Annotated in this window: 56 protein-coding genes and 1 tRNA gene (1 of these 57 cut by a window edge); 37 read left to right on the forward strand and 20 right to left on the reverse strand. The window is 63.4% G+C overall.

Annotated features, from left to right (window positions below; genetic code table 11):
* Window positions 1-169: 169 nt before the first annotated feature.
* On the reverse strand, window positions 170-520 hold the full coding sequence (locus tag HBA54_RS21175) for a helix-turn-helix domain-containing protein (RefSeq protein ID WP_205944813.1): 351 nt from the start codon (window positions 518-520) through the stop codon (window positions 170-172).
* A gap of 203 nt (window positions 521-723) precedes the next feature.
* Here HBA54_RS21175 and HBA54_RS21180 point away from each other — a divergent pair, with 203 nt between their 5' ends.
* From HBA54_RS21180 to HBA54_RS21240, 13 genes are all read left to right on the forward strand, one after another.
* Complete coding sequence (locus HBA54_RS21180; RefSeq protein ID WP_167228416.1) at window positions 724-948, forward strand: helix-turn-helix domain-containing protein; 225 nt, start codon at window positions 724-726, stop codon at window positions 946-948.
* Between the two features lie 283 nt (window positions 949-1,231).
* Complete coding sequence (locus tag HBA54_RS21185; protein WP_167228418.1) at window positions 1,232-1,732, forward strand: DUF6932 family protein; 501 nt, start codon at window positions 1,232-1,234, stop codon at window positions 1,730-1,732.
* Between the two features lie 26 nt (window positions 1,733-1,758).
* Window positions 1,759-2,658 (forward strand): hypothetical protein, encoded by a 900-nt coding sequence (locus HBA54_RS21190; protein WP_167228420.1) that lies wholly within the window; start codon window positions 1,759-1,761, stop codon window positions 2,656-2,658.
* A gap of 116 nt (window positions 2,659-2,774) precedes the next feature.
* The gene (locus tag HBA54_RS21195) at window positions 2,775-3,872 is read left to right on the forward strand and encodes a TRAP transporter substrate-binding protein (protein ID WP_167228422.1); all 1,098 of its coding nucleotides are present in this window, start codon (window positions 2,775-2,777) and stop codon (window positions 3,870-3,872) included.
* A 281-nt stretch (window positions 3,873-4,153) separates the two neighbouring features.
* Entirely contained in the window at window positions 4,154-4,717 is a 564-nt protein-coding gene (locus HBA54_RS21200; RefSeq protein ID WP_167228424.1) for a cytochrome b, read from the forward strand.
* Entirely contained in the window at window positions 4,714-5,295 is a 582-nt protein-coding gene (locus tag HBA54_RS21205; protein ID WP_167228426.1) for a YceI family protein, read from the forward strand. The genes HBA54_RS21200 and HBA54_RS21205 overlap by 4 nt, the downstream gene beginning before the upstream one ends.
* 45 nt (window positions 5,296-5,340) lie before the next feature.
* Window positions 5,341-5,943, forward strand: coding sequence for a YceI family protein (locus tag HBA54_RS21210; protein WP_167228428.1), 603 nt, complete (start codon window positions 5,341-5,343; stop codon window positions 5,941-5,943).
* 253 nt (window positions 5,944-6,196) lie between these two features.
* Window positions 6,197-6,583 carry an ACT-like domain-containing protein gene (locus tag HBA54_RS21215; protein WP_240932809.1) on the forward strand — a complete coding sequence of 129 codons (387 nt, stop codon included), beginning with the start codon at window positions 6,197-6,199 and terminating at the stop codon, window positions 6,581-6,583.
* Window positions 6,580-7,074: a P-loop nucleotide/nucleoside kinase family protein gene (locus HBA54_RS21220; protein ID WP_167228430.1), complete on the forward strand. Its 495-nt coding sequence runs from the start codon at window positions 6,580-6,582 to the stop codon at window positions 7,072-7,074. Before HBA54_RS21215 ends, HBA54_RS21220 begins: the two co-directional genes overlap by 4 nt.
* 69 nt (window positions 7,075-7,143) lie before the next feature.
* Window positions 7,144-7,959 (forward strand): helix-turn-helix domain-containing protein, encoded by an 816-nt coding sequence (locus HBA54_RS21225; RefSeq protein ID WP_167228433.1) that lies wholly within the window; start codon window positions 7,144-7,146, stop codon window positions 7,957-7,959.
* Window positions 7,960-8,043: 84 nt separating this feature from the next.
* Window positions 8,044-8,490: a VOC family protein gene (locus HBA54_RS21230; RefSeq protein ID WP_167228435.1), complete on the forward strand. Its 447-nt coding sequence runs from the start codon at window positions 8,044-8,046 to the stop codon at window positions 8,488-8,490.
* A 154-nt stretch (window positions 8,491-8,644) separates the two neighbouring features.
* Complete coding sequence (locus HBA54_RS21235; RefSeq protein WP_167228437.1) at window positions 8,645-9,892, forward strand: acetamidase/formamidase family protein; 1,248 nt, start codon at window positions 8,645-8,647, stop codon at window positions 9,890-9,892.
* On the forward strand, window positions 9,892-10,455 hold the full coding sequence (locus tag HBA54_RS21240; protein ID WP_167228439.1) for a hypothetical protein: 564 nt from the start codon (window positions 9,892-9,894) through the stop codon (window positions 10,453-10,455). Before HBA54_RS21235 ends, HBA54_RS21240 begins: the two co-directional genes overlap by 1 nt.
* A gap of 18 nt (window positions 10,456-10,473) precedes the next feature.
* On the opposite strand, the gene HBA54_RS21245 is transcribed toward HBA54_RS21240, so the two are convergent.
* The 6 genes from HBA54_RS21245 to HBA54_RS21270 all read right to left on the reverse strand — a co-directional run bounded on the left by HBA54_RS21245 (window position 10,474) and on the right by HBA54_RS21270 (window position 17,328).
* Window positions 10,474-11,643, reverse strand: coding sequence for an MFS transporter (locus HBA54_RS21245; RefSeq protein WP_167228441.1), 1,170 nt, complete (start codon window positions 11,641-11,643; stop codon window positions 10,474-10,476).
* 250 nt (window positions 11,644-11,893) lie between these two features.
* Complete coding sequence (locus HBA54_RS21250; RefSeq protein WP_167228443.1) at window positions 11,894-13,033, reverse strand: substrate-binding domain-containing protein; 1,140 nt, start codon at window positions 13,031-13,033, stop codon at window positions 11,894-11,896.
* A 67-nt stretch (window positions 13,034-13,100) separates the two neighbouring features.
* Window positions 13,101-14,216 (reverse strand): ABC transporter permease, encoded by a 1,116-nt coding sequence (locus HBA54_RS21255; RefSeq protein ID WP_205944814.1) that lies wholly within the window; start codon window positions 14,214-14,216, stop codon window positions 13,101-13,103.
* Window positions 14,217-14,230: 14 nt separating this feature from the next.
* Window positions 14,231-14,992 carry an ATP-binding cassette domain-containing protein gene (locus HBA54_RS21260; protein ID WP_205944815.1) on the reverse strand — a complete coding sequence of 254 codons (762 nt, stop codon included), beginning with the start codon at window positions 14,990-14,992 and terminating at the stop codon, window positions 14,231-14,233.
* 226 nt (window positions 14,993-15,218) lie between these two features.
* A complete protein-coding gene (locus HBA54_RS21265; RefSeq protein WP_167228445.1) occupies window positions 15,219-15,605 on the reverse strand; it encodes a hypothetical protein in 387 nt (128 codons plus the stop codon).
* Between the two features lie 34 nt (window positions 15,606-15,639).
* Complete coding sequence (locus HBA54_RS21270) at window positions 15,640-17,328, reverse strand: FAD-dependent oxidoreductase (RefSeq protein WP_167228446.1); 1,689 nt, start codon at window positions 17,326-17,328, stop codon at window positions 15,640-15,642.
* Between the two features lie 279 nt (window positions 17,329-17,607).
* Between HBA54_RS21270 and HBA54_RS21275 the strand changes: the two genes are divergently transcribed.
* Window positions 17,608-18,468: a DUF4743 domain-containing protein gene (locus HBA54_RS21275; protein ID WP_167228448.1), complete on the forward strand. Its 861-nt coding sequence runs from the start codon at window positions 17,608-17,610 to the stop codon at window positions 18,466-18,468.
* Here HBA54_RS21275 and HBA54_RS21280 read toward each other — a convergent pair.
* Window positions 18,465-20,069: a GMC family oxidoreductase gene (locus tag HBA54_RS21280; protein ID WP_167228450.1), complete on the reverse strand. Its 1,605-nt coding sequence runs from the start codon at window positions 20,067-20,069 to the stop codon at window positions 18,465-18,467. The genes HBA54_RS21275 and HBA54_RS21280 overlap by 4 nt on opposite strands.
* 114 nt (window positions 20,070-20,183) lie before the next feature.
* Here HBA54_RS21280 and HBA54_RS21285 point away from each other — a divergent pair, with 114 nt between their 5' ends.
* The 4 genes from HBA54_RS21285 (at window position 20,184) to HBA54_RS21300 (ending at window position 24,377) form a co-directional block, all read left to right on the forward strand.
* Window positions 20,184-21,419, forward strand: a complete 1,236-nt coding sequence (locus HBA54_RS21285) for a TRAP transporter substrate-binding protein (RefSeq protein WP_167228452.1) — start codon at window positions 20,184-20,186, stop codon at window positions 21,417-21,419.
* A gap of 98 nt (window positions 21,420-21,517) precedes the next feature.
* Complete coding sequence (locus tag HBA54_RS21290) at window positions 21,518-22,186, forward strand: TRAP transporter small permease (protein WP_167228454.1); 669 nt, start codon at window positions 21,518-21,520, stop codon at window positions 22,184-22,186.
* Between the two features lie 10 nt (window positions 22,187-22,196).
* Window positions 22,197-23,558 (forward strand): TRAP transporter large permease, encoded by a 1,362-nt coding sequence (locus HBA54_RS21295; protein WP_167228456.1) that lies wholly within the window; start codon window positions 22,197-22,199, stop codon window positions 23,556-23,558.
* Window positions 23,559-23,579: 21 nt separating this feature from the next.
* On the forward strand, window positions 23,580-24,377 hold the full coding sequence (locus HBA54_RS21300; protein ID WP_205944816.1) for an IclR family transcriptional regulator: 798 nt from the start codon (window positions 23,580-23,582) through the stop codon (window positions 24,375-24,377).
* Window positions 24,378-24,398: 21 nt separating this feature from the next.
* On the opposite strand, the gene HBA54_RS21305 is transcribed toward HBA54_RS21300, so the two are convergent.
* A complete protein-coding gene (locus tag HBA54_RS21305) occupies window positions 24,399-25,376 on the reverse strand; it encodes a DUF3137 domain-containing protein (RefSeq protein WP_167228458.1) in 978 nt (325 codons plus the stop codon).
* Window positions 25,377-25,388: 12 nt separating this feature from the next.
* A complete protein-coding gene (gluQRS, locus tag HBA54_RS21310) occupies window positions 25,389-26,252 on the reverse strand; it encodes a tRNA glutamyl-Q(34) synthetase GluQRS (protein ID WP_167228460.1) in 864 nt (287 codons plus the stop codon).
* Between the two features lie 63 nt (window positions 26,253-26,315).
* Between gluQRS and HBA54_RS21315 the strand changes: the two genes are divergently transcribed.
* Together HBA54_RS21315 and HBA54_RS21320 are read left to right on the forward strand one after the other, a co-directional pair.
* Window positions 26,316-27,053, forward strand: a complete 738-nt coding sequence (locus HBA54_RS21315; RefSeq protein WP_167228462.1) for a DNA-3-methyladenine glycosylase family protein — start codon at window positions 26,316-26,318, stop codon at window positions 27,051-27,053.
* 19 nt (window positions 27,054-27,072) lie between these two features.
* A complete protein-coding gene (locus tag HBA54_RS21320; protein ID WP_167228464.1) occupies window positions 27,073-27,762 on the forward strand; it encodes an alpha/beta hydrolase in 690 nt (229 codons plus the stop codon).
* Here HBA54_RS21320 and HBA54_RS21325 read toward each other — a convergent pair.
* Window positions 27,759-28,100, reverse strand: a complete 342-nt coding sequence (locus HBA54_RS21325) for an antibiotic biosynthesis monooxygenase (RefSeq protein WP_167228466.1) — start codon at window positions 28,098-28,100, stop codon at window positions 27,759-27,761. The genes HBA54_RS21320 and HBA54_RS21325 overlap by 4 nt on opposite strands.
* Window positions 28,101-28,573: 473 nt before the next feature.
* Here HBA54_RS21325 and HBA54_RS21330 point away from each other — a divergent pair, with 473 nt between their 5' ends.
* Window positions 28,574-29,476, forward strand: a complete 903-nt coding sequence (locus HBA54_RS21330; RefSeq protein ID WP_167228468.1) for a LysR family transcriptional regulator — start codon at window positions 28,574-28,576, stop codon at window positions 29,474-29,476.
* Window positions 29,477-29,520: 44 nt separating this feature from the next.
* Here the strand turns inward: HBA54_RS21330 and HBA54_RS21335 are convergent, their stop codons facing one another.
* On the reverse strand, window positions 29,521-31,704 hold the full coding sequence (locus HBA54_RS21335; RefSeq protein WP_167228470.1) for a methyl-accepting chemotaxis protein: 2,184 nt from the start codon (window positions 31,702-31,704) through the stop codon (window positions 29,521-29,523).
* A gap of 442 nt (window positions 31,705-32,146) precedes the next feature.
* Between HBA54_RS21335 and HBA54_RS21340 the strand changes: the two genes are divergently transcribed.
* Window positions 32,147-32,707: an HNH endonuclease gene (locus tag HBA54_RS21340; RefSeq protein WP_167228472.1), complete on the forward strand. Its 561-nt coding sequence runs from the start codon at window positions 32,147-32,149 to the stop codon at window positions 32,705-32,707.
* 79 nt (window positions 32,708-32,786) lie between these two features.
* Here HBA54_RS21340 and HBA54_RS21345 read toward each other — a convergent pair whose 3' ends face one another.
* The 3 genes from HBA54_RS21345 to HBA54_RS21355 form a co-directional block, all read right to left on the reverse strand.
* Window positions 32,787-33,422 (reverse strand): demethoxyubiquinone hydroxylase family protein, encoded by a 636-nt coding sequence (locus HBA54_RS21345; protein WP_167228474.1) that lies wholly within the window; start codon window positions 33,420-33,422, stop codon window positions 32,787-32,789.
* Window positions 33,419-33,952 carry a disulfide bond formation protein B gene (locus HBA54_RS21350; protein ID WP_322096083.1) on the reverse strand — a complete coding sequence of 178 codons (534 nt, stop codon included), beginning with the start codon at window positions 33,950-33,952 and terminating at the stop codon, window positions 33,419-33,421. The genes HBA54_RS21345 and HBA54_RS21350 overlap by 4 nt, the downstream gene beginning before the upstream one ends.
* 134 nt (window positions 33,953-34,086) lie before the next feature.
* The gene (locus HBA54_RS21355; RefSeq protein ID WP_167228476.1) at window positions 34,087-34,896 is read right to left on the reverse strand and encodes a transglutaminase-like domain-containing protein; all 810 of its coding nucleotides are present in this window, start codon (window positions 34,894-34,896) and stop codon (window positions 34,087-34,089) included.
* 272 nt (window positions 34,897-35,168) lie between these two features.
* Between HBA54_RS21355 and HBA54_RS21360 the strand changes: the two genes are divergently transcribed.
* Window positions 35,169-35,747 carry a DedA family protein gene (locus HBA54_RS21360; protein ID WP_167228478.1) on the forward strand — a complete coding sequence of 193 codons (579 nt, stop codon included), beginning with the start codon at window positions 35,169-35,171 and terminating at the stop codon, window positions 35,745-35,747.
* A 23-nt stretch (window positions 35,748-35,770) separates the two neighbouring features.
* Here HBA54_RS21360 and pap read toward each other — a convergent pair whose 3' ends face one another.
* Window positions 35,771-37,348 (reverse strand): polyphosphate:AMP phosphotransferase, encoded by a 1,578-nt coding sequence (pap, locus tag HBA54_RS21365; protein ID WP_167228480.1) that lies wholly within the window; start codon window positions 37,346-37,348, stop codon window positions 35,771-35,773.
* A gap of 195 nt (window positions 37,349-37,543) precedes the next feature.
* Window positions 37,544-38,125, reverse strand: coding sequence for a YqaA family protein (locus tag HBA54_RS21370; RefSeq protein ID WP_167228483.1), 582 nt, complete (start codon window positions 38,123-38,125; stop codon window positions 37,544-37,546).
* Between the two features lie 214 nt (window positions 38,126-38,339).
* Between HBA54_RS21370 and HBA54_RS21375 the strand changes: the two genes are divergently transcribed.
* Complete coding sequence (locus HBA54_RS21375) at window positions 38,340-38,744, forward strand: nuclear transport factor 2 family protein (RefSeq protein ID WP_167228485.1); 405 nt, start codon at window positions 38,340-38,342, stop codon at window positions 38,742-38,744.
* A gap of 51 nt (window positions 38,745-38,795) precedes the next feature.
* On the opposite strand, the gene HBA54_RS21380 is transcribed toward HBA54_RS21375, so the two are convergent.
* Window positions 38,796-39,344 carry a cold-shock protein gene (locus HBA54_RS21380; RefSeq protein WP_167228487.1) on the reverse strand — a complete coding sequence of 183 codons (549 nt, stop codon included), beginning with the start codon at window positions 39,342-39,344 and terminating at the stop codon, window positions 38,796-38,798.
* 698 nt (window positions 39,345-40,042) lie between these two features.
* Between HBA54_RS21380 and HBA54_RS21385 the strand changes: the two genes are divergently transcribed.
* The 5 genes from HBA54_RS21385 to HBA54_RS21405 all read left to right on the forward strand — a co-directional run bounded on the left by HBA54_RS21385 (window position 40,043) and on the right by HBA54_RS21405 (window position 43,950).
* Window positions 40,043-40,129, forward strand: a tRNA-Leu gene (locus HBA54_RS21385).
* Window positions 40,130-40,375: 246 nt separating this feature from the next.
* Window positions 40,376-41,005: a GTP cyclohydrolase I FolE gene (folE, locus tag HBA54_RS21390; protein ID WP_167228489.1), complete on the forward strand. Its 630-nt coding sequence runs from the start codon at window positions 40,376-40,378 to the stop codon at window positions 41,003-41,005.
* Between the two features lie 91 nt (window positions 41,006-41,096).
* Complete coding sequence (locus tag HBA54_RS21395) at window positions 41,097-41,885, forward strand: SDR family oxidoreductase (protein ID WP_167228491.1); 789 nt, start codon at window positions 41,097-41,099, stop codon at window positions 41,883-41,885.
* Between the two features lie 262 nt (window positions 41,886-42,147).
* Window positions 42,148-42,630, forward strand: coding sequence for a hypothetical protein (locus HBA54_RS21400; RefSeq protein ID WP_167228493.1), 483 nt, complete (start codon window positions 42,148-42,150; stop codon window positions 42,628-42,630).
* Between the two features lie 219 nt (window positions 42,631-42,849).
* Window positions 42,850-43,950 (forward strand): hybrid sensor histidine kinase/response regulator, encoded by a 1,101-nt coding sequence (locus HBA54_RS21405; protein WP_167228495.1) that lies wholly within the window; start codon window positions 42,850-42,852, stop codon window positions 43,948-43,950.
* A 127-nt stretch (window positions 43,951-44,077) separates the two neighbouring features.
* Here the strand turns inward: HBA54_RS21405 and HBA54_RS21410 are convergent, their stop codons facing one another.
* Window positions 44,078-44,761 carry a response regulator gene (locus HBA54_RS21410; protein WP_167228497.1) on the reverse strand — a complete coding sequence of 228 codons (684 nt, stop codon included), beginning with the start codon at window positions 44,759-44,761 and terminating at the stop codon, window positions 44,078-44,080.
* Window positions 44,762-45,137: 376 nt separating this feature from the next.
* Window positions 45,138-45,551, reverse strand: coding sequence for a response regulator (locus HBA54_RS21415; RefSeq protein ID WP_167228499.1), 414 nt, complete (start codon window positions 45,549-45,551; stop codon window positions 45,138-45,140).
* Between the two features lie 135 nt (window positions 45,552-45,686).
* Here HBA54_RS21415 and HBA54_RS21420 point away from each other — a divergent pair, with 135 nt between their 5' ends.
* From HBA54_RS21420 to HBA54_RS21455, 8 genes are all read left to right on the forward strand, one after another.
* Window positions 45,687-46,145, forward strand: coding sequence for a Spx/MgsR family RNA polymerase-binding regulatory protein (locus HBA54_RS21420; protein WP_240932810.1), 459 nt, complete (start codon window positions 45,687-45,689; stop codon window positions 46,143-46,145).
* Between the two features lie 140 nt (window positions 46,146-46,285).
* Entirely contained in the window at window positions 46,286-47,569 is a 1,284-nt protein-coding gene (locus HBA54_RS21425; RefSeq protein WP_167228501.1) for an MFS transporter, read from the forward strand.
* A gap of 363 nt (window positions 47,570-47,932) precedes the next feature.
* Window positions 47,933-48,394, forward strand: coding sequence for a MaoC family dehydratase (locus tag HBA54_RS21430; protein ID WP_167228503.1), 462 nt, complete (start codon window positions 47,933-47,935; stop codon window positions 48,392-48,394).
* A 226-nt stretch (window positions 48,395-48,620) separates the two neighbouring features.
* A complete protein-coding gene (locus tag HBA54_RS21435) occupies window positions 48,621-49,583 on the forward strand; it encodes a bifunctional riboflavin kinase/FAD synthetase (protein WP_167228505.1) in 963 nt (320 codons plus the stop codon).
* A gap of 93 nt (window positions 49,584-49,676) precedes the next feature.
* Entirely contained in the window at window positions 49,677-52,547 is a 2,871-nt protein-coding gene (gene ileS / locus HBA54_RS21440) for an isoleucine--tRNA ligase (RefSeq protein WP_167228507.1), read from the forward strand.
* Between the two features lie 71 nt (window positions 52,548-52,618).
* The gene (lspA, locus tag HBA54_RS21445) at window positions 52,619-53,107 is read left to right on the forward strand and encodes a signal peptidase II (protein WP_167228509.1); all 489 of its coding nucleotides are present in this window, start codon (window positions 52,619-52,621) and stop codon (window positions 53,105-53,107) included.
* An 18-nt stretch (window positions 53,108-53,125) separates the two neighbouring features.
* Window positions 53,126-53,692 (forward strand): DUF3035 domain-containing protein, encoded by a 567-nt coding sequence (locus HBA54_RS21450; protein WP_167228511.1) that lies wholly within the window; start codon window positions 53,126-53,128, stop codon window positions 53,690-53,692.
* 276 nt (window positions 53,693-53,968) lie between these two features.
* On the forward strand, window positions 53,969-55,231 hold the 5' portion of the coding sequence (locus HBA54_RS21455; RefSeq protein ID WP_167228513.1) for a M16 family metallopeptidase. Its footprint extends 99 nt past the window's final position; only the first 1,263 of its 1,362 coding nucleotides appear in the window; the start codon lies at window positions 53,969-53,971; its stop codon lies off the right edge, out of view.

A 55,231-nucleotide genomic window follows, 5' to 3' on the forward strand; every position in this document is an offset into this window, starting at 1 on the left:
GGTTCTTGCCTAGGGTCGCGCGGTCCCGCCCATCCGATCCCCGGGGGGTGGCCACCCCCCGGGGATCAACCCCAATGCTTACGCAATTCGGGCCGATCACCAACATGCAAGGGTCGGGGTGAGGGGGCATCCCGCGTCAGCGCGAAGATGACAGGGCCTTCCGGGCCCGCTAGGTGACCGGCATGGCGAGGCAGATGCCCGGGCCGCCGTCGCTGTCTTCGTCTATGAACAGCACGCCGGAAGCGATGAAGGTCAGGCGCAGCAGCCGCGCGCTTCCCGGTTTCAGGGTGCAGTGGCCGAGTTCGAAGTTGCAGAGGGTGATGTAGTGGACGCCACTGCGTTCGGCGAGTTCCTCGCGGCTCCATTGCAGCATGGCGCGCGCCGCGCGGCACTGTCTGCCGGTGATCAGGGCGGGTTGGGGCGGATGATGGTTTGTTCGGGGGCTGTCGCCGGGGGCGTTGTCATCGGCGCCCTGAGTGTTTCGGGAAGGCGAATCCGTGATAAGGCTGTCTTTAGCCATGGCCTGACTCCTAGTAAGTCGGGTTACGGTCAGGCGCGGGCGGGTGTTTGTGCACCCTCTCGCGCCGCTAACAAGCACAATAAATTCAATCTAACCTATTTAATTTCACCTGTCATCAAGATGTTGAGGCTGATGACCTGTAGTGCGGGTTGAGTTTCTCATGCGAGCTTGACGGCTTAGTGCCCGTTCATAGAGTGGCGATTATGACTCCTGCCCAATGCCGTGCGGCGCGCGGCCTTCTAGACTGGACCCAACAGGATTTGGCGAAGGTTTCCGAAGTGTCTTTGACAACGGTCCGCAATTTCGAGCGCGGCGCCCGTCAGCCGATCCGCGCCAACCTTGCCGCGCTGAGAACGGCTTTTGAAGCCGCCGGCATTGTCTTCGTCGAGGCCAACGGCGGCGGTATCGGCGTGCGCCTCAAGGACTAACCACCGCACCGGTGGTCATCGTCATCCCCCCAACCGTCATACTCCGCCTTGATTCGCCGTGGCATCCGCTACTTGCCAAACTCATGGTTGATATTGCAACAGGCGAAGAGCAAGATATTTCTACAACCAAAAAGAAAAATTCGGCTGCTTCGGAATTGGGGCGGCTTGGGGCTCAGAGGGGGTAAGGCTCGCGCTCGGAAGCTATCGGCTAAGCAGCGAAGCGAGATTGCGAGGAAAGCCGCCCAGGCACGGCACAGGAAGAAGGACTAGCCGGGGTAGCTTAATGGCGGGCAAGGGCATGGGAGCAAAGGCGGAGTTTCCGCCGCTCCTGCTAGACGGTTTGCACAAGATGGATTTAGCGTCACTGAAGACGTTGGTGGTCGACGGATTTCCTAAATCTGCGCGGCGTCTTCCGCTATGGAACAATTTCGTAACCATAGCAGTGGACACTCTATCCTCGCTCAAGCTTCCGTGCGAAATTTGGGTTGATGGCAGCTATTTGACCCAGAAGATTGACCCGGATGACATTGATTTTGTGGTGGATTTCCCGATTTCTGTTACCTCGAATATATCTGTTCCACAGAAACAGTTTATAGAGCAACTGGCAGCAAATGACTTCCATAACCCCCATAAGTTGCATAGCTTTGTCATGTTTAGCGCCCCAATAGGGCACAACTATTATCCAAAGTCGGAGTTGTCTCACAGTAGATGGAAAAAGGACTTTGGCCAGAGCCTTACTAAGAAAAAGCCAAAGGGAATAGCCGTTTTGGAGGTGTCGCGGTGAGCCGGGTAAGAGCGATACTTGACGACATGAACGATCTGGAGGCGACTATTGTTCGGCTTGAACGGCACGCTGATCCAGAAACGGAATTTGCGGATCGACTGACTATTCAATCACTCGAAAACCGCAGAGAGATGCTTCGATCAGACCTTGCCGAGGCGACACGCAGCGAGTTCATTGAAGTTTGCGACTATCGGATTATCCCTGACAGCGGGGCGTCTTACTCGGTGTCGGCGGTGACTGGGGTTCTGCGCACGTTTCAAGAATTGGTGACAATTGTATTCGACGCTATCACCACTCAGCCGAAAGAGCGAACCACCTCCGACCCTGCTATTATCGCGAAGACGCAGTTCGACTTTGGTTTCGCTTACTCTGGCTCGCTGGGTGTGGCGCTGACGATCGAGAATGAAAGACTGCTCGCAATCGAGTCTCATTTAGATCAAGCGATAGACGCGGTGTTCGGGCTGCTCAAGGTAGACAGTGCCGAGGGGCTCCATGGCGGAGTTGCGGCTTATGGCACTCCAGCGGTGAGAAAGCTCTACGCCCTGTCGAAACTCCACCGCGACTATGGCATGAGTGCAGATATTAAGTGGGTGAGAGACGGCGAAACGAGAAAGCAAGTGCTGACGCAGCCGCCAGAGTTCTCAGAACTTTGCAGCGTTATTGAGAGGCGCGGCGAAGAGCACACAGAGGATTTTGAGATCACTGGCCTCTTGGAGATGTGGGACCACCACGGACGAAGATTCCTTCTGTCACCTCCAGAGGGTGACCCTTTAAGAGGGGCCTTCGCAGAAAGTTTTGACGCTACCACCCCTCGCCGGGTGCCAGAACGGTACAAGGTGATGTTGGTGAGGCACATGAAATTTAACTATGCCAAAGACCGGGAAGAAGTCTCCTGGGAGTTGGTTGGCATCGAAGACTTAAACTGACCCATCACCCCTAACCCACCGGTGGAATTTCCCGGCAAAGGCCGCTAGGCTCGCCGCCAATGAGACGGCGCGGCCCGGAGAGGCTGCGCGACAGCAATCTTTGGGAGGAAACAGTCATGAAACGCCGGAGCTTTGTGAAGGGCGCGGGCATCGCCGCCGCTGCCGGAACCGCCGCCGCCGCGACGACCCTGGCCGCGCCGGCCATCGCCCAGGGCAGGGTCGAATGGAACATGGTCATGCCCTGGCCCAAGGGCACGCCGGGGGTCGGCGTGAATGCGGAGCGTTTCGCCCAGCGCGTGATCGCCATGAGCGACGGGCGCATCAACATCCGCACCTTCGGCGCGGGCGAGCTGGTGCCGCCCTTCGAAAGCTTCGATGCGGTGCAGTCCGGCACCGCCGACATCATGCACGGCACGCCTTATTTCTGGGTCGGCAAGTCCAAGGCCTTCAACTATTTCACCACGCTGCCCTTCGGCCTCAACGCCATCGAGATGCCGGCCTGGCTGACCTATGGCGGTGGACAGGAACTCTGGGACGAGGTCTATGCCGACTTCGGCCTGAAGCCTTTCTACGCCGGCTCCAGCGGTCTGCAGGCCGGCGGCTGGTTCAAGACCGAGATCAACTCCCTCGACGACCTGCAGGGCCTGAAGATCCGCATCGCCGGGCTGGGCGGCGAGGTCATGCGGCGCGTCGGCGCCGTCGTGGTGCTGCTGCCGCCGGGCGAGATCCTGCCCTCCATGCAGTCCGGCGCCATCGACGCGGCGGAGTGGATCGGCCCCTGGAACGATGTCGCCTTCGGCCTGCAGAAGGTCGCCAGATACTACTACGTGCCGGCCTTCCATGAGCCGGGGCCGGGCCTGGAGATCACCGTCAACAAGGCGAAGTTCGATGCCCTGCCCGCCGACCTCCAGGCCATCGTGCAGGGCGCCGCGGCGGCGACGGCGCAGGAGACCACCACCGACTTCACCTATCACAACATCCAGGCCTTCGGCCCGCTGCTGAACGACTATGACGTCGAACTGCGGTCCTTCTCCGACGACATCGTCGCCCGGCTGGGAGAGGTGACCCGCGAGGTGGCCGAGGAGATTGGGGCGACCGATGCCCTGACGCAGAAAATCCACGTGTCCTATATAGACTTCACCCGCAAGGCGGCGGCCTATCAGGGATCTTTCGACGAGACCATGCTGCGCCAGCGCAGGCTGGTCTGGGCCTAAGCCGGGTCCGGGCCCAGGCTACTTCCCCCGTTCCCGCTGTTGAAGACTGCCAGGGCCCACCCGGGCCTTGGCGGCTTTCCTTGGCTACCCCCATTTTGGCCCTCTTTTTGGCCCTGCCGTTGAAACGTCCCGGCCCCTTCATCCGTAGTATGTCTCAGGGCGCCTTATGTTCGGGCGCGCAGCTGTCAAGGCGGCGGTCGATCAAAGATATTTGATTCACCGCCGCCGGACGGCACGCCTTAGGGTGAGGCGGCCGAAACTGGAACTTGGGCGGTGTCTGAATGCGGCTGACCAACACGGCTGAGCGCTACGGCGCGGTGGCACAGACGCTGCACTGGGTGACCGTGGCATTGTTTGCCGCAATCTTCGCGCTGGCCTGGATCCAGGACGGCCTGCCGCTGTCGCCGGAAAAGATCCGCCTGATCAACCTGCATAAATCCGTCGGCGTGACCATTTTGGTGCTCGCGGTTCTGCGCCTCGTCTGGCGCTGGTACTCGGCACCCCCTGTGCTGCCGGCGGGCATGGCGGGGTGGGAGCTGCAGTTGGCCCATGCCAGCCACGTCGCGCTCTACGTCGTGCTGCTGGCCCAGCCCACCATCGGCATCCTGCATTCCGCCGCCGCCAACTTTCCGGTGGTGGTCTTCGGGCTCTTCACCCTGCCGGCGCTGATCGACCCCAGCGAAGAGGTGAAGGTGATTCTGGGACAGGCGCACTACTGGCTGGCCAATGCGATCCTGGCGCTGGTGGCGGTTCATGTCCTGGCGGCGCTGCGTCACCACTTTGTGGTGAAGGATGCGGTGCTGAAGCGCATGCTGCCGGCTGTGGGAAAAGGAAAAGGCGGATGAAGGCAGCGGCCCTGGGTTTTGCGATGACCCTGCTTGCCGGCGCGGCGCCGGGCTTGGCCCAGGGCGCGCCCGACTGGATGGTGGGATACGGCAGCCGGATCGGTTTCGTCGCCACCCAGTCCGGGGCGCCGGTGGAGGGAGTCTTCGAGGACTTCATGGCATCGATTGCCTTCGACCCTGACAACCTTGCCGCCAGCCGGGTCGAGGTCGTTATCGAGGTCGCCAGCGTGAACAGCCTGAGCAAGGACCGTGACGAGATGATCCGCTCCGCGCCGCTGTTCGATGCGGCGCTCTGGCCGAGCGCGACCTTCGCGGCGGAAGGTTTCACCGACCTGGGCGGCGGGCGTTACGAGGCGGCCGGCAATCTCACCCTGCGCGACGTGACCCTGCCGGTGATGCTGCCTTTCACCCTGGTTACCGAAGAACGCGATGGCGCCGTCCATGCCGTGGCCAGCGGCGAACTGGCGGTGCTGCGCCTCGACTACGGCATCGGCCAGGGGCTCTGGCAGGACACCTCCGTGGTCGGCAACGAAGTGACCATCAAGATCGATATCCAGGCCAGCCGCCCGGCCCTCTGAGGGCGGATCGACCAATCTGCAGATAAAATGAACGGGAGACAGCCAATGCCGCACGTAACCTTACCCCGATTGAAAACCCTGACCCTCGCGGCGGGCCTGCTGGCGGCACCCTTGGCGCTGGGCGGCGCCCAGGCGGCGGAGACCTACGATCTCGATTCCGGTCATGCCGACGTGATCTTCATGGTCAGCCACTTCGGCTATTCCGATACCATCGGGCGGATCGGCGATGTGAAAGGCAGTATCACCTTCGACGAAGCGGCGGTCGAGAATTCCGCCGTTGAGATCGTCATGCAGTCGGCCAGCCTGGACACCAACCACCAGAAGCGCGACGACCATCTGAAGAGCGCCGATTTCTTCAATGTCGAGAAGTTTCCAACCATCACCTTCAAGAGTACCGGCATTGCCAAGACCGGCGACAACACCGGCGCCGTGACCGGCGATCTCACTCTGCTGGGCGTGACCAAGCCGGTGACCCTGGACGTCACCTTCAATCAGAAGGCGCCTCATCCCATCCTGCAGGGCAAGGAGGCTATCGGCTTCTCCGCAAGAGGCAGTATCAAACGCACCGAATTCGGCATGGCGACCTATGCGCCCGCCGTGGGCGACGCGGTCGAACTGATCATCGAGGTCGAAGCCATCGCGCCCTGAGGGTGGGGTTTTCCCGCCTGCGGTGGGTTTGCATGGTTAATACCGGCAGGGGATTCGAGGCAGGGACCGAAGGCGCCGGGCCGCCTGTTGACTTTCCCGGCCCGATCCGCTGTTATCCACGGGTTATGGACAGCAACCGACTGATCGGCATCGCCATTCGAATTACGGACCCGGCCCCCAAGGGGTAGCCGGGCATAGCCCATTCGACTTCGGGCTTCTTCGATATTGGTGATTACCGTTCAGGGGACAGACAATGTCCGCTTCCATGACTTCCCTAGAAATGCCTGCCGCAGCCTTGCGGCTTTCCCATGCCGACAACACCAGCGCGCTTAATGTCGCGCCGGTCTATTGCTTCTCCATCCTGGCCGAGGCCGAACCCGGCGTCATGCCCCGGGTGCTGGAGCTGTTTGCCAAGCGCGGCCTGGTGCCGACCCGCTGGCACAGCGACGTGGCCGGGCCCAAGTGCCGTGACCTTGCCATCGATATCCAGGTCGACGGTTTGGACGTTCAGACCGGCGACTACATCGCCCGCTGCCTGCGTCAGGTCTATCAGGTCCAGGCGGTGCTGACGTCTCAGAAGCATGTGGGCCAGAAGCATGTGAGTCCAAAACATGTGGGGCAAAACCCGCCGGGCCGATGACGGAGGCCGCACCGACCCTGTATCTGCTCTGCGGCAAGATCGCGGCGGGCAAATCGACGCTGGCCCGCCGCCTGGGATCTGCGCCTGCGTGCCTTCTCATCAGCGAAGATGCCTGGCTTTCTGAACTCTATCCCGGTGAGATCCAATCGCTTGCGGACTATGCGCGCTGCGCCGAACGCCTGCGCGCCGCGATGGGCGATCATGTGCAGGCGCTGCTGCGCGCCGGTCTTTCCGTCGTGTTGGACTTTCCCGCCAACACCGTGGCGGCCCGGCAATGGATGCGCGGTATCTTCGAGGGCGCTGGCGCTGACCACGAACTGCACGTCCTCGACGTGCCCGATGCGGTCTGCAAGACGCGCCTGCATCAGAGAAACCTGACCGGCGCCCCCGTCTTTGCGCCGGACGAGGCGGACTACGACCGGATCGCCGGGTTCTTCGTGCCGCCGGCCCCGGAAGAAGGTTTTAATTTGGTGGTTCATTCCGGGGCATAAAGGGGCCGGGGCTCCCCAAAGCGGTTGCGATCTTCTATTCTGAAGGCGGACAGTCAGCAGGAAACCGCCATGCCGCTCAGCCGTTCGCCGAAAGACGTGCTGCGCCCCTTCGTCCGGCAGCTCTGGGCGTCGGAGGGGGATGGACCGCCCGGAGAAGGGTCGAACCGGGAAATGATGCTGCCCAGCGGGGCGCTGCATCTGGTGCTTCGGCTGGCGGAGACTCCGCTGCGGATCTTCCGCCACCGCGATGACAGGGTCGGCTTCACGGTCTCGGCAGCGGTAATCGGCGGTCCGCGCAGCGGGCCCTACCTCAAGGATGTCTCAAGGCCGGTGCCGAGTGTCGGCGCCCTCTTGGCGCCGGGCGCCGCCGGGCTGCTGATCGGCGCGCCCGCCGGCGCATTTGCGGGCCGGCACACGGCTTTGGAGGATGTCTGGGGCGCGGCAGCCGTGACCGAGCTTCGTGAGAAACTCTGGACGGCCGGAACGGCGGCGCGGCGGCTCGATCTCTTCGAAGCCGCGCTGGCTGCCCGCCTGCCACGGCTGCGCGGGATCGACCCTCTGATCGCCCAAGCCCTGGCGGGCTTCGACGCCTCTCTTCCGGTCGCGGCGGTGGTCGGGCAAAGCGGTTACAGTCATCGGCACTTCTCGAAGCGCTTCACCGAAACCGTCGGTTTGAAGCCGAAGACCTACGGCAGGCTGTTGCGTTTCGGGCGGGTTCTGGCGCGGCTGTCCGCCGGCAGCGGTCCGGCCCTGGCCGACCTGGCGGCCGATGAAGGTTACGCCGACCAGGCCCATCTCAATCGCGAATTCCGTGAGTTCGCCGGTCTGTCGCCCGGCCGCTATCGCCGGCTGGCGCCGCGCTTTGCCCGCCACGTTCGGCTCTGAGGTACCCGGGTCAATTTCCTTCAAGACAGCGGCGGGTCCCTGAGGGAGATTCAGCCAGGATTTCCAAATGAAAGGAAAACTGCCATGGCGGTTCACGAACTCTTCGTCTACCTGACTGCCAGCCCGGCTGAGCAGGCTGCGGCCTATTACAAAGATATCTTCGGCGCGACGGAAAAGTTCCGCCTTGTCGAACCGGGCGGGCGCATCGGTCATCTGGAACTGCTGATCGGCGGTACGACGCTGATGCTCTCCGATGCTTTTCCCGAGTGTGATATTCACGCGCCCAAGGCCGATGCCCCCCACACCTTCGCCATTCACCTCCACGTCGACGACGCCGATGCCCTGATCGAGCGTGCCGTCGCCGCCGGCGCCCGTGTGGTGAGACCGCCACAGGATCATTTCTATGGCGAGCGTTCCGGCACCCTGCGTGATCCCTTCGGTTATGACTGGCTGATCGGCCATGCCATCGAAGAAGTCACGCCCGAGGAAATGCAGCGCCGCTATACGGCGATGCTGACGGCCAGCCAATGACGACGCCAGTGTTCATCTACCAGTGCTCATCAAATTGACTCCAATTGGTCGGAATATGCTCTAGTCTTCTGTCTTACGGGGTGGGATCAAACGTCCCGCCGTAACGCGCCGGTACCAAGAAGCAAGAACAAACCGGCAAGACAGGAGGCGGATCATGAGAGCGTTGTTCGTGCTGGGCGCCGTGGCTGTTTCGGGTTTTATCGGTACCGCTGCGGCCGATACCAGCGAGTCCAAATGGCAGACCCGGGTCGTCATTGAAAAGCAGGGCGCGCACTGCGTCGACGATCCGAACTGCTTCAACCGCTATCACCCGGACATCCCGGCGGTCATCCGCGCCAATCCCGGCGACATGATCATCTATCACACCCGCGATGCATTGGATTCCGACCTGACGCTGGATTCCAATGCCGACGACCTGGCGGCGGTCGACCTCAACTTCGTGCATCCCATGACCGGACCGGTCCATATCGAGGGCGCGGAGCGCGGGGATGTTATTGCCGTCACGCTCGTCGACATCGAACCGGACGAGTACGGTTACACCGTGATCGTGCCCGGCTTCGGCTTCCTGCGCGATATCTATACCGAACCTTATCTGGTGAACTGGAAACTGAGCCGGACCCACGCCGTGTCGGATCAGATGCCCGGCATCAGGGTGCCCTACGAAGCCTTTATGGGATCGGTCGGCGTCCTGCCTGGCCAGCCGGAAGTCGAAAGCTGGCTGGAGCGCGAAAGACTGCTGGGTGAGGCCGGCGGTGTCGCCCTGCCGCCGCAACCGATCGGCGCCTTGCCCTCTGCGGTCTGTGGACCGGAAGGTTCGGGCAAGGACCAGTGCCTGCGCACCATTCCGCCGCGCGAGAACGGCGGCAACATGGATGTGCAGCAGATGCAGATCGGCACCACGCTGCTGCTGCCGTGCTTTATCGAGGGTTGCGGGCTCTTCGTCGGCGACGTGCACTACGCGCAGGGCGACGGCGAGGTCTCCGGCACGGCCATCGAGACCGGGGCGGTGGTTACGGTAACCGTCGATATCCGCAAAGGTGAAGGGGCCTTCATCAAGGGACCGGAGGTCGAAGGCGGCGCGCAGATCAAGAACATCGAACCCTCGAAGTTCTATCAGACCATCGGCCTGCCCCTGAAAGCGGCGGGCGAAGTGCCGCCCCCGCACAGCTATCTCGACAGCCAGAAGATCGCCGACCTGACCAACCTTTCCGAGGATCTGACCCTGGCGGCGCGTGACGCGCTGATCAAGATGATCGACTACATCCAGCGTAAACACGGCCTCACCGCCGAGCAGGCCTATATCCTGTCCAGTGTTGCGGTCGACCTGCGGATCGGCCAGGTCGTCGATGTGCCGAACTACGTCGTGACCGCGGTGCTGAACGAGGACGTCTTCGCGGAGTGATGTGCGGTCGGACAAGACGGCAGGCGCTCGGCCTGGGGCTGCGTTTAGGGGTTGGTGCAGGCGCGGCGTTGCTGTTAAGCGGCCACACGCCCTATGGGCAGTGGGTCGTCTACCGCAAGAAACACCTGCTGATCGGCTGCCACAAGGCCGATCCCGGGGCCTACGACCTGGCCAAGCAGGTGGTGGCGCAGCTTGATGCGCACCTGCCGGCGGCCAAGTCGCGGGTCGCGCGTGCGCCCCACGCCGGACGGCTTGCCAGCCTCTTGGCCACCGCGCAGATGGATGTCGCGACCCTGAGCGGGTCGGAAGCCGCCGCCATGCAGGCCGGTAGTGGTGGTTTCGCACCCTACGGTCCAGTGGCGCTGCGTCTGCTGTTGCCGCTGGGTGACCGGCTTCTGATCGCCCGGGCGGATTTTCCCGAGCGCCATGCCTGGCTGGTGACGGCGGCCCTGGCCGGGACGGACCTCGCGCCGGAGATCCAGACTGCGCAAGAGGCGGCGGTACCGTGGCATCCCGGCAGCCGCGCCTTCCTGGAAGGCCGCCCCGAACCGGGCAGTGACTAGAGCGGATTCCTTGGGCCGTCACCTCATCGCCTGCAGCCGCGCCATGGCGAGGATGCCGACGGCGGGGCCGGCCGCCAGGGCGATGAGCACCAGCGGCCAGCCGAAGTTGGCGGCGAGAACCGGCGTCACCTGCACGGTGACGAAGGTCAGGGCGAAACCCAGCGCGGTCTGAAAGGTCATCAGGCTGCCCGCCTGTTCCGGCGGAGAGGCGTCGGCGACCAGGGCGGAGAACTGGGCCGAGTCCGGTATGATGCTGATGCCCCAGATCACGACGATGACGAAGGTCAGCCAGACAGGTCCGCCGAAGGTCACGCCGGCGGCGACAGCCGAAGCGCCGCTCACCGCCATGGCGATGATGGCGATGCGGGCTTTGCCGATCCGGTCGGCGGCGATGCCGGCGACGACGCAGGTCAGGCTGCCGGCGCCGATGGCGACAAAGGCGGTGAGCTTGGAGAGCTGTTCGGCTTCGGCGCTTGGCAAGGTCACGCTGTAGGAGATGGCGGTCGCCGCGGCGATCCAGGCCCACATGGCATAAAGCTCCCACATGTGGCCAAGGTATCCGATATAGGCGAGCCGGACGCGCCGGTTGGTCCAGGCGGCGACGATCACCTTGGGATCGAAGCGCTGCGCCCTGCCGTGATGGGACCCCAAGCCGACCCCGAGGCAGAGGATACCGGCAAAGAGCGATGCCAGGGAAGCCGCGGCGACGGTAATGCGCCAGTCAGCCCCGCCGGAAAGGGCGATCAGGTAGGGGGAGGCCGAGCCGAGGGTGAGGGCGGCGACAAGGATGCCGACCAGAAAGCCCCGGTCGTCCTTGCCCCAGCCGACGACGATTTTCATGCCGACGGGGTAGACGCCGGCCAGCAGGGCGCCGGTGGCGACGCGCGCAACAATCGCCGCGCTGCTGCCCGGCGGGACGAACAGCAGAACGGCGTTGGCCGCCCCGGCGGCAAGGGCGCAGGCGGCAAAGACGCGGCGCGGATCGTAGCGGTCGGGGATACCGAAGATCGCCGAGGCCAGCGCCCCGATGACGAAGCCGGCCTGCACGCCGCTGGACAGGGCGGCTTGGCGGGCCGACGAAAGCTCTGCTTCGCGCAGCATGTCGGGCAGGATCGCCGCCGAGACGAACCACAACGACATTGCGGCCAGTTCTGCGATCAACAGCAGGGTTATGGATCGAAACTTCATGCCGCCGTCAGTGGTAAAGGACGCGGCGGGCTTAGTCGATCTTGCTTTTGGGGTTCCCAGTCAAGGCTGCGGCAGACCGCCCCGGCTGGGACGGCCTGCTGCAGAGTTTGCCGCCTAGAGCAGATTCACCTGGTCGAGTGGAATCGCCGGAGGCGATCCATCGACCAGGATCTGCTCTAACTGTTGATATAGAGCGGATTCACATGTTTTGCCGTAACCACGCAGTGGTTCCGACAAAACATGACCCGCTCTAGCGGCTCAGTTTGCCGACGCCGGAGAAGCGGAAGGCTTCTTTTTCCAGCGCGTCGATTTCTTCCAGGCTCATCTGGTCGTTGGCGATGGTGATGCGGCCGAGGAAGACATGGGGCAGTTCTTCCGCCCGGCCCTCCATATGCGCCTTGATGGCCTCGGCCGCCGCCGCGCCGACGTCGTCGCCCATGCGCATCGGTGTGGCGTCGAGCTCGCCACGGCGGATGGCATCGAGCTCCAGTCCGGTGCCGCCCCAGCCTGTGGAGAAGATCTCCTTGTGCTTTTCCGCGGCGATCTGCGCCTCGACCGATCCCATGGCCATGGCGGTGTTGGCGTTGTGGATGATCTTGGCCTCGGGATAGGCCTGGAGGATCAGGTTGGTGCCGTCGAAGCCTCCTTCGCGCCGATACTCGCCATAGTGTTCATAGGCCAGGGTCCAATTGCCTTTCTCCTGGACGCAAGCGGCGAAATCGCCGGAGCGCTGATTATCGGTAATCCCGGGAATGCCGCGGTTCATGGCGTAGGTAATGTCTTTGCCGAGACGGTCGACCATATACTCGCAGATCAGTTCCGCACCCTCCGCCGCCGAGAAATCGAACCAGCCGGCCGGCTGCTTCGTCAGGTACTTCGGTGGCGTGAAGAACGACCAGACGAAGGTGGTGAAGCCCTCGGTGTTGGCCAGCTTGTCGATGTTGTCGGCCTGGGTCGCCAGTTCGGAGGGACCGAAGACCACGAAGTCGTAGATGTCGGCGTCCTGAATGACCTGGTCGGTGTAGGTCGCCTGCAGCGAATGCTCGATCTGGCGTGAGGCGAACTCGGTTGTTTCGTATTGGATGCCGACCTGGTCGAGCCGCTTGGTGAAGGCCAGATAGGCGCGGGCCCAGAAGTCGGAGACGTCGGCGGAGGGATAGATCAGCGCGATCTGGATCGGCTTGTCCAGCTTGCCGCTGTAGGGGACCGCTTCGCTGCTGACGATCTTACGCATGGCTTCCAACTGGCCGGGCTTGTTGACCTGTTCGACCAGCCAGAAGTCGCGTTCATCGTCGCCCGGCATCGCCTTCAGCGGAAAGTCATCGGCAAAGGCAGCGCCGGCCAGGCAGAGGGCTGCACCGCACAACAGCGTCGACAGATAGGCTTTCATGACTCATTCCTCCCGGTTTGTGTTTGTTAACCTCGTATTCGGCGCGTCCCTTTAACCGCTGGCCGTCCTACCCACTCGCTACTGGGGCGCCGGACAGGAAGTGGCCCAGTGCCAGCAAGGCGATCAACAGCGCCAGCAGGCCGCCGCTGAGCTTCACGATCTTGATGTTCTCCGGCGTTGCGAAAGCGGCGAAAAGCCCGCCTCCTCCGTCGCGGTCTTTCTTCTGCAGCCAGGTGAAGAGGGCGACCGAGGTGATGATCACGACGCCCGAGCCGACCGACTGCCAGAAGAACTCGATGCGTAGGGTCACCAGGGCATTGATCATCATGGAGAGCAGCAGCACGCCGGCGAAGGAGCCGAGCAGCGAGGCGCGCCCGCCGAACAGGGACGTGCCGCCGACCACCACGGCGGCGATGACATGCAGGTTGAAGTAAGGTGCCGAGGTTGCCTGCACGGCGTTCAGCTTGCCCGCCAGCATGACGCCGGCCAGTGCCGCCATGGTGCCCATCAGGATATAGGCGTGCAGCTTGTAACGGTCGACGGCGATGCCGGTCAATTCGGCGGCTTCGGGGCTGGAGCCTATGGCAATCGAGTAGCGCCCGAAGTGGGTGCGCTTCAGCAGCACGAAGCCGACGATGAAGGCAAGGATGCCGATGGTCACCGGGATCGGCAGAAACCATTCCAGGCGGCCGCGGCCGATATCGGTAATGAGGTCGGGAAAACGCGCCAGCACCAGGCCCTTGGCGAGGACCAGCGCGAGGCCGCGATAGACAAGATCCATTGCCAGAGTGCCGATCAGGTCGGGCACGCGGAACTTGGTGATGATGAGTCCGTTGATCAGGCCAAGCAGACCACCCAGACAGATGGCGATCGATACGGCGGCCCAGTCGGGGAAACCGTACTGCTTGATGAGGAAGGCCATGATGATGCTGGTCAGCGCGGCGACCGACCCGATGGAGAGATCGATACCGCGCTGGGTGATGACGAAGGTCATCGCCATGGCCATCGGCATGTAGAGGGCTGCTTCAAGCAGGATGATGTTCAGGTTCGACAGCCGGAAATACCGGGTTGGCTCGGCGATACCCATGAAGGCCGCGATCATCAGGATCATCGCCAGGGGGGCGATGATCGCCATGTAGGGATCGAGGCGTTCCTTCAATTGATTTTGTGCGTTCTCAGCCAAGGTTCCCTCGTTTCTCAGGCGTCTTCCGTCACACCGACGATCAGTCCCAGGACCTCCTGGGTGCTGCTCTCGGCGGTTTTGACGATCCCGACGCAGCGCCCGCGGCGCATGACCTGGATGCGGTCGGAAACGGCGAAGACATCGTCAAGCGAGTGAGAGATCAGCACGATGGCCAGACCCTGTTCCCGCAACACCTCGATCAGTTTCAGGGTGCGCGCGGTTTCCTGCGGGCCAAGCGCCGCCGTCGGTTCATCCATCACCAGCACGCGCAGGTCGCTGTGGTAGACGGCGCGCGCGATGGCGACCGCCTGGCGCTGCCCACCGGAGAGACTCTCCGTCGGCGCGTCCATGTTCGGCAAGCGCACGCCGAGGCGGTCGAACAGGACGCGCTCGGATTCTTCGCGCATGCGTTTGTTGTCGAGCAGCGGAAAGCCCAGGAAGGACTTCGTAAGCTCGGAGCCGAGGAACATGTTGGATGCCGGATCAAGATGATCGGCCAGGGCGAGAGTCTGATAGACCGCATCGATCCCGCGCGCGATGGCCTCGGAATGGCTGTTCATGGACAGGATTTCCCCATCCATCTCAATGGTGCCGCCGGTTGCCCGGTAGACGCCGGTGAGAATCTTGATGAGCGTGGACTTGCCGGCACCGTTGTCGCCGACGATGGCCAGCACCTCGCCGGGATAAGCGTCCAGATCGACGTCCTGCAGTGCGGTGACACCACCGAAGCGCTTGCTGACGCCGCGCATGGAAATGATGGGCTCTCTCGCTGCCATTTTGCGTCCTCCCAGCCCGGATCTTCTTTTCTTTGCGGCCCGCGAAAGAGGGCCGGGCGATCCGGGAGAGCGGGTTGCAAGACCGCCTTTTATCCGGGAAGAAGTTTGCCGGTTACGTTATGCTGTATGAATGTTATCGATAACATTTCGAAAGTCAATGATCGCGAGTCTCTCTTCCCAAGGGCGGCTCTCTTACGCCGCCGTTGAAACCTCCATCGCCCTGACGCTAAGACGGCTTGTGGAGTTGTAGTGCCGCTGCCACGGCGTTGCGCAGGTCCGGGTCTTCGTCGATTCCCGCGGCGATCCCGGCGGCGCGGTAGTCGACGCCGCTGTCCAGATGCGCGGCCCGTTCGGCCCGGCCGAGCATACCGGGTTTGCCGATCAGCTCGCCGACGCAGTGGCGGATCGCCTCGGCGGGTGGCTCGCTCTCGTCGCCGAACAGCTCCTGCCAGACCATGCGGACGTAGAGCGCGCAGTGATGGGCGAGCAGGGCCTGTTCGCGGGTCGTGCAGGCCGACGCAAGGTCGCCGAGACCCCAGCCGCGCAGGCGATCCAGCTGAAAGGGCGCCGCGGTGCCCGGTTCACCGATGTCGGGAAGATCCTTGTAGTCCATCCTTACTTCCTCCTGTTCAAGGCGGGCTCCTGTTTCAAGCGGGCGCGGTTTCGGCCAGCACCTTGTGAAGGAACTGCACTGAGATCGATCCTTCGCCGACGGCCGAAGCCACGCGCTTCACCGAACCGGATCGGGCATCGCCGACCGCGAAGACGCCGGGTTGGCTGGTTTCCAGCACGTGCGGCGGGCGCGCCAGGGGCCAGGCGTCGGCGGCGGCTTCCGTTCCGGTGCAGACGAAGCCCCTGTCGTCCAGTTTCACGCAGCCGCCGAGCCACTGGGTGTTGGGACTGGCCCCGATCATGAGAAAGAGGTTGGCGATCTGCCGCTTCTCCTCGCTGTTGCTTTGGCGGTTCCGCCAGTTCATCGTCTCGAGATAGCGGGTGCCTTCCAGCGCTGTGATCTCGGTGTTCCGGTGCAGGGTGATCCGCGGCGAGGCATCGATGCGGCCGACCAGATAGTCCGACATGCTGGCGGCCAAGCTGTCGCTGCGGATCAGCATGTGGACATGGGCGGCGTGACGCGAGAGAAAGATGGCGGCCTGGCCCGCCGAGTTGCCGCCGCCGACCACTGCGATTTCTTCGTTGCGGCAGAGATCGGCTTCCAGCGCGGTGGCGGCATAGTGGATGCCGCTGCCTTCGTAGGCTTCCTGGTTGTCGAGCCCGAGGCGCCGGTAGGTCGCGCCGGAAGCGATCACCACGCTCCAGCAGCGGAAGGTACCGCCGTCTTCGGTCCGCAGGGTGAAGGGCCGCTCGCTGCAGTCGAGTGACACCACCTTGCGCGGGATCGAGATCACGGCGCCGAACTTCTGCGCCTGCACCTGGGCCCGGCCGGCCAGGGCCTGTCCGGAAATCCCGGTCGGAAAGCCCAGGTAGTTTTCGATCTTGGAGCTGGTGCCCGCCTGTCCGCCCGGCGCCTCGCCCTCCAGCACCAGGGTGTTCAGCCCTTCGGAGGCGGCATAGACCGCGGCGGCCAGACCTGAAGGCCCGGCCCCGACGACAATGACATCGCAGGGCGTCGATCCGTCCGGCTCTTCGAACAGGCCGAGATGCTTGGAGAGGTCCAGGTTCGATGGGTTGTACTGTTTTTCCTCGCCGGCGTTGAAGACCACCGGCAGTTGGGCCGCATCGCAACCGTGGGCGCGCAGCAATTCGCCGGCCTCGGTGTCTTCCTCGGCGTCGACGACGCGGTGCGGATAGCCGTTGCGCCGCAGGAAGCGGGCGATCCGCAGGGTGTCCCGGTCGCGCCGCCGGCCGACCACAGTAACGCCGCCCTGGGTTTCCTGGATCAGCCCGACCCGGCGCAGGATCAAGGCGCGGGTGATGATCTCGCCGATGTCCGGTTCCGCCGTCAGCAGCCGGCGCAGTTGGGCGCGGTTCAGGCGCAGCACCTCTCCGTCGGCACCCATGCGCCCGCCGACCAGGATCTTACGGTCGTTGAAAAGGTCAAGCTCGCCGGTGAAGCCGCTGGCTTCGTGAACAGTGATGACCGTCTCGCCGTCGCGCGCCGGATCGATGATCTCGATGTTGCCTTCCAGTATGATAAAGCAGTCGACGCTGCGGTCGCCGCGCGAGAAGAGGACCGTGTCCTTCTTCAGGGGCTCGCGCTTGCCGAAGGGCAGCGCGCGCTCGATCTGCTCGGCCGTGAGTTTGGGAAAAATCTGGGCGCTGCGGGCATAGGCGTCGGTTGCAGCTCCGGGGTCTTCGACGGTTTTCGATTCGACCATCTTTTCGATTGTGCTCCTGTTCGGGGGGTGTTGCCTTTGGAGACTCTTCTCGACGGGTCACTTTAGAAAATGCTGATCGGGCGCGTGGGTTCCGCCCGCTGTTCTCGGCATGTGGTCCTCTGGCGGCGTGCTTGCAAACGGTTTTGCCAAACCCGCCGCGCCGCGTTGGTGCCCGCTACAGCAATTGATCTATTGCCGATCCCATGGCTGTCCAGGGCAGTGCCGGAGTGACGGGAAAAGGCGTGGCGTTGCCGCGCGCCGGTGGTTAGGTTCCGCGCCATGAGCTATCTGGACCGCATCGCGCGCTGCCACCGCTGGAACCCCGGGGACTACCTGCCGTTTCTGGTGGACGGTTCGGCCGTCGGCGGGTTGGCGCGGGACTTCCCCGACACTCTTTCCGCCTTTCCGAAGGTTTTCGATATCGGTAAGGACGCGGTATCGCTGTCGCCGGCGCTGAGCGGCTTCGAGTCGCGGAGCGCGGCTTTGACGGAGGTGGTCGGGGAACTGCGCGCTGCCGGCGCCTTTCCAGGCTGGCGTGGCGAGGATTACGCGGTTTCGCTGAAGTGGGGGCAGGCGCCGCTGTTCAGGATGGAGCGGGCGGCGGTGCCGCGCTTCGGCCTGCCGTGCTACGGGGTTCATGTGAACGGCTTCGTTCGCGGGCGTCAGGGCATCGAGATGTGGATCGGCCGCCGTGCGCTCGACAAGCCGACCGCGCCCGGCAAGCTCGATCACCTGACCGCCGGTGGCCAGCCCTACGGCCTGGGGCTGATGGAAAATGTCATCAAGGAATGCGGGGAGGAGGCGGGGGTGTCGCCGGCCCTGGCGGCCAGGGCCCTGCCGGTCGGGGCGGTCAAGTACCGCTGCGCCATGCCGGATGGCCTGCGCAACGACGTCGCCTTTTGCTATGACCTGGAACTGCCCGCCGATTTCGTACCGCAGAACAGTGACGGCGAGGTGGAATCCTTCGAACTCTGGCCGATGGAGAAAGTCTTGGCTGTGGTGCGCGAGAGCGAGGACTTCAAATTCAACGTGGCCCTGGTGATCATCGACTTCGCCCTGCGCCATGGCATCCTGACGCCCGACGATGAACCGGACTACCAAGCCATCGTCGAAGGCCTCAAGGGGTCCGTTTCCGGTTAAGCGCGGGCGTCGGCCAGGATCAGGTCGCTTGCTTTCTCGCCGATCATGATCGCTGGGGCATTGGTATTGCCCGAGACGATTTCCGGCATGATCGAGCAGTCGGCGATCCGAAGGCCCTGGATGCCGTGCACCTTCAGCCGGGCATCGACGACCGCTTGCGGGTCCGGGCCCATCTTGCAGGTCCCGGTCGGGTGGTAGATCGTCGTTGCGGTGTTGCGTACCCATTCCAGCAGGCCTTCATCGCCCTCGACGTCCGGTGCGGGGCTATGGCTGCTGGCGATCTTGCTGGACAGCGGCGCCTGCTTGGCGATCTGCCGTGCGATCTTGACGCCGTCCACAACGGTTCGCTGGTCGGTTTCCGTGGCCAGGTAGTTCGGATGAATCGTGGGATAGGTTCGGGCCTGATTGTCCTTCAAGCGGAGCTCGCCGCGGCTCTCCGGCCGAAGCTGACAGACCGACATGGTGAAGGCGGAGAAGGGATGTACCCCTTCGCCCGGGCTGTCGGCCGACCAGGGTTGAATGTGAAACTGGATATCAGGGGTTTCCAGCTCGGGCCTGGTCTTGAGGAAGCCGGTGGCAAGACTGGCGGCCATGGCCATCGGCCCGGCGCGGAACATCAGGTATTTCAGCCCGATTCGCGCTTTGTTGTACAGGCTTCGTACTTCGTCGTTCAGCGTCGGCTCATTGCATTTGTAGACAAGCCGCGCCTGCAGGTGATCCTGCAGGTTCTTGCCGACGCCCGGCAGGTCGGCGAGAACGTCGATTCCGTTCTCTTTCAGGTGACTTGCTTCGCCGATGCCGGAGAGCATCAGGATCTGCGGTGAGCCGATGGCGCCGGCGCTGAGAATCACTTCACCCTTCGTGCGTACCTCGCAGGCGCGGCCCGCTTTGTCGAGGTAGGCGACGCCGGCCGCGCGGTTCCCCTCGAAGATCACGCGGGTGACATGGGCCCGGGTGACGATCTGCAGGTTCGGCCGCTTCTTGACCGGATTGAGATAGGCGACCGCCGCCGAGCAGCGCCGGCCCTTTCGTGCCGTCAGCTGGAAGTAGCCCACCCCTTCCTGATCGGCGCCATTGTAGTCGGTGTTGAAGGGATAACCCTCGTTTTGCGCCGCCGCGACCCAGGAATCGCAGATCGGCCGCTTCAGCCGCATGTTGGAAACCGTGAGGGGGCCGCCGGTGCCGTGATAGTCGTCGGCGCCGCGCTCCTGGTCCTCGGCGCGCTTGAACAGCGGCAGCACGTCGTCCCAGCTCCAGCCCGGATTGCCCATCTGGCGCCAGCGGTCGTAGTCCTGAGCCTGCCCGCGCACATAGAGCAGGCCGTTGAGCGATGAGGATCCGCCCAGCACCTTGCCGCGCGGCCAGTCGAGGCGGCGGCCGTTCAGGCCCGGGTCCGGCTCGGTCATGTAGCACCAGTCGACACTGGGATTGTGCATGGTTTTGAAGTAGCCGACCGGGATATGGATCCATGGATTGATGTCGCGGCCGCCGGCCTCCAGAAGCACGACCCGCGTCTTGGGGTCGGCGCTCAGCCGGTTTGCCAGCACGCAGCCGGCCGATCCTGCGCCTAGAACGATATAATCGGCTTCCAACACAACCATTTAGTGTGCATTCTCCCAATATACCGGTTTTACATCTTGAATAAACTATCGTAGTATGCTTTTTTTGAGACTACAAGTCTCATTTTCTAATAAAACAAAAATAGGGAGGAAGAAATGAAGGTCTCTGAAACGCTTAGCGGCATCTCGCGACGCGACCTCTTCAAGCTCACCGGCCAATACGGCCTCACCTCGACCTTGTTGGCGGCCGGTAGCTTCGGCGGTGCGGTGAGCATCGCCTCGCTGGCCCGGGCGGCAGAGTCGACCTATACGAAGCGCTTCGCCAAGGAAGCCAAGCATCAGCTGAAATTCGGCGCCTCCGGCTTCAACGCCCGCAACCTGCTGATTGAGCGCGCCGGCGCTTTGGAGTTCGCACGCGATCTGGAAGAACGGACCGAAGGCGAAATTCGGGTAGAATTCATCGGCGACAACCAGATCTGCGGCCAGCTTTCCTGTGTTGAAAAGACCCAGCTTGGCATCGTCGACATCTATGCCGCGTCGACCCAGAACTCGGCCGGCGGCGCGCCTTATCTGAACGTTCTCGACTACGCCTTTATGTTCCCCGGCCGCGCGTCGCAGTATCACTTCCTCTACAGCCCGGAGAGCCAGAGGATCCTGCGCGATCCGCTGGAGAAGCGCCACGGCCTGAAGTTCCTGTTCTCCCACGCCGAACTGCGCGGCATTCAGTTGGGCCTGAAGGCGAAAGACAAGCCGACGGTCACGAAGCTCGAAGAGCTTTTCGGTACCAAGAACCGCGTCACCGGAACGCAACTTGGCCGCATCGCCATGCAACTTCTCAACCTCAACCCGGTGCCGGTTGCCTGGGAAGAGACGCTTGACGGACTGAAGCAGGGCCTGATCGACGGCGCCGAAACCTGGGCTTCTGCGGTGGCCTACGCCAATATGTCGCCGGTGGTTTCCCAGTCGGTCGATCTGAAGTTCTTCTGCGGCACCGAGCATACCTCCATGTCGGCCAAGGTCTTCGACGGTCTGGAGCCGCACCTGCAGGATGCCGTGATGGAATCCTCCTATCTCGCGCAGGTTCATGTTCAGGCGGCCAACGAGGCGGCGCTGGTCAAGACGGTGGGCTTCTCCGATCCGCAGCTTCCCGGCACGATCTTTGCCGAGAACGATGTCCGTCCGGCCTTCCTGGCCGAGGATCAGATCAAGATGGCCGAAGAGATGTGTTCGCCGGAGTACAATCCCGAGCCTTGGGCCCAATGGCGCGAGCGGCTCAACAACTGGGCCGGCGGCATCGATACCTACACCGACATCCACAAGGTCGCCCGCGAGGTGCCGGCCGATATGAAGCCGGAAAACGTCGAGCCGCGACGCTGGTGGCGTTCGGTCTGATTTTCGGCAAAGATGACGGGCGGCTCCTGGCGGGAGCCGCCTAGTCATTCCATAATGCTGGAAGCCGGCACGAACCGGCTCCGCGGGAGGAAATCCGAATGGGGACCCTGTTTGCCGAATCCGGCGCAATTATCAGCGCCTTCTTCTCGAACGATGCCTGGATGATCAGCGAGGCCATGCGCGGCGACGGCGTCTGGCTGCTTGGCTTTGTCGTCACGCTGCTGGGCGCGACGGCTGTGTTGGCGGTTTATCGCTTCGTGCCGCTCATCGATCGGCATCTGGAGCGCAGCGTGATGGTCTGGACCTACTTGATCATCGGCGCGATCATCTTCGTGGAGGTGTTCCGGCGCTTCATCCTGAACGAACAGGTGCCCTGGTCGACAACCCTGCCGCCCTTCCTCTTCCTGATCATGACCTGGTTCGGCTGTTCTTATAACGTCCGGCTTCGGACCCACTTGGCCTTCAACGAATTCCGCATGAACCTGCCGCGCGGCGGGCAGATGTTCTGCCTTGCCCTGGATGCCGTGCTCTGGTTGGTGTTCTGCTGGGTCGTTGTCGTCACCTCGACGAAGGTGGCCGCCAACTCCGCCGCCAACTTTCAGATCATGCTCGGTACCGATGACGTCCTGCAGTGGTGGTTCCTTGTCACCGTTCCCATCAGTTTCGTTCTGATGGCGGCGCGCGTTCTGGAGAATCTGATCGAGGACATCGGCAACTATCGCTCCGATTCGCCGCTGATCGTACAAGCCGTCATCGGCGCGGATTGAGGAGGGCAAGATGACTGACGGAACCTGGGTTACTCTCATCTCTCTCGGCGTGACGGTACTCTTCATGGCCGGCGTGCCGGTCTTCCTGGTGATCGCATACTGGGTGATCGGCTGCAGTTTCGTGTTGGGTATGACGCTGGACAACATCGGCGCGGCCTTGTCCGACGTTTTCACCGATGGCTTCGCGCTTCTGGCGATGCCGCTTTTCATCCTCACCGGCGACCTGATCAACAAGTCGGGCATCGCCCGAAGACTCTCGGATTTTGCCTACTCCTGCCTCGGCTGGATGCGCGGCGGCCTGGCCATGGCCAGCATCGGCGCCTGCGGCCTGTTCGCGGCGATTTCCGGCTCCAATTCCGCGACCACGGCAACGATTGGCTCGATGCTGCATCCGGAGATGGTCAAGGGCGGCTATGACGAGCGCTTCTCGGCGGCAACGGCCGCCGCCGGCGGTACGGTGGGTATCATCATCCCGCCTTCGATCATCTTCATCGTCTACGGCTTCCTGATGAACCTGCCGATTTCGGACCTCTTCGTGGCGGGCATCATCCCCGGTGCGATGATGGTCATCGGCATGCAGTTTGCCTGTTGGATCATCTGCCGGATCAACGGCTGGGGGCATCTGATCCAGCTGCAGCTGGGCCGCGTGCTCAAGACCGCTTTCGGCGCCTGGCTTGGGTTCTTTGCCATCGGCCTGGTCCTCTGGGGGATCTATACGGGCAAGTTCTCACCCACCGAGGCTGCCGGCGTGACCGTCGGTTTCTGTATCATCGTCGGGGTGATTTCGCTGCCGCTGTATCGGATCATGGGATCGATGGACCCCAACCGGCCGATCGCTGAAAAAGGCTACAGCGAGATGCTTGTCGTCGAGGGCTTCAAGCTGACCGAGATTCCGGCAATCACCATGCGCTCGGCGCAGATCACCGGCATTCTGGCGCCGCTGATCGCGGTCTCGGTGGTGATGCAGCAGATCCTCTCTCTGCTGGGCGCACAGCAGGTGATCGGTGATTTCGTAACCGGCATGGGCGGCTATCACGCCGTACTGTTCACGGCGATGGCGATCGTGTTCGTTTCCGGCATGATTCTCGAAAGCCTGCCGGTCACCATTATCCTGGCGCCGATCCTGGCGCCGATCGCCGCCTCCGTGGGCATTGACCCGATACATTTCTCGGTGATCTTCCTGGTCGGGGCCTCGATCGGCTTTGTTACGCCGCCTTACGGGCTGAACCTCTATGTCGCGAGTGGTGTCACCGGTGTTCCCTATTTCCGGCTGCTCAAGTTCATCGTGCCTTATCTTGTCGCATTGATTTCAGTCTGGGTCATCGTGGCACTTACGCCTGAACTCGCAACGGCGCTGTTGCCGAATCGCTAGGGGTGGCACGGAGGAGCATTGGTGAAAGTCGCAGAGTCGAGCAGCAAGAACGATACGATACCGACCAACCTTCGACTGCTTTTGATCCTGGAGGAGATTGCCCGGGTCGGCGTCCCGATGACGCCAACCGACCTGAACATGCAGCTGGGGCTGCCCAAGGCCACGATCCACCGTCTCTTCGCCACCCTTGAGGCGGAGGGCTTTCTGCAACGCGACATCGATGGGCGCTCCTACACCGCCGGCCGGCGGCTCAGAAAGCTGTCGACCAACGTGCTTTCGTCGCTTCGCATCCGTACCGCACGGCTCGCGGTACTGAAAACGGTGGCCGAGGAGATCGGAGAGACCTGCAACATCGCCATCCCGGACCATGATGCGATGATCTATCTCGACCGGGTTGAGACGAAGTGGTCGCTGCGCATCCAGCTGCCGGTCGGCACGCAGGTACCGTTCTATTGTACCGCCAGTGGGAAGCTCTACCTGAGCAACCTGCCCAGGAGTGCGCGCGACGCCCTCTTGGCCAGCCTGAAGCCAGAGGCGCGCACGCCCAATACCATCACGGAGATCGCGGATCTGAGTAGGGCCCTGGACCGTATCCGGGAGGAGCAGATCGGCACCGACGACGAGGAGTTCCTCGACGGCATGGTGGCGGTCGCGGTGCCCGTGACCGATTCCGAGGGGCGTCTCTTTGCCACCCTCGCGGTCCATGCGCCGCGCCTGCGCATGACCCTGGAGCAGGCGCGATCCCACGTTCCGGTGCTGCGCGAAGCGGCGCGACGGCTCGCTGCCCTGATCGAAACGGATCAGCAGCCCCAACCTTGATTTCAGTTGCCGGCCTCGATCTCAGATGATCGTCTGCGGGCGGTCGCCGTGCAGCGTGTCGATCAGGCGGTGGGGAATGGTGAACTCCACGGCGAGGCGGCGCACGTCCTCCTCGGCATGCTCGAGCGAGCGGTGCAGCCGGCCGATCTCAAAAAGGTTGTCGCCGTGCGGGATGGCGATCAGGAAACGGCCGTCGATGAAGGCGCAGTTGACCGACTTGCGGCCGACCGCTTCGGAGATGGCCAGCAGGGAGTCCAGCAAGGCGGTTTGGAGGAGGGCGCGGGCCTCTTCCGGCTGGTCGCTGTAGACCTGATAGCGCGCTTCGAAGGCTTTGTGGTTCATGGTTACGGCGGAGAGGTTGGTAAGGCTGCTGCGCACCAGATCCACGACCCAGTTGCCGAGTTTGCCCTTGTCGCCGATCAATAGGACGGTGCAGGTGAAGGTCACCGGGACCGAAACCTGGCACAGCAGGCCGGTAAAGGTGCCGCGCTCTTCGCGCTTCGTTCCGGACCGGCGGCTTTGCTTCAAGCGGGCTTCGACCAGGCTGTAGTCGGTATCGCGGTATCGTCCGATGAGCAGGTCTTCGAGCTTGGCCCGGTTGAAGCCGGCGGTGACGCCGCTGCGCCGGAAGACCTCCAGGTCGAAGCGTCCGCCTGGCTTGCGGTGATACTCCAGGCCACCAAGGAATCGCCGCAGCGGCTCGACGACCAGTTTGCGCAGCGCCGCGCGGTGGCGCCGGCCGGGTAACGTCGTCCAGAAAAAGCCGCCAATCAGGCCGGCGGCGGCGGTCAGGACCGGCACAATCGGCTCCGCGCTCCAGGCAAGGGCGATGCCGGTTGCCGCTGCGGTGACGAAGGCGGTGCCGGCGGCGCGGGTATAGGCGGCCCGCAGGCGTTCCTTGCGCGCAACCTCAAGCGGCGCTAACCCGGGCGCGACCTCGGCAGCGAAGAAGTCTTCGAAAGATCGATTTCCCTCTGCTGGTTTCGTGGTCTCTGCCATTGAACCCTTCTCTCAGCTCGATTGCGGTTGTTCGGTCATCGCGATCACTTCTTCCAACGTATGCCCGGCTTCGCGCAGGGCACGAATGGAGAGCGCGTCATGGCGTTTGGCCAGGCGCTTGCCGTTTTCGTCGGTGAGCAGGCGGTGGTGGTGGTAGTCCGGCACCGGCAGCGCCAACAGGTGTTGCAGCAGGCGGTGGACGTGGCTTGCCTCGAACAGGTCCGCGCCGCGGGTGACCAGGGTGATGTCCTGAGCCGCGTCGTCGACCACCACGGCCAGGTGATAGCTGGCCGCGACGTCCTTGCGGGTCATCACCACATCGCCCTGCGGGCGTGGGTCGCAGCGCTGCCTGCCCCGGCCCCGGTCGTGCCAGGTCAGTGGGCCGCCGTTCTCGCGCTCGGCCTCAGCCAGGGCGCGTTCCATGTCCAGGCGCAGGGCATAGGCCTCGCCGGCGGCGATGCGTGCGTCGCGCGCTGCTGCGCTCAGGCCCCGGCAGGTGCCGGGGTAGACGGATTCGTTGGGGCCATGGGGGGCGGCCCCGGCGCGGGCGATCTCTGCGGCAATCTCCTTGCGGGTGCAGAAACAGGGGTAGGTCACGCCCCGTTCGCGCAGGCGTTGCAGGGCAAGCGCATAGTCGGCGGCGCAGTCTGACTGGCGGCGCAGCGGTTGTTCCCAGCTCAGGCCGAGCCAGGCGAGGTCGTCGAAGATGGCGGCCTCGAACTCGGCCCGGGCGCGCTCGACGTCGATGTCATCGATGCGCAGCAGGAAGCGCCCGCCGTTCGCCGCCGCCGCCCGCGCTGTGAACAGGGCGGAATAGGCGTGGCCCAGATGCAGATAGCCGCTGGGCGAGGGGGCGAAACGGGTGGTCTCCGCCATAGAGGTGATCTCTGCCGTAGACATGTCTTTGGCACTAAGGGCTCAGGGCGCTAAAGTCCAGTCATGATCCCAAAGCCAATCCCCAAGCCAGCACGCCCAGAGGAAGTCCAGGGCCCGGTTCCCGATGAGCGCCTGCGCCCGGCGATGGAAGTCCTGGCGCGGCAAGACCCCGATATGGCAAAGGCCTACAAGCGTTGCGGTTTGCCGCCGGAGCGCAGCAGCGAGCCGGGCTTTGCCGGATTGATCCGCATGATCGCGGGCCAGCAGGTCTCCGTACAGTCGGCGCGCGCCATCGTCACGCGCCTGGAAGAACGGGCGATGCCGCTGACCGCCGAGCGGTTTTTGCTGTTGGGCGAGGACGACCTGAAGGCGGTTGGCTTCAGCCGGCCCAAGATGCGCTATGGCCGCATCCTGGCTGAGGAGATCGCCGGCGGCGGCCTCGATATCGACGGGCTTGCCGCTCTGGACGATGCGGCGGCCATCGCCGCGCTGACCCGGATCAAGGGCATCGGGCCCTGGACCGCGGAGATCTATCTGCTCTTCGCCCTCGGGCGACCTGACATCCTGCCGGTCGATGATCTCGCGCTCTGCGTTGCCGCCCAGCATCTGAAGGGTCTGGCGGAGCGGCCGGACCGCAAGGCGATGTTGACTTTGGGCGAACCCTGGCGTCCCTTCCGCAGCGCTGCGGCGCGCTTCCTCTGGCATCTTTACCGGCATCCGGGGGTGGCCTTGGGTCAGGGAGACGGCACCCTGGCCAGCCAGACCGCCCGCGCCCGGAAAGCCTCGACCAAGCGTCCCTAGAACAGGAGATCCCAGGCCTATGCAATCGCCAGACCCCACTCAAACACTCGACGGTCCGCGTCACGGCCCGGAAGCGGGCGGCAAGGTTTCGCGTCTGGTGGTGTTCCTGCATGGCCTGGGGGCTGACGGCAACGACCTGATTTCCCTGGCGCCGATCCTGGCGCCGCTGCTGCCGGAGACGGCTTTCGTCTCGCCCGACGCGCCGTTTCCCTGTGACATGGCACCGATGGGGCGGCAGTGGTTCAGTCTTCAGGGCTATGCGCCGGAGGCCATGCTGGCGGGGGTGCAGGCGGTTGCGCCTGCTCTGAACGACTTTCTCGATCAGGAGCTTGCCAGGCACGGCCTGGACGACGGGCAGCTGGCTTTGATCGGCTTTTCGCAGGGTACCATGACGGCGCTTCATGTGGCGCTGCGCCGCGCGAAGCCCTGCGCCCTGGTGATCGGATTCTCCGGCGCCCTGGTGAAGCCGGAGTTGCTGACCGGCGAACTGGTCAGCCGTCCGCCGGTCGTGCTGGTCCATGGCGAGGCCGATCCCGTGGTGCCCTTCGCCGCCCTGCCGGCGGCGGAGGCGGCGCTTGGCGCCTGCCAGGTGCCGGTGAAGAGCCTGGCCCGTCCGGGTCTCGGGCACGGGATCGATCAGGAAGGGTTGGAGTTCGCCGCCCTGGCGCTGCGGCAGCATCTCATCGCCGCCGGGGCTGAGTCCGCTTAGCGCGCCGATACTTCGGCATCCGGCATCTGCGGCCCCCTGGGCTTTACTGCGATTTCCGGCTCGTAGATTTCGTAGAGCTTCGAGGCTGGCTGGGAGACGGTTTCGCCGGCGCTGCCGGATTCGATCTTTGAGCAGAGCAGGCGGCCGGCGATGATCGCGTCTTCTTCGCTGTGCCAGACACTGAGCATCGCGTATTCGCCGTAGCGCGGGTCACAGAAGAAAGTGGCTTTGTGAAATCCGGCGAGTGACTGCACCTCTGTTGCAAGAGTTTCGGACAGTCGGGTCGCGGTGGCACTGTCGCCGGGCTTCACCGTCATCATGATCAAGCGTGCATACATTTGTATTACCCCTCAGATGCACTTCTCCTGTTGGCGTGGAAACCCTTGTGCGGGTCCACGTCGTCGGCTCCCACCGCAGGCGTGCTTCTGCCTTCTGTTGCGTTTTATTCAGGCCGGCTTGGCAGGGGCGGCCGTCTCCCCAATGTTTTCAAGATTGCGCGCTGTCAGGCGGTCTGCTGCGTCCTGTTCTCCAGTTCGCCTCTGGTGCCCCCGATAGTCGGGGAAGCGGGCTGCCAACAGCTGTTGATCTCTGCCTTGTCGCCGTTTTCTCTGTCCTGGGCGGCGTTCGCTTCCTCAAAGCTTCTGAGGCGGCGTGTCAGGTACGGGCTGGGCATGAGCTTTCTCCAATCGGGTGTTTTGCCTGCCTACACGCATAAGAAGGGTACTTTAGGGTCAACTTAAATGGTCTAAAGATGTATACTACCCATGCGAAAACGCATGATGATGTGATACTTTGCGGGGGCCTGAAGCCTGTGTCTTTGACTAATTGGGATGATTACCGCTATTTCCTGGCGGTCGCCGAAAGCGGCAGTCTCTCTGCGGCCGCACGCGTCCTGGGTGTGGCGCAACCGACCGTGGGGCGGCGCATTGCGCAGCTGGAAGAGCGTATTCAGGCGCGGCTCTTCGACCGCCTGAACCAGGGGTATCAGCTAACGGCGACGGGCCGGCGGGCGGTTGAAGCGGCGGAGCGCATGCAGAGCGATGCTTTCAACATCGAACGGCTGGTCGAAGGGGCGGATACGGCCCTGGCCGGCCGGGTCAGCATCGCGACCGCCGAAGGGCTTGGTACCTTTTGGCTGTCGCCGCTCATACCGGCCCTGCGGCGTGCCTATCCGGCCCTGGAGGTGGAGGTGCTTGTCGGTGTTTCCGCCCATGATCTGCTGCGGCGGGAGGCGGACATCGCTTTGCGCGTCGGCAATCCGCGATCCGATGCCCTGGTCGGTCGGCGGATCGGTCAGATCCATTGCGGCCTTTTTGCCTCTGTCGATTATCTCGCCGCCAGGGGCGAGCCGAAGACACCGGGCGACCTGGCGGGTCATGACATCATCGAATCGGTTCGCGAGATCGCGGAGCTGCGGCAGGCGCGGCGTCTGCGCTCCCTGTCGCGCGATACAGAGGTGGCATTCCGCTGCAATTCGATCCTCGTGCAGCTTGCCGCTGTGCGGGCAGGGGCCGGGATTTTGGCACTGCCGCTTTACATGGCGCGGGGCGATAGTGAACTTGTCCGCCTGCTGACTGACAGCTTCAACGTTTCGATCGATCTCTGGCTGCTGTCGCACCGTGACCTCAGGCGCACGGCAAGGGTGCGGGCGGTCCTCGATTTCATCATTGCCAGGGCCGGTGAGGACCCGGACATGAAAATGGGGCGCCGCTGAAGCGACGCCCCATCCTAAAGTAACCAGCCTGAGAGGACCGACTTCTAGGCGGCCCGCATGGAGGCAAGGATGCCTTCGATCGACTTGCGCAGGCTCTGTGCCTGGCTCGACAGCTCCTCCGTTGCGCTGGAGACCAGCCCCGCCGACTGACCCGTCTCCGCCGCGGTCTCTGTGACGCCAAGAATGTTGGCGGTTACACGCTGGGTGCCCTGGGAAGCCTGCTGCACATTGCGGGAAATCTCCAAGGTCGCCGAGTTCTGCTCCTCGACGGCCGAGGCGATGCCGGAACTGACTTCGTTGATCCGGTTGATGGACTGGCGCACCTCGTCGATCGCTTTCACGGTCTCGCCGGTGGCCGACTGCATGCCGCCGATCTGTGCCGATATCTCTTCGGTCGCCTTGGCGGTCTGGTTGGCCAGGGATTTGACTTCGTTGGCGACGACGGCAAAGCCCTTGCCCGCCTCGCCGGCCCGCGCCGCTTCGATGGTCGCGTTCAATGCCAGCAGATTGGTCTGCTCGGCAATGTCGTTGATCAGCGATATCACGTCACCGATCTTCTGGGCCCCGTCGGAGAGGCTCTGCACGGTCTTGGAGGTCTGGTCGGCCTGGGCGACGGCATCCTTGGAAATCTCCGTCGACTGGGAAACCTGTCGGCTGATTTCCTGGATCGAACTGGAAAGCTCTTCAGAGGCCGAGGCAACGGTCTGCACCCCTGCGGAGGCTTCATCGGAGGCGGCGGCCACTTCGCCGGCGCGCTGGTCGGTGTCCTGGGCGCTCTGGCTCATGGCACTTGCGGTGGCTTGCAACTGCTCGGCTGAGGCGGAGACGGCATCGACCACCGACTTGATGCTGGTTTCCAGGTCGTCGGCGACCTTCAGGGTGGCCTCGCGCTTTTCCTCGGTGGCGCGCTTGTCGCGCTCGGCTTGCTCTACGGCCAGCTTCTCGGCTTTGATCCCCTGGTCCTTGAAGATCTGCACCGCTGCCGCCATGTTGCCCAGCTCGTCGCCGCGGTCGGTCGCGGGGATCTCAACCTTTTTGTCACCGGCAGCCAGTTTGCGCATGGCTTCGGTCATGGCGCTGAGCGGCCGCACGATGGAGAGCGACACCAGGTAGCCGAGGGCGGAGATCAGCGCCAGCGTCACGGCGGTAATGATCAGGGCGGTGTTGCGCATTGATGCGATGGCGGCAAAGAGCTCGCTGGTCTCGGCTTCGGCGATCAGGGCCCAGCGGGTGCCCATGAAGTCGAAGGCTCCATAGGCGATCTCCGCTTCGTGGCCGCGGTAGTCTTCGACCGTGATGATTCCCGACTCGCCGCTCAGCGCCTTGGCCACGGCATCGTTTTCGATGCGCTGGACGAGGATCGTCGATTCTTCGCTGAAGCGCGAGTTGCTCCGCATCAGGGAATCATCGCCGACGATGTAGGATTGGCCGGTTTCGCCGAGACCCGCCGAATTCAGCATCACGTGGTTCAGGTTGTCGATCGGCATCTGGTAGACCAGCGCACCGGCGAACTGACCGCCCGGGCCCAGCAACGGCGTCGAGATGAAACTGGCCGGGGCGCCGTGGCTCGGCGCGTAAGGTTTGAAGTCGAAGAAGGTCTGGGCGCCGACGGTCGGATTGGCCGCGGCGGCGCGAAAGGCATTCCCGAGATCGGTGTCCTTCCACTCGCCGGTGTTGAGGTTGGTCGCGTAATCCAGTTCCTTGAATACCGAATAGATAAGGTTGCCCTGGGCATCGAAGAGGAAAACATCGTAGTAGCCGCGCTCCCGCAGGAAGCTGCGGAGCCAGGGATGATAACGGCCGTGGAGGTCGCTGTAGCGCGAGTTGTCGGTGGCGCGGTCCAGGTTGTCCTTCTCGCCCAGCGGGTGGGGATTGTCGGTGATGTAGAGGCGCTGCAGTTCGGCCCCGGCGTCCGGCCCCAGCTCCTGCCAGGCGGCGGTGAAGTCGTCCAGCGCCGCCAGCACCGTCTCGTTCCCGGCGAGGATTCTCAAATCCTGCTGAATGGATGCCAGATAGTCGCTCAGGGCATCGGTCCGGGCTTCGCGCAGGGCCGTCAGTTTCCGCTCGGCCTCTTCGCGCAGGTCGGCGGCGGCGATCAAATAGTTGCTGAAGCCAACCGCAACGGCGGAGACCAGGGCCGCGGCGACGATGACCAACGGCAGCTTGCGCGCAATGCTAAGGCCACCGGCCCCTCGGCGCCGGGAAACGGCTTTCTCGATGTTCGACATTCATCCCACCCAGATCTGGCGCCCTTTACACGCTATAGTGTGATGTGGGCGCATGGCTAACCTCTGCGGGGAGGTAGCATGGGACCTTTTAAGAATAAGTTAGTTATTTTGATTAGATTGTTCTTATGCAAACGTCTTTTGGGGTATGGCCCCCGAAACATCGATTTTGGGTATCGCGGTAACCTTCCAAGAGACGATGGTTTGGTGGGTATGGGAATTTGATCAGATATTCCTCGACCTTCGAGACGGTGGCAGAGGCAGAAGGTCCCCGGTTGATCTGCGGTGGGCGATGAAGCAACCGCTGATCATGAGATTTCAATGAAGCCTTTGCGGAAGCGACGCCCCATATCTTGTATGTCGCGACCACATTTAGTATCTATTGGTTGTCCAGTGGATTGGCGATTGAGCCATGGAACGAAGCTGAGGAAAGAAGGACCGGACGATGACCGGTGCTGCTCAAACCTACCCGGCGCTCGTCCTCAACGCAGACTTTCGTCCGTTGAGTTACTTCCCCCTGTCTCTCTGGTCCTGGCAAGATTCGATCAAGGCCGTCTTCCTGGAGCGGGTCAACATCGTCTCCGAATACGATACGGTCGTGCGCTCGCCGAGTTTCCAGATGAAGCTGCCCAGCGTCATCGCGCTGAAGCAATACGTCAGCCTTGACCGGCGGCCCGCCTTCACGCGGTTCAACGTGTTCCTGCGAGATCACTTTCAATGTCAGTACTGCACGGATTCGCTGCCGGCCGAGGATCTGACCTTCGATCACATCGTGCCGCGCTCGCGGGGTGGGCGAACCTCCTGGGAGAATGTCGTAACGGCCTGTCAGGACTGCAATCTGGTGAAGGCCAACAGGCTGCTGAAGGAGACGGGCATGGCCCTTATGAGACCGGTAAAGGAGCCTTCGACCTACCAGCTCCAAGAAAACGGCCGTTCCTTCCCGCCAAATTTCCTCCATGAGAGTTGGCGGGATTTTCTTTACTGGGACAGCGAACTGGAGACGTAATCTCTTTCCGGGTCTCTTTCCGGTTTGCGGCACCGGGCCGGTGCCGTTTCGACGTCAGTCGAAACGGCCAACAGTCGTTTCAGATCCGTTTCGACAGCCAGATGGCCAGGCGCGACCCGGTCTTCACCGCAGCACTCAGCACCTCGTAGCCGGTGGCTTCTTCGGCGCCGTGCTGAAGCCCGATGTCGCGATGCTCCAGCTCCTCGGCGCGGAAGGTCTCGATGGTGTCCTTCAGGGCGGTCTGGGTCTGGTCCAGCTGTTCGGCCTGATGGGCATAGTGTTCGTCGATCACTTCCTCCACCGCCACGGTGCAGGCCATGGCGGCCTTCTCGCCCATCAGGGCGGTGGCGGCGCCCAGGGCGAAGCCGGCGACGTGCCAGACCGGCTGCAGGACAGTCGGCCTGGTACGGTTCTCCACCAGCAGGCGCTCGAAGGTCTCCAGGTGTTTTGCTTCCTGTTCGTGCATGTGGCGGATCGTGGGTGCCACCGGGGAGCGGCCGAGCACGGCCAACTGGCCTTCATAGATGCGCCTTGCGCCGTACTCCCCGGCATGATCGACACGCAGCATGCGGGCAAGCTGTTCGTCGCGGTCCGGATCGCCCGGCAGATAGGTCCCGGGTGCCGGTCTTGCTTCAGACGGGGCTGCCTCATCCGGTATTGCTTCATCCGTGGCCGCTGCGGAAAGGCCGTCCCGGCGCCTGGCCTGCTTGGTCATGATAAGCTCCTTCCCATGGTGGGCCGGGTCTTGGCGAGGGCGGCCCGCAGGGCCAGCCCGGCCAGGACGATCGAGGCGATCAGATTGTAGCCGGCGATCGACAGGCCGAACAGCGACCAGGCAACGGCATCGCAGGGCGCGAAGGGCTGGTCCAGCAGCAGGCGGCGCAGTTCATCGACGCTGGCGTCGGCCGGCAGGCCCGGGGCACTGCAGCTCGCCAGGCCTTCCCACCATTTCTGCTCCACCCCGACATGAAAAGCCGCCAGGCCCGCCCCGGCGAGAAAGGCCAGGCCGGCGATCAAAAGCGCCAGGCGGCGCAGGTCCGCACGGTCGGCCAGGATCAATGCGGCCAGCGCCGCCGCCAAGGCCGCGCCATAGGCATAGCGCTGATAGATGCAAAGCACGCAGGGGTACAGGCCGCCCCAGTACTGGGACGCCAGGGCGGCGCCCAGGGCCCCCAGGCAGGCGGCAGCCAGCAGGGCCGGCCAGAGCCTTGGGGAGGGACGCCGCGGCATCGAAAGCGTTGTCACTTGGGCAGGGTCCTTCGTTTTCGTCGCGGCGATTTGTTGCGAAGGCGAAAGCTTACTTGCTCACAAAGCACAGGCCAAGGCAGGGCGGCGTTTTGTAGCGGCGCGCCGATCGCCGGGCCGCTCACCCGGGTCGCTCACTGGGTGATTTCATCGGTCCAGACCCGAAAGCCGACGAGTTCGTTGGCCCCGAAGGTGTGGGTCAGGGGGACATCCGACGCGTCGCGCCCCTGGGCGATGAGAACCCGGCCGATGCGCGGGGCATTGTTGCGAGGATCGAAGACCCACCACCGCCCGCCGAGATAGACCTCCATCCAGGCAGCGAAGTCCATGACGCCATATGGCTTTGGTGTGCCGATGTCGCTGATGTAACCCGTGCAGTAGCGGGCCGGGATGTTCATGCAGCGGCAAAAGGCAATCGCCAGGTGGGTGTAATCGCGGCACACCCCAAGGCCTTCGGCGTAGGCTTCCGCGGCGGTTCTGGTGGGGCGGGAATGTTCATAGCCGAAGGTGATGTGGCGATGGACGAAGTCGCAGATCGCCTGAACGCGGGGCCAGCCCAGGGGCGTGCCTTCGAACAGCCGCCAGGCCTCCTCGGAAAGGCGGTCGGTCTCGCAGTAGCGGCTTCCCAGAAGGAACAGCAAGGTGTCCGGCGGCAAAACCTCCACCGGGTGCTGTGCGGCATTCAGGTCTATCGGGTCGGCCTGTCCATCGTCACGGACGATGCCGTCGGTGCCCAGGGTGAAACGCCCGGTCGGGGCAACCAGGCGGTTGCACCAGTTGCCGAAACTGTCCCGATAGCTCTCAATCGGCACCGGGGGATCGCTGACGAGATGATCGGGACGTTCGAGATCCGCAAAGCGCGAATAATGTACGTTGAGAATGACGATCATCGGGGTCGGCTTCGGGATGTCGTAGTTCAGTTCGCAGCCCAACCGAATGCGCATGGTACTCCCTTCCCGCGATCCCGGTTCAACGCGCCTGGTCTTCGCGACACTGGTCACGACGCTGCCGCTTTCAATCCACGACCGTCGCATGGCGGTCCGGGAACGCGCAGCCCACGATGGCAGGTTTCGGCCGGAAAGGCGATGCGGGAAAAAAGACCCGGGCCGGGGGCTTGTGGCGATGCCGGGCAATCGCAAGGGGCCACCGCAAGCCGCACAAGGCGCCGACATCTGATTGCCAGGGAAGGCGCGGTCCCTTAGGGAATACCCTTAGAATGGAATCCCTGCTCGATCTGGTGCGCGAATACGGCCTCGCGGTCTATCTGATTCTTCTGGCCTATTGCGCCTTGAAGAGCGGCGCTCTGCCGCTCTTGGCCGGTTACGCCGCCTACACCGGCGCTCTCGATCCGGTGTTGGTGGCCGCCGTTACCTTTGCCGGCGGCTATCTTGGCGACGAGGCCCGTTTCGCCTTGGCGCGGCGTTATGGCGACGGATTGTTCGCGGGCCGCCCGCGTTTGCGCCGCGCCCTCGATACCGCAAGGGTGCTTTCCGACCACTACGGCACGGCCTATATGTTCGTGTACCGCTATCCCAAGGGAATGCGGACCATCGGCGCCCTGCCGGTCGGCCTGGGGACTTTGGCGTGGTCTCGCTTCACGATCCTGAACGCCGCTTCCGCCGCCTTGTGGACCGCGCTGCTGGTCGGCACCGGCTATGTTTTCGGTGCCAGCATCGCACAGGCTGTCGAGCAGGGCTGGGGGCTGGCAAGCGTTGTGCTGCTGGTGCTGTTCGTTCTTGCGGTGCTGATCGCCTGGCGCCAGCTGAAACGCCTGGCCGTTCTGCCGAACCGCTAGAGCAGACCCGGGCCGGGGCCGGCTCAGCCCGGCGGATCGCCGAGGGCGGCGGCCAGGCGGTCGCAGAAAGTCTTCACCACTTTCAAGCGGGCAAAGCGTTTGTCATTGCCCTCCACCAGGGTCCAGGGCGCCGCCGAAGTGCTGGTGTACTGTACCATATCGTTGACCGCCTGCTCGTAGTCGCCCCAGCGATCGCGGTTGCGCCAGTCTTCCTCGGTCAGCTTCCAGCGCTTGTAGGGCGTCTTGTCGCGTAGCTTGAAGCGCGCCAGCTGTTCTTCCTTGGTGATGTGAACCCAGTATTTCACCAGCACGGTGCCGTGGTCGATGAGCTGTTCTTCGAAGTCGTTGATCTCCCCATAGGAGCGGCGCCATTCGTCTTCGCTGGCAAAGCCTTCGATCCGCTCGACCAGCGCCCGGCCGTACCAGGAGCGGTCGAAGATGGTGATATGGCCATCACGCGAGAGGCGCCGCCAGAAGCGCCAGAGATAGTGCTGGGCCAACTCCTCGTCGGTCGGCGCGGCGATGCCGTAGACCTGGTAGTTGCGGGCATCCAGGGCTTCGTTCACCCGGCGGATGGCGCCGCCCTTGCCGGCGGCGTCGGGGCCTTCGAAGACAAGGATGCTCGACATCTTCCGGGTCTTGGCCCGAAGGTGCAGGGCATGCAGCCTGGCCTGCAGCTCGGCGAGCGTCTTTTTGTAGGTGGCCTTGGTGACCCGCTTGGACATGTCGAGCTGGCTGAGCACGGTGACCGCGTTGGCGGCGTCGAAGCCTTTGCTGTTTGATCGCCTGCCTGCAGCGGGTGTTTTGGTATCCGCGGCGCCCGCCGCCGCGTTCCCGGATTTCTTCGATGCCTTGCCGGGTTTTGCCTTGCTGGAGTCCTCGACCCTGACCTCCCGGAGCCGTCGCTCCAGGGCGTCGCGCAACAGGCTGGGCACGGTGATGGAGCGGTAGTTCGGATCCGCCCCCTCGACCACCGTCCAGGGCGCAACCCCGCGGTTGGTGCGCGAGATAACGAGCTCGGCGGTATCGATGAAGCGGTCGTAGATGCCCAGGTGTTGCCAGTCGCGCTCGGTGACCCGGGCCTTGGTCAGGGGATCGTTTTCGAGACTGGTCAAGCGCTTTTCCTGGGCATCGCGGCTCAAATGCATCCAGAACTTCAGGATCAGCGCGCCGTCGCGGGCTAGGCCGTGCTCGAAGCGGTTGATCCGGTCGAGCTGTTTCAGGAAGGTGGCCTCGTCGGTTTGTTCGTAGACCCGTTCGAGAACCGGCCGATGATACCAGGCGCTCAAAAACATACCGATCTGGCCGCGCGGCGGCAGGTCGCGCCAATAGCACCAGAATTCCGGACGGTCACGCTCGTCGGCGGCCGCCTCGTCGTAGGCGCGGGTGATCAGCCAGCGCGGATCCATCCAGGCATTCAGCAGGCTGACGGTCTCGCCTTTACCGGCGCCGTCCACCCCGGCAAAAACCATCAGCACCTGGAACGGCCCACCCCGGTGCAGTTCGTACTGCAGTTCAAGCAGTTCTTCGCGCAGGACCGGCGCGGTCTTCTTGAATTCGGCCTTGGAAATCGTCCGGCCAAGTTCCGCAGTCTCAAACATGCGCCCTCCCTAATCCCACCGGCCAGGCTCTGTTTTTCGCTTCTCGCGGTCCTTTGACCACGACGAAGGCAGCCTGGGCCGGGGCGGCTGGCTGATCCTTGGCCTGGCTCAATACCTGACCCGCGACCTCGGACAAAAAAGGAACGTCAATTATAGCACCAAAGAGCGCCCGCCGGTTGCTGGGCTTTCGGGCGCCTATACCAGGTAGCGGATGGCGACGAAGCCGGCGAAGAGCAGCACGAAGAACAGGGTGGCGAGCCAGGGCAGGTAGCGCTCGATGAAGCTGCGGATCGGCGGCCCGAACTTCCACAGCAGGGCGGCCAGGATAAAAAAACGCGCGCCGCGCGACAGCACCGAGGCGATGACGAACACCAGCAGATCAAGGTTCATCACGCCGGAGGTGATGGTGATCACTTTGTAGGGGAAGGGTGTGACGCCGGCCCCGGCGACGATCCAGGCGCCCCATTCCTCATAGCGCTGTTGAAATTCGGCGAAGCGGTCCAGGTAGCCGTAGAAGGCGACGATCGGCTGGCCGACGGTATCGAACAGCAGGGCGCCGATGGCGTAGCCGGCCAGGCCCCCGGCGACAGAGGCCAGGGTGCAGACGGTCGCGATCAGCCAGGCGCGGTGCGGGGCCGCCAGGATCATCGGGATCATCAGGATATCCGGCGGAATGGGAAAGACGGAGGATTCGGCGAAAGAGATAACCGCCAGCGCCAGCAGCGCATGGCGGTGCCCGGCCAGGTCCATGGTCCAGTCGTAGAGTCGCCGCAGCACCGTTACCCCGCCCCCGTCTGTTGGTCGTCCGTTGACCGTTGTCCGCTATCCGTTCCGCGCTGCCTGCCTGAAGCCCGCGTTTCGGTGCGGCCCCCGACGCCGGGAACCGCTGCTATAGGATCGCCCGTGTAGCAGGGTCACTTGCCACGGGCAACCGGCTCGCGAAAGTGCTAGCCTGTTTCGGGACGCCCCCTATGACGCGCTGCGGGAATCTATGCAGGAACATGCCGACGTTCTTTTCGCCAACGACACCTTCTACTTCGCGTTTCAGGTGAGGGATCTCGATGCCATGGACCGGCTTTGGGCCGAGCAGGCGCCGGTCGCCTGCATTCACCCCGGCTGGCCGGCCATCAGTGGGCGCGAGGAGGTGATGCAGAGCTGGGCGGCCATTCTCTCCAACGCGTCGGCGCCGGCCATCACCTGCCGCGGGGCCAAGGCCTATCGCTACGGCGAGAACGCCTTTGTGACCTGTTATGAATTGATCGGCACCAATCTGCTGGTGGCGACGAACGTTTTCCTGCGCGAGGCCGAGACCTGGAAGATGATCCATCACCACGCCGGTCCCTGCAACGCGCCGCCGGGCGAGCTGCCGGAAGAGGAAGAAAGCAGCCTGCAATAGGCCCGGCTTAAAACAAGCCGTCCAGGTTGGCCCGGGCCGGCTGTCCGCCGCTTACAGCAGCTCGACGTGCTCGGCCATCGGCCCTTTTTGGCCCATACGGGTCTGCAGGCGGACCCGCTGATTGGGCTCCAGCACGTTCAGGCCGTAGCGTTCCAGGGTCCGTCCGGAAACGAAGACATCCTTGCTGCCATTGTCCGGGATCACAAAACCGAAGCCTTTTTCGGTGTTGAAGAACTTCACTGTGCCTTCAACCACCTCGGTTGCGTCCCCGCCGGCATGGTGGTCGCCGTCCTGATGCCCACCGCCCTGATATCCGCCGCTCTGGTAGCCGCCCGGCGGTGCTGCCGGGGCGGATTCCACGCGATGGATTTCAGCAACCTGCAGGCCTTTGCGGCCCTGCATCAAGTCGCAGATGATGGTGGTGCCTTCCAGGAAATCCCGGTTGCCGGAACGCTCCACGACCGAGACGTGAAGAAAAGCGTCCGGCGCCCCGTCATCCAACTGAACAAATCCAAAGCCCTTGGTCACATTGAACCACTTGACCACCGCGGTTACCTCGCGGTGAGTGATCTCCTGTGAGTCGAAATCACGATCATTCATCACAACGCCAACTCCAAAACTGTGCGGGCGTATTCCGGTCGCAGCCCCGTCCTTACAGTCGGGACAGTCGGGCGTTTCGGCGGGCGCCGCCGCGGCGCGTGCCTTGCCGTTCCTTCAGACAATCGTTTCAGTGGAAAGCAAGCGTTCCGCCGGAACGCAAGATGGCCGCCTTGGCCGCTCATCCCCTCAGCCACGATTGCCCGTGGTTGCGATGCCGGGTTTCTTCCCGTTACGACGCCGAGATCAGCCGGAAAGCGGCTTGTCCCGATGTCCATCCCTCATCGAACTTCCCCACTCGTAACTCCCGCCCGGCAGCCCCTAGACTGTGGCGCCGGACGCCTCCGTACACCCGCTACCTCGGGCGTCACAGCGTCATGCAGACTGTCCGTTTCGGCGGCGGACTTGCGCTCTGCAACCGGCTGTTGCCTAGTTACTTGCCGCATGACCCGTTCATTTAAGCCTGACTCCAGAACCAGTTCCATAGAAAAGCGTGTGCGGTGCCGGGCCCTGCAACCCAGCGATTTGTACGACCCACAAGATGTTGGGGGTGTCCTGTCGCCGAGACCAAGGCGGCCGCTTTTCGGGCGCAGAGATCGGTTGCCAAGGCGGCGCCCCCGGCTATGATGCGCCGCGCCGGATTATGGGGTTTTCGGATTCTTCCGCAGTCCCGGGACCCGGCCTCTCAGCGGCACCGCTGGGCCCCTGTGGCGGAATTGGTAGACGCGACAGACTCAAAATCTGTTTCTCGCAAGGGAGTGCCTGTTCGAGTCAGGCCAGGGGCACCAATGGATCGGCGGATAAATCCTCTTTATTGCAAGACCTGACCCCGGAAACCTAGTTCGGGAGACTGCGGCTGCTGCGGCTGACCGGTGTCTTTTCGTGCGCCGGGGTTCGTCGGATTGACTCTTCGCAACGGTCGTCGACGATCGGCCCTTGCGCTTTCGGCGCTGGCTTGCTTGGAATCACGGCCCGGCGGCCTAATTGATGGCAAGCTGGTTTGAAAGCAGGCTGGCGATGGCTCGGAGGATGCAATGAACAGCAAGGTGCAGGATGTGCGCAACAGCCTGGCCCAGGAGCGCGAGGCGGCGGCAGCGCGCCGGCCGGACAGGGTCGAGGCCGAGGAGGCCGTGCGTACCCTGCTGCGCTGGGCCGGCGACGATCCCGCCCGCGAAGGCCTGCTCGGCACGCCGGAACGGGTGGTGCGCGCCTATGAGGAGTTTTTCGGCGGCTATCTGGTCGATCCGGTCGACATGCTGCAGCGGACCTTCGAGGAGACCGACGGCTACGACGAAATGGTGCTGCTGCGCGACATTCGTTTCGAGAGCCACTGCGAGCACCACATGGCACCGATCATCGGCGTTGCCCATGTCGCCTATTTCCCGCGCAGCCGTGTCGTCGGCATCTCCAAGCTGGCGCGGGTGGTGCAGGTCTACGCCAAGCGCCTGCAGATCCAGGAGAAGATGACCGCGCAGATCGCCAACACCATCGAGGCGGTGCTGCAGCCCCACGGCGTGGCCGTGGTGATCGAGGCGACGCACCAGTGCATGACCACCCGCGGCGTTCACAAGCCCGGCACCTCCATGGTGACCAGCCGGATGCTCGGCGCCTTTCGCAACGATCCCAAGACGCGCCAGGAGTTCCTCGGCATGATCGGGAAATGAGCCTGCGGGGCGCGCCGGCATCGCTCTTCCCAATCCCCTGTGACCCAATCTTCTGTGACCCAACCTTCTGCGAAGTGAATTCCCTCAAAACATGACCGATGAAGCGGACAACCTGCCCGACCCGCTGCTGCCGTCCGCTGCGCTGATCACCGGCGGTGCCCGGCGTATCGGTGCGGCCCTGGTGCGCGATCTGGCACAGCGCGGCTGGGCGGTTGCCGTGCACTGCCACACCTCCGCCGAGGCCGCGGAGGCGCTCTGTCGGGAGATTACGCAGGGCGGCGGTTCCGCCACCCCGCTGCAGGCCGATCTGGGCGACGAGGCGGCGGTTGCCGGGCTCATTGAACGGGCGCAACAGGCGCTGGGACCTCTCGGCCTGCTGGTCAACAATGCCTCGATCTTCGATTACGACGATGCCGCGACGGCCAGCCGCGAGACCTGGCAGGCCCACCTCGACATCAATCTGCGCGCGCCCTTCGTGCTGACCCAGGGCTTTGCCGCCGCCTTGCCCGCCGAGGCCCGGGGCCTTGTCGTGAACATGCTGGACGTGCGCGTCTGGAACCTCTCGCCGCGCTACCTCAGTTACACGCTCTCCAAGTCCGGTCTCTGGACACTGACCCAGACCCTTGCCCAGGCGCTGGCGCCGCGCATTCGCGTAAACGGCATCGGTCTTGGGCCGACGCTGCCGTCGAAAGGCCAGACGGCGGAAGAGTTCGATCTGCGCTGCAGCCGTCTGCCGCTGCAGAACACCCCCGGACTGGATGAGGTGTGCGCGGCGCTGCAGTTCCTGCTGTCGGCCCGTTCGATGACCGGTCAGATGGTCGGCCTGGACGGCGGCGATCACCTCACGCGGGTCGACGTCCCGCCGGGCGACGGCGTTTAGCGCGCCGTCGAGGCTCCCGCCGCCTTTGTCTTTCCAGCGCCTTTGCCGTGCCCCCATCACCGTCTTGTGAAGCGAGTTTCGTCGTCGGTCCGGGGATGGCGCGCCAAGTCATAGCGTAGATCCTGGAAAGGCAGGTTTTCGGCCGTTGCGTCCGAAAGCCGGTGACGAGGCCGCATCGCCCAGCCTCGCGGCCGAGAACACGCCTGCCACAGTGCCCCGGACGCATCGGTGTCCAGGGCTCGACAGTACAAAGGAGGCAGTCATGATTACGACCAAGCGCCAAACCATCTCCTTCCCGCTTCTCGCCAGCGGTCTCGCGGTTGGCATTCTGATCGCCGGTTTCGGGTTTTCCGCAGCGGCATCCTCGGCGCCCCTGCATCTCAACGCCCAGGCCCTCACAGTGGGGCAGGCGGCGGTTTCGGCGGGCAGCAGCCTTCACAGGGCCCATCACAAGGTCTGGCGCGGCAAGGGGTATCACAGGCATCGGCCCCATCATCAGTCGCGCCGCGGACATCACTCAAAGAAGCGTTTCCACAAGCCGCGCCGCGCGCATCGGCACTTCGGTCACAAGCATCACGGCAAGCGCCATGCCTATGCGGTAAGGCGTGCCTGTCACGACGTTACCAAGGTCGGCTACCGCCACGGCGAGAAGGCCTTGATCGGCGGCGTTATGTGCTACGACGGTCATGGCCGCGGCTATATCGTCAAGGGCAGCCGCTATGTGATCCGCTATCTCTACTACTAGATAGTTCCCTATCGATAGGTAGTCGGCAGTCTTCGCCCCGCTGTCGCCCGAAGCGGCCTACAGGGCCCAGGTTTTGGGCCGGGTCCGGCCCCGGGGCGGCGTTCAACCGGGGCCAAGAGGCGTTGTCGACACAAGGAATGGCAATCACAAAGTCTTGAAGGATTCAAACCGCGCGGGTTTCAGCTTATCATGGCGATTCGCGATGAAGGAGTGCGCGTCTTGGATCAGGCGAAGACAAAGCGGCCTCGAAGTTTACTGCTGGGTGCGGAGCATCAGCTGCGGCAGCCGCTGAACGCGGTCAGCCTGCTGATTGGCGAGCTCAGTCACGGGCTGTCCGGGCGAGACCGCGACGCGGTGATCGACGACCTGCGCTATGCGCTGATGCTGAGCAACCACTGGCTCGACTCTTTGGTCGAGTTGGAGAAGGTCGACCAGGGCCTTGTCGTGCCGCTGGTCGAAGATCTGCATCTGGACGAGGTCTTCGCACGCCTGCGCGAAGATTTTGCAGAAAACTTTCGCGGCCAGGGCCTTGATTTCCGGGTGGTGTCCAGCAAACAGATAGTGCGCGCGGATCCCGGGTTTCTACGCCGAATTCTAACGGTTCTGCTGGACAACGCGGCGAAATTCACGCGCGAAGGCAAGGTCTTGCTGGGCTGCAGGCGGATGGGCGGCATGGTCAGGATCGAGGTCTGGGATTCGGGTCTCGGCGTGGCCGCCGACGAATGGATGAAGGTCTTCGATCCCTATTTCCGTCTGGAGAACGAGGTGCGGCCGCGCGAGCGCGGTTTGGGGCTTGGGCTGACCCTGGCGGGCAAGCTTGCCGCCTTGTCCGGAGATCAGCTTGAGGTGACTTCCAGGCTTGGGCATGGCTCGTGCTTTTCACTGACCCTGCGGGCGGTGGACCCCCGGCAGCCACGCAGTTCTCCGGCACAGGAACACTCGGGCATGCCGCCCAATCCTCTCGATGGCGCCAGGATCCTGTTGCTGGAGCAAGACGAGGCCGAAGTGCTTTCCAATCATTTTGCCCTGTGGGGTGCCCAGGTGCAGCAAGGGGCCGCGACGGCGGCCGCCTTGACGCAGGAACTCGATGCCCGGCCGGCCCTGCTGGTCGCCGATCATCTGACTTTTGAGGCCTGCGGCGGTTGGGATCTGCTCTCCGCCGTCAGGCGCGCCAATGGGGAAGTGCCGGCGGTGATCCTGTTGGGAGAGCAGGGGGGCAAGCCGTCGAAGGATATGGGGGTGCCGGTGCACTTCATGGCGCGCCCGGTGAAGCCTGCACGCCTGCGCGCCCTCTGCCTCTTTGCCTTGGCGCCGCCCTGACCCTCGAGCGCCGGGGCGCCCAAGCGGCGCCCGAACGGACATCAGCCCCGGGCGGGTAGGCGGATTCCCTGTGATTCAGCTTCCGGACTTCGACAGCGACAATGTGCCGTCGACCGGCGCCATTCCGTCAGTAGCTGGCCATCTCCGCTTCTTCGTCGATGGTCTGGGCCTGCGCCGCGGCGCTGATCGCCGCCTGGGTACGGCTGTCCAGGTTCAGGCGCTTGACGATCGCCGAGACGTGGACCCGCACCGTGTGCTCGGAGAGGCCGAGCGCTTCTGCGACCTGGGCATTGGACATGCCCTGGCCGAGCAGCTTGTAGACCTGCAGCTGGCGCTTGGTGAGCGCGCTGGACACATCCTCAAGCGACTTGTCCTTGCCGAACGCGTGGACCGTCTGCTTCTTGGCCGGGCTGCGTTGTTCCAGCAGGCGCCGCGGGAAGGCCACCCCGCCGGCCAGGACGGTCTGCAGCGCCGATTCGACTTCCTCGCTCTGCGAGGACTTGGGAATATAACCCATGGCTCCGGCTTCGATGCAGCGCAGGATCTCGTCTCTATCCTCGATTGCAGACATCACCACAACGGGCACCTGGGGCAGGCACTCTCGAATCGCCCGCAAGCCTTCGAAACGCTTCATGCCCGGCATCAAAAGATCCAGCAGAATCAAGTCCAGGTCCGGGTTGGCCGACGCCATGTCCAGGGCCTGGCGAAAGTCCGCTGCCTCTAAGAGCTCACTGCCGCTTTCCAGTCGATCAATCAAATGCCGGGCTGCGCTGCGTGTGATCCAGTGGTCGTCGGCGTAAAGGACTTTCATGATTTAGCGAATCCTAATTCTAATTGCTTCCGGACAAAACGGAGCCGTTCGCCCCTTTGTCGCTTCCATGTCACCGGATTACGCGGCAAACGCGACGTGGCGCTTCGATCTGAAGTCCTTTTCAGACTGGCTTCGCCATCGCGCACTTGCCGCTCGCCAATCCTGCGAGCAAGCTATTTTCCGAATTTTTGCAAAGTTATCAATCACAAATCGCAAGTTGTCTTTGGTTATCTTACACAACACCAAAGTTGAAATCGGTTCCAAGGTGCTACCGAGTCGCGTTCTGGGGTGTGCTCGATTTCCATTGTTGCGCAGCCAAGGGTTGATATTTGCTTAGCTTCCGGGAGAGCTGCGCAAGCTAATATCGATGATTTGATTAATTGCCATCAGCAAGCACCGCGATAAAGCGGTCAATGTTGATGGGCTTTCTGAGCAGATGGAAACCGGCCTCCTCAACAGCACGTGCGATCTCCGCGGAGTCATCTCCGGTCACCACCAGGCCCTTCACTGTCGGACCCAGGGTATCGCGGACAATCTTAGCGGCGGTAAGGCCGTCTTCCTGTCTGGTGAACCAGTAGTCGGCAATCACCCAGGACGGGGTGGCCCCGGCTGTCTGCAGGCTTTCCAGGGCCTCGCCGCTGCTTTCGGCCACCACGACCCGGGCGCCAAGGCGCTTCAGCAGGCGCTCGGTGGCCCGCCGTACGAGCTCGTCGTCTTCGAACAACAGGATCGTCTTCCCATCGAGCGATTTTTTGCCGGTATTCTTGGCAGGATTGGGGGGAGCGTTCATGGCTCTAGACGAGCGGCCCGGTTGTAATCTGTCAACAGTCAGGGTCGAAAAATCGTGCCGCCGCTGGTCCGATTCGCTCAATTACCTACAACAGGATGCACGCGCCGGCTTTGCACCTTGTCCTCAAGCGGCCGCTTGGCCTATGAGGAAGTCGGCGCCGGCGCGCGCCAAGGCTTCTTTTCCCAGCCCGGCATTGTCGGGACGGGCAGTATCGGGAACACCGCGATGATCACCCTTTTTGGCCTGAAAAACTGCGACAGTTGCCGCAAGGCAGCCGCCTACGTGAAGGCGCATGACTGGCCGCACCGTTTCCATGACCTGCGTGACGACGGGCTTTCGGCCGCTGTGCTGGACAGATGGATTCGCAGTCTTGGTTGGGAGCTGCTGGTGAATCGGCGCAGCACCACGTGGCGCAACCTGCCGGATGCGGCGAAGGACGGTCTGGATTCGGTCAGCGCCAAACAGTTGCTGCTGGATCACCCGACCCTCGTGAAACGGCCGGTGATCACGTTGGGCGATCTGGTTGTCGTCGGCTTTGCGGAACCTCAGCAGGCGGCTCTGGCCGACGCCATGGCAAGCAACGGCCAGCGCTGATCCGGGTTGCAGGGAATAGCTTGAAGCGAGTCCGGGTCGCCAATCGCCCGTTCGCGCCGGTCATCTGGCGCAATTCCGCAAGCAGGCCCCCCAGGCTGCATGCATAAGCGGGAGGACTCAGGGTCATGGCAGGATCGCCGATGTTTGCTGCAGTTCGTTCCGCTTGGGCGCTTTTCGTCGGTCTCGGCATGATTATGCTGGGGAACGGGCTTCAGGGCTCGCTTCTTGGAATCCGCGCCGCTGCCGAAGCCTTCCCGACCGAGACCACCGGCCTGATCATGTCCGGCTACTACCTGGGCTTTCTGGCCGGCGCTGTGGTGACCCCCAGGATCGTCGGCCAGGTCGGTCATGTCCGGGTTTTTGCGGCGCTGGCCTCCACCGCCTCGACGGTCGCCCTGCTGCATGCGGTTTTCGTCGATCCGCTGATGTGGGGCGCCATGCGTTTCCTGACCGGGTTCTGCTATGCCGGCCTCTATATCGTGGCCGAATCCTGGCTGAACGACCGCTCCACCAACGAAACCCGCGGCTCGATGCTCTCCGTCTACATGCTGGTGGTGCTGGGGGGCATTGCCGGCGGACAGTTCCTGCTCAATCTCTCCGATCCGAACAGTTTCGTGCTCTTCGTGCTTGCCTCGGTGCTGGTGTCGCTGGCCCTGGTCCCGATCTCGATCACCGCAGGTTCGCCGCCGGATTTCTCGGCCCCCAGCCCGGTGGGTATCCTTGCGCTCTACCGTGCATCGCCGCTTGGGGTGATCGGGTCGCTGGGCACCGGAATGGCCAACGGCGCGATCTTTGCCATGGGCGCCGTCTATGCCGGGCTTGCCGGGCTCGAAGTGTCCGAGATCGCGATTTTCATGAGCATGCTGGTGTTCGGCGGTATGGCCTTTCAATGGCCGATCGGGCGGCTTTCGGACAAGCTCGACCGGCGACGGGTCCTGGCGGGCGTCACCTTTTCCGCGGCCCTGGTCAGCTTTGCCGCGCCGTTTTTTTCCGGCGGCCATGTTGTCGGGCTCTATGCCATCGCCTTCCTGCTGGGCGGGATGAGCTTTCCCATGTATTCGCTCTGCCTTGCCCACACCAACGACTATCTGACGCCCAAGCAGATGGTCGCGGCAAGCGGCAGCCTGATGCTGGTCAACGGCACCGGGGCCATCTTCGGGCCGCTTGTCGTCTCTCTGTTGATGGGCAGAACCGGCGCTGACGGGTTTTTCACGCTCGTTGGGGTGGTTCATGCCGCCATCGGCGTCTTTGCGATCTACCGGATGCTGCGCCGTGCTTCGATACCGATTGAAGACCAGGGGCCGAACGTTCCGGTCGCCACCTCGATGAATGCCGCCACGGCGACCCTCTCGCTTGACGCCTTTCGCGACCACCGGGACCGCGACCTTGCGGCCATGTCGGTCGGCAAGAGGCGGCGGCGTTAGATCGGATCATGTTTTGACGGAACCACTTTGTGGTTGCGTCAAAACATGTGAATCCGATCGACATTAATCAGTTAGAGCAGATTCACCCCGTCGATGGATCGCCTCTGGCGATTCCATCCGACCGGGATCTGCTCCAGGCCAAACCTAGCCTTTGCCGGATTGTTAGGTCCGGATTGTTAGGCAGTGCAGAAATTCATCTCCTTATAAGGCAATATTCATCAAACTAGGGCATGCTTTAGTCCTCTTCGCATCCGCGAATTCGCACTTGCGAAGTAACAGGTCATGGATTAGAGTGACTGGAATAAAGTTGCCAAGGTTGGTAATTTTGAGAAATATAGTTTCATTGATTGAGGGCTGGATCTGATGCGCGAAAAGCACGGCTACTTCATCGAAGACCTGTCTGTGGGTATGACGGCGGTTTTCGCGAAGACGGTCAGCGAGGCGGACATCACGATGTTCGCCGGAATCTCCGGTGACACCAATCCGGTGCATCTGGATGAAAGTTTCGCCGAGCAGACCATTTTTTCCGGGCGAATCGCTCACGGCATGCTGTCCGCCAGCTTCATCTCCACGGTTTTCGGCACCCGTCTGCCGGGGCCGGGCTGCATCTACATGCGCCAGGATCTGCGCTTCAAGGCGCCGGTCAAGGTGGGCGATACGGTTCAGGCGCGGGTGACGGTGAAGGAAATCCAGGCCGAAAAGAAGCGGGTCGTCTTCGATACCGTTTGTTCGGTCGGCGACAAGGTGGTGCTGGAAGGCGAAGCGACCCTGATGGTCGCCAGCCACGCGGATGTGCCGGAATTGGAGCCGCAAGCCGCCGAATAAGCCGGTTTGTCCGCTTCGAAGGGGGCTCGGCTTTCGCGCCGGGCGCCCGGCTGAATGGCCACCCGGTCAACAGCGCTATCCAGATTCCCTTGGGCGCGCTATCTTCACGCCGCAATCGCGAAACTGCTGGACTGGTTCGGTCGAAAGACCTCTGCTCGGCGTGGTTTCGTCCCAGTCAGGTTTAGTTCAAGTCAGTTTCATCTAAGGCGCCAGCCCAGCCCAGCGAATGGCAATTTTCCGACACAGCGGTGAGATTCCCGACGAGGCGAAAGGCTGCCTTGTGGTTATCGGCAATTTCGATGGTGTCCACAAAGGGCATCAAGCCCTTCTGGCTGACGCCCGCGAAGTCGCCGGGCAGCTCGGCGTGCCCCTGGCGGTGCTGACCTTTGAGCCTCATCCGCGCTCGGTCTTTCAACCGGATCAGCCGCCCTTTCGCCTGACCTCGCTGCGGGCCAAGGCCCATGCCCTGCAGGAATTGGGCGTCGATCATCTTTTCGTCCTGCATTTCGACCGTGCCTTCTCGCTGAAGCCCGCAGAGGCCTTCGTCCAGGACATCCTGGTGGGCGATCTTGCGGCGCGCCATGTCGTGGTCGGCTGGGACTTCTGCTTCGGCCACAAACGCCAGGGCAACGTCGCCTTGCTGAAATCCATGGGCGCCAAGCTGGGCTTCGGCCTGACGGCGGTGGATCCGGTAATGACCGGCACCGGGGCGGTCTATTCCTCCTCGATCATCCGCCAGCAATTGCGCGAGGGTCAGCCGCAACAGGCGGCGCGCCTGCTCGGCCGCCCCTGGGAGATCGAAGGGCGGGTGGAGAAGGGCGACCAGCGCGGCCGTACCATCGGTTTTCCCACCGCAAACCTGTCGCTCGGCGACTATCTCTGCCCGGCGCCTGGCGTTTACGCCGTCTATGCCGGGCGCGATCCGGGTGTGGAACACGGTGAGGAGACCGCCTGGACCGCCGCTGTCGCGAACCTGGGGCGGCGGCCGACCGTCGCCGGCGAGGATCTGCGCCTGGAGGTTCACCTCTTCGATTTTGCCGGGGATCTCTATGGCGAAACCCTGCGGGTTCGCCTGATCGAGTTCCTGCGGCCGGAAAAGAAGTTTGACGGACTTGACGCTTTACAGGCACAAATCGCCCTCGATTGCGGCCAGGCCCGCGAAATTCTGGCCGGGATCGGCCCGAATTGAGAGATTGGCCGTTGAGAGGTCGAAGGGGGCCGTGCCGATCCTGACCCGGCGGCGCCCGAAGTAACGAAAGCCCGAACCAAGAAGAACCACGCGATGAGCGTCGACTACAAAGCCACCGTCTTCCTGCCGAAGACCGAATTTCCGATGCGCGCCGGCCTTGCCAAGCGAGAGCCGGAGACGCTTGCCCGCTGGGCTGAAATGGACCTCTTCGCGCGCCAGCGTGAGGCCTCCCAGGGGCGCGAGAAGTTCATCCTGCACGACGGGCCGCCTTATGCGAACGGCCATCTTCATATCGGCCATGCCCTCAACAAGATCCTGAAGGACGTCATCAACCGCGCCCATCAGATGCTCGGCAAGAATGCGCACTATGTGCCGGGCTGGGACTGTCACGGCCTGCCCATCGAGTGGAAGATCGAAGAACAGTACCGCGCCGCCGGTAAGGATAAGGACGCGGTTCCGGTCCTTGAGTTCCGCCGCGAATGCCGCGACTTCGCCGCCGGCTGGGTGAAGGTCCAGACCGAGGAGTTCAAGCGCCTGGGTGTGCTTGGCGACTGGGAGCGGCCCTACACCACCATGTCCTTCGATGCCGAAGCGCAGATCGTGCGCGAGATCGGCAAGTTCCTCGACAACGGCGGGATCTACAAAGGCTCCCGCCCGGTGCTTTGGTCGGTGGTCGAGCGCACGGCGCTGGCCGATGCCGAGGTCGAGTATCACGACCATGTCTCGCAGACCATCTGGGTGCGCTTCCCGGTCGTCAAGGCGACCAATGCCCTGCTGGAAGACGCTTCGGTCCTGATCTGGACCACCACCCCCTGGACCATCCCCGGTAACCGCGCCATCGGTTTCGGCGAAGAGATCGCTTACGGCGTCTGGCAGGTTGAGACGCTCGGCGAGGACAGCCATGCCCGGGTCGGTGAAAAGCTGGTCCTGGCCAAGGATCTGGCCGAGACGGTGAAGGCCGACGCGAAAATCGAATCCTGGACGCATCTTGGCGATCTGCCCTCCGGCGAAGGCAGCGGCCTGGCCGGGACGCTCTGCGCGCATCCCTGGCGCGACTTTGCGCCGGCGGAGGGCGGCTATGGCTTCAACGTGCCGCTGCTGCCCGGCGACTTCGTCACCACCGAACAGGGTACCGGCTTCGTCCATATCGCCCCGGGCCACGGCGCCGACGACTGGGCGCTGGGCTTGCAGCACGGCATCGAAATTCCCCAGACCGTCGACGGCACCGGCGCTTTCTACGAGCATGTGCCCTTGCTGGCGGGCGCCCTGGTCTATGACGCCGACGGCAAGCCGGGCGACGCCAACGGCCGGGTCATCAAGGCCTTGGCCGAGTCCGAGCGGCTGCTGCACAAAAGCCGGCTGAAGCACAGCTATCCGCATTCCTGGCGTTCCAAGGCGCCGCTGATCTTTCGCAATACGCCGCAGTGGTTCATCTCCATGGAGACCAACGACCTGCGGAAGAAAGCGTTGAAAGCGATCGACGAGACCCGCTTCGTGCCGGGCACGGGCCGCAACCGCCTGCGTTCCATGATCGAACAGCGCCCGGACTGGTGCATCTCGCGCCAGCGCCTCTGGGGCGTGCCCCTGCCGATCTTCGTGGAGAAGAAAAGCGGCGAGCCGCTGCGCGATCCCGCGGTGGTCGAGCGGGTGGCCACGGCCTTTGAGGAAGAGGGCGGCGATGCCTGGTTCTCCAGCGATCCGCAGCGCTTCCTCGGCAACGAATACAAGGCCGAAGACTACGAGCAGATCACAGACGTGGTGGAGGTCTGGTTCGATTCGGGCTCGACCCACAGCTTCGTGCTGGAGGCGCGGCCGGAGCTGAAATGGCCCGCCGACCTCTATCTCGAAGGCTCGGACCAGCATCGCGGCTGGTTCCATACCTCCCTGCTGGAATCCGCCGGCACCCGCGGGCGCGCACCCTATGACGCCGTGCTGACCCACGGCTTCATCCTGGAGGAGCAGGGCAAGGAGAAGATGTCGAAGTCGCGCGGCAACGCGCTCTCGCCGCAGGATGTCGTCGACAATCAGGGGGCCGATATCCTGCGCCTCTGGGTGGTCGCCTCGAATTACGAGGAGGATCTGCGTTTCGGCCCGGACATCCTGAAGTACCAGGGCGATGCCTACCGGCGCCTGCGTAATACGCTGCGCTACCTGCTCGGCAATCTCGACGGCTTCCATGAGAGCGAGCGCCTTGCCGCCGCGGACATGCCGGAGCTTGAGCGCTGGGTGCTGCATCGCCTGGCCGAAATCGACGCCCAGGTGCGAAAGAACGTCGAAGACTTCGATTTCCATGCGCTCTACCAGGCGGTCTATACCTTCTGTGCGGTGGACCTTTCTGCCTTCTACTTCGATGTGCGCAAGGACGTGCTCTATTGCGACCGGCCTGATTCCCTGCGCCGGCGGGCCTGCCGGACGGTCCTCGATGAAGTGTTCTCCTGCCTTACCGCCTGGCTGGCGCCGATCCTCTGCTTCACGGCGGAGGAGGCCTGGTGGACCCGTGGGGCGGGGCCGGAAGAGAGCGTCCACCTGCGTACTTTCCCGGAGGTGCCGGCCGGCTGGCGCGACGATGTCCTGGCCGACAAGTGGTCGAAAGTGCGCGATGTGCGCCGGGTCGTCACAGGGGCGCTGGAGTTGGAGCGCGCCGACAAGCGCCTGGGCTCCAGCCTGCAGGGGCACCCGGAAGTCTTCATCGGCCGCCCGGAGCTTTTGGACGCGGTGCGCGATGTCGCCCTGGATGATATCGCCATCACCTCGGCAATAACCCTGACCGAGGGCGACGGCCCGGCGGAGGCCTTCCGCCTGGAGGACGTGTCGGGCGTGGCGGTTTCGGTAAGCCTGGCCGAGGGCGACAAGTGCCAGCGCTGCTGGAAAGTCCTGCCGGAGGTAGGGCGGGCGGCTGATGCGCCGGAAACCTGCGCGCGTTGTGCCGATGCATTGCAGCATCTGGGTGCGGCGGCGCAATAGCCCTGAAACGCAGTAATTCTGAAGCCATGAGCCCAGAACGGGCAAACCGAAAAGGGTGATCTGAACAGACCATGCAGCGGACTCTTGGCATTGCGGCGGTGGTTCTGGTGCTCGATCAGATCAGCAAGTGGCTGATCCTGGCCGTTGTGATGCAGCCCCCGCGGCGGATCCCGGTGACGGATTTCTTCAATCTGGTGCTGACCTACAATACCGGCGTCAGCTTTGGTCTGTTTCAGGGCGATTCGCCCTGGCGGCCCTACTTTCTGGCCGCTATCGCCCTGGCGGTGGTTGCCGGCCTGCTGATCTGGGTCCGGCGCCAGCCTGTCGGCCTTCTGCCCTATGGCGTGGGGGCGGTGGTGGGCGGCGCGATCGGTAACGTGATTGACCGGATGCACCAGCCGGGTGTGGTCGATTTCCTCGACTTCCATCTGGCCGGGTGGCACTGGCCGGCCTTCAACGTTGCCGACAGCGCCATTGTCTGTGGTGTCGCGCTGATCATTGTTGACGGCTTGTTCGAAGGCGGCAGGAAGAGTAAAAAAGAATCGGGGATAGGGAGGTAGTCAGCGATGGAACCGAAGATGACTTTCCGCGTAGTGATTGTAAGCAGCCTTTTGCTGGGGCTTTCCGCCTGCGGCGGTTTCCAGGAACAGCTTGGTCTCACCAAGCAGTCACCTGATGAGTTTCGGGTCGTCTCCCGAGCGCCTTTGACGGTGCCGCCGGATTTCGCCCTGCGCCCGCCTGAGCCCGGTGCTGCGCGCCCTCAGGAAGGAACGCCTGCCCAGCAGGCCGAACGCGCGGTCTTCCGCAATGCCGCCGGGTTGCCGCCTGCGGCAACGCAGACGGCCATCAATCCCAACCGTTCCGCGGGTGAGCAGTCCCTGCTGAGCGCCGCCGGCGCACAGAGCGCCGAGCCCAACATCCGTCTTTTGGTTGATCGTGAGACAAAACAAATCAACTCTGAGTCGGATCGCTTCGTCGATGCCCTGGTCTTCTGGAACGATCAGTCGCCGGCGGGAACCATTGTCGATCCGCAGGCCGAACTGCGGCGTCTGCAGGAAAATGCGGCACTTGGCCGGCCATCGACGACCGGGGCGACCCCGCAGATCGAGCGCCGCCGCAGGGCGCCGCTGGAAGGCATTTTCTGATCGCGGCAAGCCTCTTGCGCGGCGAACAGTGGCGACGGCAACGCGGATTCGTGAACAAAGTTTCATTTCCTTAGGCCGGGCATCTGCTTGTAGCCTTGCCGCTGCGTGCCATATTGATCCTTAAGGATAATCCCGGAGCGCGATCGTTCCAGATTGAATCGATCAAGAACGCGAATCGCCCTCTTACTTGCTTGAGCAGCGCTTGACGGCTGCATTTGATGCGGCATGAAACGGTCAGGCGCTAAAGGGAGCGCAGCAGATGAAGGTCTCGCCAAGATGAAGTCTCTCGCGCGTGTCGGCCGTTTCCTGGCCCTGGGCCTGCTGGCTCTTTCCGTCCAGACAGCCGTGCAGCCCGGCTCCGCCGCGGCCAAGGTCTTCGATCCCGTCAGTTTTACCCTGGATAACGGCCTGCAGGTTGTCGTGGTGGTCAATCGGCGCGCGCCGATCGTCTATCACTCGGTCTGGTACCGGGTCGGCGCCGCCGACGAGCAGGCCGGCGAGTCCGGTCTGGCCCATTTCCTCGAGCATCTGATGTTCAAGGGCACCGAATCGCTGGCGCCGGGTGAGTTTTCCGAGATCATCGCCGCCAACGGTGGGCGCGAGAACGCCTTCACCTCCTGGGACTACACTGCTTATTTCCAGACCGTCGCCGCCGACCGGCTGGAGATCATGATGCAGCATGAAGCCGACCGGATGACCAATCTGGTGTTGAGCGACGCGGTGGTGAACCCGGAACGCGATGTGGTTCGCGAGGAGCGGCGCAGCCGCATCGACAACGAACCGCGTGGCCAGTTGGGCGAGATCATCCGCGCCACCCAGTTCCTGAACCATCCCTATCGTATTCCCATCATCGGATGGGATCACGAAATCGAAGAACTGAGCACCGAGGCGGCCTTGCGCTTCTACAAGCGCTGGTATGCGCCGAACAACGCGATCCTCATCATCGCCGGCGATGTCGATCCGGTGGAGGTCCGGCGTTTGGCGGAGACCTATTACGGCCCGATTCCGGCTGGCGAGTTTCCGCCCCGTCAGCGCGTCGCCGAGCCGCCGCAAAATGCGGCGCGCGAGGTGACCATGAGCAGCCCGCGGGTGCGCGAACCCTCCGTTTCGATCAGTTATCTGGCGCCCAGCTATCGCCAGGCCGAGGGCGCGGAAGCCTATGCGCTGCAGGTGCTTTCGGAGATCCTGGGCGGCGGCGCGACAAGCCGGTTGTACAGCCGCCTGGTGGTGGAGCAGGCTACGGCGGCCTCGGCGGGGGCGGGATACAGCCCCATGGCTTACGATTACACGACCTTCGATTTCTATGGCGCCCCGCGGCCGGGCGGCGAGATCGAAGCGGTCGAAGCGGCCCTGCGGGCGGAGATCGCCGTCCTGCTGGAAAATGGTGTCAGCGAAGCCGAAGTGGCGGCGGCCAAGAAGCGCATGGCTGCCAGTGCGGTTTTTGCCCGCGACAACCTGCGCACCGCGCCGCGGATCATCGGGACGGCACTGACCACGGGAGGCAGCCTTGAAGCCATCGAGGCCTGGCCCGAGCGTATC

This window comes from Pelagibius litoralis (genome assembly GCF_011683915.1).
Taxonomy (GTDB): domain Bacteria; phylum Pseudomonadota; class Alphaproteobacteria; order Kiloniellales; family Kiloniellaceae; genus Pelagibius; species Pelagibius litoralis.

Excerpts from the sequence above, each read along its gene's own strand:
- HBA54_RS21175 (WP_205944813.1), bottom strand. The coding sequence starts at position 520 with ATGGCTAAAGACAGCCTTATCACGGATTCGCCTTCCCGAAACACTCAG.
- HBA54_RS21180 (WP_167228416.1), top strand. The coding sequence starts at position 724 with ATGACTCCTGCCCAATGCCGTGCGGCGCGCGGCCTTCTAGACTGGACC.
- HBA54_RS21185 (WP_167228418.1), top strand. The coding sequence starts at position 1,232 with ATGGCGGGCAAGGGCATGGGAGCAAAGGCGGAGTTTCCGCCGCTCCTG.
- HBA54_RS21190 (WP_167228420.1), top strand. The coding sequence starts at position 1,759 with ATGAACGATCTGGAGGCGACTATTGTTCGGCTTGAACGGCACGCTGAT.
- HBA54_RS21195 (WP_167228422.1), top strand. The coding sequence starts at position 2,775 with ATGAAACGCCGGAGCTTTGTGAAGGGCGCGGGCATCGCCGCCGCTGCC.
- HBA54_RS21200 (WP_167228424.1), top strand. The coding sequence starts at position 4,154 with ATGCGGCTGACCAACACGGCTGAGCGCTACGGCGCGGTGGCACAGACG.
- HBA54_RS21205 (WP_167228426.1), top strand. The coding sequence starts at position 4,714 with ATGAAGGCAGCGGCCCTGGGTTTTGCGATGACCCTGCTTGCCGGCGCG.
- HBA54_RS21210 (WP_167228428.1), top strand. The coding sequence starts at position 5,341 with ATGCCGCACGTAACCTTACCCCGATTGAAAACCCTGACCCTCGCGGCG.
- HBA54_RS21215 (WP_240932809.1), top strand. The coding sequence starts at position 6,197 with ATGTCCGCTTCCATGACTTCCCTAGAAATGCCTGCCGCAGCCTTGCGG.
- HBA54_RS21220 (WP_167228430.1), top strand. The coding sequence starts at position 6,580 with ATGACGGAGGCCGCACCGACCCTGTATCTGCTCTGCGGCAAGATCGCG.
- HBA54_RS21225 (WP_167228433.1), top strand. The coding sequence starts at position 7,144 with ATGCCGCTCAGCCGTTCGCCGAAAGACGTGCTGCGCCCCTTCGTCCGG.
- HBA54_RS21230 (WP_167228435.1), top strand. The coding sequence starts at position 8,044 with ATGGCGGTTCACGAACTCTTCGTCTACCTGACTGCCAGCCCGGCTGAG.
- HBA54_RS21235 (WP_167228437.1), top strand. The coding sequence starts at position 8,645 with ATGAGAGCGTTGTTCGTGCTGGGCGCCGTGGCTGTTTCGGGTTTTATC.
- HBA54_RS21240 (WP_167228439.1), top strand. The coding sequence starts at position 9,892 with ATGTGCGGTCGGACAAGACGGCAGGCGCTCGGCCTGGGGCTGCGTTTA.
- HBA54_RS21245 (WP_167228441.1), bottom strand. The coding sequence starts at position 11,643 with ATGAAGTTTCGATCCATAACCCTGCTGTTGATCGCAGAACTGGCCGCA.
- HBA54_RS21250 (WP_167228443.1), bottom strand. The coding sequence starts at position 13,033 with ATGAAAGCCTATCTGTCGACGCTGTTGTGCGGTGCAGCCCTCTGCCTG.
- HBA54_RS21260 (WP_205944815.1), bottom strand. The coding sequence starts at position 14,992 with ATGGCAGCGAGAGAGCCCATCATTTCCATGCGCGGCGTCAGCAAGCGC.
- HBA54_RS21265 (WP_167228445.1), bottom strand. The coding sequence starts at position 15,605 with ATGGACTACAAGGATCTTCCCGACATCGGTGAACCGGGCACCGCGGCG.
- HBA54_RS21270 (WP_167228446.1), bottom strand. The coding sequence starts at position 17,328 with ATGGTCGAATCGAAAACCGTCGAAGACCCCGGAGCTGCAACCGACGCC.
- HBA54_RS21275 (WP_167228448.1), top strand. The coding sequence starts at position 17,608 with ATGAGCTATCTGGACCGCATCGCGCGCTGCCACCGCTGGAACCCCGGG.
- HBA54_RS21280 (WP_167228450.1), bottom strand. The coding sequence starts at position 20,069 with ATGGTTGTGTTGGAAGCCGATTATATCGTTCTAGGCGCAGGATCGGCC.
- HBA54_RS21285 (WP_167228452.1), top strand. The coding sequence starts at position 20,184 with ATGAAGGTCTCTGAAACGCTTAGCGGCATCTCGCGACGCGACCTCTTC.
- HBA54_RS21290 (WP_167228454.1), top strand. The coding sequence starts at position 21,518 with ATGGGGACCCTGTTTGCCGAATCCGGCGCAATTATCAGCGCCTTCTTC.
- HBA54_RS21295 (WP_167228456.1), top strand. The coding sequence starts at position 22,197 with ATGACTGACGGAACCTGGGTTACTCTCATCTCTCTCGGCGTGACGGTA.
- HBA54_RS21305 (WP_167228458.1), bottom strand. The coding sequence starts at position 25,376 with ATGGCAGAGACCACGAAACCAGCAGAGGGAAATCGATCTTTCGAAGAC.
- gluQRS (WP_167228460.1), bottom strand. The coding sequence starts at position 26,252 with ATGGCGGAGACCACCCGTTTCGCCCCCTCGCCCAGCGGCTATCTGCAT.
- HBA54_RS21315 (WP_167228462.1), top strand. The coding sequence starts at position 26,316 with ATGATCCCAAAGCCAATCCCCAAGCCAGCACGCCCAGAGGAAGTCCAG.
- HBA54_RS21320 (WP_167228464.1), top strand. The coding sequence starts at position 27,073 with ATGCAATCGCCAGACCCCACTCAAACACTCGACGGTCCGCGTCACGGC.
- HBA54_RS21325 (WP_167228466.1), bottom strand. The coding sequence starts at position 28,100 with ATGTATGCACGCTTGATCATGATGACGGTGAAGCCCGGCGACAGTGCC.
- HBA54_RS21335 (WP_167228470.1), bottom strand. The coding sequence starts at position 31,704 with ATGTCGAACATCGAGAAAGCCGTTTCCCGGCGCCGAGGGGCCGGTGGC.
- HBA54_RS21340 (WP_167228472.1), top strand. The coding sequence starts at position 32,147 with ATGACCGGTGCTGCTCAAACCTACCCGGCGCTCGTCCTCAACGCAGAC.
- HBA54_RS21345 (WP_167228474.1), bottom strand. The coding sequence starts at position 33,422 with ATGACCAAGCAGGCCAGGCGCCGGGACGGCCTTTCCGCAGCGGCCACG.
- HBA54_RS21355 (WP_167228476.1), bottom strand. The coding sequence starts at position 34,896 with ATGCGCATTCGGTTGGGCTGCGAACTGAACTACGACATCCCGAAGCCG.
- HBA54_RS21360 (WP_167228478.1), top strand. The coding sequence starts at position 35,169 with ATGGAATCCCTGCTCGATCTGGTGCGCGAATACGGCCTCGCGGTCTAT.
- pap (WP_167228480.1), bottom strand. The coding sequence starts at position 37,348 with ATGTTTGAGACTGCGGAACTTGGCCGGACGATTTCCAAGGCCGAATTC.
- HBA54_RS21375 (WP_167228485.1), top strand. The coding sequence starts at position 38,340 with ATGCAGGAACATGCCGACGTTCTTTTCGCCAACGACACCTTCTACTTC.
- HBA54_RS21380 (WP_167228487.1), bottom strand. The coding sequence starts at position 39,344 with ATGAATGATCGTGATTTCGACTCACAGGAGATCACTCACCGCGAGGTA.
- folE (WP_167228489.1), top strand. The coding sequence starts at position 40,376 with ATGAACAGCAAGGTGCAGGATGTGCGCAACAGCCTGGCCCAGGAGCGC.
- HBA54_RS21395 (WP_167228491.1), top strand. The coding sequence starts at position 41,097 with ATGACCGATGAAGCGGACAACCTGCCCGACCCGCTGCTGCCGTCCGCT.
- HBA54_RS21400 (WP_167228493.1), top strand. The coding sequence starts at position 42,148 with ATGATTACGACCAAGCGCCAAACCATCTCCTTCCCGCTTCTCGCCAGC.
- HBA54_RS21410 (WP_167228497.1), bottom strand. The coding sequence starts at position 44,761 with ATGAAAGTCCTTTACGCCGACGACCACTGGATCACACGCAGCGCAGCC.
- HBA54_RS21415 (WP_167228499.1), bottom strand. The coding sequence starts at position 45,551 with ATGAACGCTCCCCCCAATCCTGCCAAGAATACCGGCAAAAAATCGCTC.
- HBA54_RS21425 (WP_167228501.1), top strand. The coding sequence starts at position 46,286 with ATGTTTGCTGCAGTTCGTTCCGCTTGGGCGCTTTTCGTCGGTCTCGGC.
- HBA54_RS21430 (WP_167228503.1), top strand. The coding sequence starts at position 47,933 with ATGCGCGAAAAGCACGGCTACTTCATCGAAGACCTGTCTGTGGGTATG.
- HBA54_RS21435 (WP_167228505.1), top strand. The coding sequence starts at position 48,621 with ATGGCAATTTTCCGACACAGCGGTGAGATTCCCGACGAGGCGAAAGGC.
- ileS (WP_167228507.1), top strand. The coding sequence starts at position 49,677 with ATGAGCGTCGACTACAAAGCCACCGTCTTCCTGCCGAAGACCGAATTT.
- lspA (WP_167228509.1), top strand. The coding sequence starts at position 52,619 with ATGCAGCGGACTCTTGGCATTGCGGCGGTGGTTCTGGTGCTCGATCAG.
- HBA54_RS21450 (WP_167228511.1), top strand. The coding sequence starts at position 53,126 with ATGACTTTCCGCGTAGTGATTGTAAGCAGCCTTTTGCTGGGGCTTTCC.